50 protein-coding genes and 3 pseudogenes (1 of these 53 running past the window's edge) are annotated in these 56,111 nt (G+C 66.1%); 22 read left to right on the forward strand and 31 right to left on the reverse strand.

What is annotated here, in order from left to right; translation table 11 throughout:
* Window positions 1-1,002: sulfate ABC transporter substrate-binding protein (locus ACYP5B_RS42600; protein ID WP_459573611.1), on the reverse strand; the 1,002-nt coding region annotated here is incomplete at its 3' end.
* Window positions 1,003-1,521: 519 nt separating this feature from the next.
* Between ACYP5B_RS42600 and ACYP5B_RS42605 the strand changes: the two genes are divergently transcribed.
* On the forward strand, window positions 1,522-1,767 hold the full coding sequence (locus tag ACYP5B_RS42605; RefSeq protein WP_459573612.1) for a hypothetical protein: 246 nt from the start codon (window positions 1,522-1,524) through the stop codon (window positions 1,765-1,767).
* A gap of 175 nt (window positions 1,768-1,942) precedes the next feature.
* Window positions 1,943-3,298: an IS110 family RNA-guided transposase gene (locus ACYP5B_RS42610; RefSeq protein WP_459573613.1), complete on the forward strand. Its 1,356-nt coding sequence runs from the start codon at window positions 1,943-1,945 to the stop codon at window positions 3,296-3,298.
* A 336-nt stretch (window positions 3,299-3,634) separates the two neighbouring features.
* Here the strand turns inward: ACYP5B_RS42610 and ACYP5B_RS42615 are convergent, their stop codons facing one another.
* On the reverse strand, window positions 3,635-4,594 hold the full coding sequence (locus tag ACYP5B_RS42615; RefSeq protein WP_459573614.1) for a LysR family transcriptional regulator: 960 nt from the start codon (window positions 4,592-4,594) through the stop codon (window positions 3,635-3,637).
* Between the two features lie 191 nt (window positions 4,595-4,785).
* Between ACYP5B_RS42615 and ACYP5B_RS42620 the strand changes: the two genes are divergently transcribed.
* From ACYP5B_RS42620 to ACYP5B_RS42635, 4 genes and pseudogenes are all read left to right on the forward strand, one after another.
* Window positions 4,786-5,760: a Bug family tripartite tricarboxylate transporter substrate binding protein gene (locus ACYP5B_RS42620; RefSeq protein WP_459573615.1), complete on the forward strand. Its 975-nt coding sequence runs from the start codon at window positions 4,786-4,788 to the stop codon at window positions 5,758-5,760.
* A 92-nt stretch (window positions 5,761-5,852) separates the two neighbouring features.
* Window positions 5,853-7,079 (forward strand): CaiB/BaiF CoA transferase family protein, encoded by a 1,227-nt coding sequence (locus ACYP5B_RS42625; protein ID WP_459573616.1) that lies wholly within the window; start codon window positions 5,853-5,855, stop codon window positions 7,077-7,079.
* Window positions 7,080-7,093: 14 nt separating this feature from the next.
* Window positions 7,094-7,864, forward strand: coding sequence for an enoyl-CoA hydratase/isomerase family protein (locus ACYP5B_RS42630; RefSeq protein WP_459573617.1), 771 nt, complete (start codon window positions 7,094-7,096; stop codon window positions 7,862-7,864).
* Window positions 7,865-7,879: 15 nt separating this feature from the next.
* Window positions 7,880-8,161, forward strand: a pseudogene (locus ACYP5B_RS42635) (MaoC family dehydratase); the annotation flags it as partial.
* Window positions 8,162-8,296: 135 nt separating this feature from the next.
* On the opposite strand, the gene ACYP5B_RS42640 reads toward ACYP5B_RS42635, so the two are convergent.
* Window positions 8,297-8,995 (reverse strand): peroxiredoxin-like family protein, encoded by a 699-nt coding sequence (locus ACYP5B_RS42640; RefSeq protein ID WP_459573618.1) that lies wholly within the window; start codon window positions 8,993-8,995, stop codon window positions 8,297-8,299.
* Window positions 8,996-9,157: 162 nt separating this feature from the next.
* Between ACYP5B_RS42640 and ACYP5B_RS42645 the strand changes: the two genes are divergently transcribed.
* On the forward strand, window positions 9,158-10,051 hold the full coding sequence (locus tag ACYP5B_RS42645) for a LysR family transcriptional regulator (protein WP_459573619.1): 894 nt from the start codon (window positions 9,158-9,160) through the stop codon (window positions 10,049-10,051).
* A gap of 15 nt (window positions 10,052-10,066) precedes the next feature.
* Here ACYP5B_RS42645 and ACYP5B_RS42650 read toward each other — a convergent pair whose 3' ends face one another.
* From ACYP5B_RS42650 to ACYP5B_RS42670, 5 genes are all read right to left on the reverse strand, one after another.
* Entirely contained in the window at window positions 10,067-11,032 is a 966-nt protein-coding gene (locus ACYP5B_RS42650) for an LLM class oxidoreductase (protein WP_459573620.1), read from the reverse strand.
* A 401-nt stretch (window positions 11,033-11,433) separates the two neighbouring features.
* The gene (locus ACYP5B_RS42655; protein WP_318235591.1) at window positions 11,434-12,069 is read right to left on the reverse strand and encodes a glutathione S-transferase family protein; all 636 of its coding nucleotides are present in this window, start codon (window positions 12,067-12,069) and stop codon (window positions 11,434-11,436) included.
* A 31-nt stretch (window positions 12,070-12,100) separates the two neighbouring features.
* On the reverse strand, window positions 12,101-12,730 hold the full coding sequence (locus ACYP5B_RS42660) for a glutathione S-transferase family protein (RefSeq protein WP_459573622.1): 630 nt from the start codon (window positions 12,728-12,730) through the stop codon (window positions 12,101-12,103).
* A gap of 96 nt (window positions 12,731-12,826) precedes the next feature.
* A complete protein-coding gene (locus tag ACYP5B_RS42665; protein ID WP_459573623.1) occupies window positions 12,827-14,128 on the reverse strand; it encodes a sulfatase family protein in 1,302 nt (433 codons plus the stop codon).
* Complete coding sequence (locus tag ACYP5B_RS42670; RefSeq protein ID WP_459573624.1) at window positions 14,125-15,102, reverse strand: Bug family tripartite tricarboxylate transporter substrate binding protein; 978 nt, start codon at window positions 15,100-15,102, stop codon at window positions 14,125-14,127. Before ACYP5B_RS42670 ends, ACYP5B_RS42665 begins: the two co-directional genes overlap by 4 nt.
* Before the next feature lie 299 nt (window positions 15,103-15,401).
* Here ACYP5B_RS42670 and ACYP5B_RS42675 point away from each other — a divergent pair, with 299 nt between their 5' ends.
* Window positions 15,402-18,851, forward strand: coding sequence for a pyruvate carboxylase (locus tag ACYP5B_RS42675; RefSeq protein ID WP_459573625.1), 3,450 nt, complete (start codon window positions 15,402-15,404; stop codon window positions 18,849-18,851).
* Between the two features lie 22 nt (window positions 18,852-18,873).
* Here the strand turns inward: ACYP5B_RS42675 and ACYP5B_RS42680 are convergent, their stop codons facing one another.
* Complete coding sequence (locus tag ACYP5B_RS42680) at window positions 18,874-19,797, reverse strand: LysR family transcriptional regulator (protein ID WP_400091161.1); 924 nt, start codon at window positions 19,795-19,797, stop codon at window positions 18,874-18,876.
* A 108-nt stretch (window positions 19,798-19,905) separates the two neighbouring features.
* On the opposite strand from ACYP5B_RS42680, the gene ACYP5B_RS42685 reads away from it, so the two are divergent.
* The 3 genes from ACYP5B_RS42685 to ACYP5B_RS42695 are packed head-to-tail and all read left to right on the forward strand — an operon-like array spanning window position 19,906 to window position 22,450.
* Complete coding sequence (locus ACYP5B_RS42685) at window positions 19,906-20,574, forward strand: RraA family protein (RefSeq protein ID WP_459573685.1); 669 nt, start codon at window positions 19,906-19,908, stop codon at window positions 20,572-20,574.
* Complete coding sequence (locus ACYP5B_RS42690) at window positions 20,571-21,233, forward strand: RraA family protein (RefSeq protein ID WP_459573626.1); 663 nt, start codon at window positions 20,571-20,573, stop codon at window positions 21,231-21,233. The genes ACYP5B_RS42685 and ACYP5B_RS42690 overlap by 4 nt, the downstream gene beginning before the upstream one ends.
* The gene (locus ACYP5B_RS42695; protein ID WP_459573627.1) at window positions 21,233-22,450 is read left to right on the forward strand and encodes a pyridoxal phosphate-dependent aminotransferase; all 1,218 of its coding nucleotides are present in this window, start codon (window positions 21,233-21,235) and stop codon (window positions 22,448-22,450) included. The genes ACYP5B_RS42690 and ACYP5B_RS42695 overlap by 1 nt, the downstream gene beginning before the upstream one ends.
* A gap of 58 nt (window positions 22,451-22,508) precedes the next feature.
* Here ACYP5B_RS42695 and ACYP5B_RS42700 read toward each other — a convergent pair whose 3' ends face one another.
* The 4 genes from ACYP5B_RS42700 to ACYP5B_RS42715 form a co-directional block, all read right to left on the reverse strand.
* Window positions 22,509-23,669, reverse strand: coding sequence for an acyl-CoA dehydrogenase family protein (locus ACYP5B_RS42700; RefSeq protein ID WP_400091156.1), 1,161 nt, complete (start codon window positions 23,667-23,669; stop codon window positions 22,509-22,511).
* 85 nt (window positions 23,670-23,754) lie between these two features.
* The gene (locus ACYP5B_RS42705; RefSeq protein WP_459573628.1) at window positions 23,755-24,603 is read right to left on the reverse strand and encodes an HTD2 family dehydratase; all 849 of its coding nucleotides are present in this window, start codon (window positions 24,601-24,603) and stop codon (window positions 23,755-23,757) included.
* 43 nt (window positions 24,604-24,646) lie between these two features.
* Window positions 24,647-25,465 carry an HpcH/HpaI aldolase/citrate lyase family protein gene (locus tag ACYP5B_RS42710; RefSeq protein WP_459573629.1) on the reverse strand — a complete coding sequence of 273 codons (819 nt, stop codon included), beginning with the start codon at window positions 25,463-25,465 and terminating at the stop codon, window positions 24,647-24,649.
* Between the two features lie 41 nt (window positions 25,466-25,506).
* A complete protein-coding gene (locus ACYP5B_RS42715; protein WP_318235598.1) occupies window positions 25,507-26,685 on the reverse strand; it encodes a CaiB/BaiF CoA transferase family protein in 1,179 nt (392 codons plus the stop codon).
* A gap of 282 nt (window positions 26,686-26,967) precedes the next feature.
* Between ACYP5B_RS42715 and ACYP5B_RS42720 the strand changes: the two genes are divergently transcribed.
* On the forward strand, window positions 26,968-27,891 hold the full coding sequence (locus ACYP5B_RS42720) for a LysR family transcriptional regulator (RefSeq protein ID WP_400091151.1): 924 nt from the start codon (window positions 26,968-26,970) through the stop codon (window positions 27,889-27,891).
* Window positions 27,892-27,918: 27 nt separating this feature from the next.
* On the opposite strand, the gene ACYP5B_RS42725 is transcribed toward ACYP5B_RS42720, so the two are convergent.
* The 3 genes from ACYP5B_RS42725 to ACYP5B_RS42735 form a co-directional block, all read right to left on the reverse strand.
* On the reverse strand, window positions 27,919-29,388 hold the full coding sequence (locus ACYP5B_RS42725) for an aldehyde dehydrogenase (RefSeq protein WP_400091148.1): 1,470 nt from the start codon (window positions 29,386-29,388) through the stop codon (window positions 27,919-27,921).
* A 66-nt stretch (window positions 29,389-29,454) separates the two neighbouring features.
* Complete coding sequence (locus tag ACYP5B_RS42730) at window positions 29,455-30,051, reverse strand: thiamine pyrophosphate-dependent enzyme (protein WP_400091147.1); 597 nt, start codon at window positions 30,049-30,051, stop codon at window positions 29,455-29,457.
* A gap of 4 nt (window positions 30,052-30,055) precedes the next feature.
* Window positions 30,056-30,589, reverse strand: a complete 534-nt coding sequence (locus ACYP5B_RS42735; protein WP_459573630.1) for a phosphonopyruvate decarboxylase — start codon at window positions 30,587-30,589, stop codon at window positions 30,056-30,058.
* Window positions 30,590-30,734: 145 nt separating this feature from the next.
* Between ACYP5B_RS42735 and ACYP5B_RS42740 the strand changes: the two genes are divergently transcribed.
* Complete coding sequence (locus ACYP5B_RS42740; protein WP_459573631.1) at window positions 30,735-31,664, forward strand: LysR family transcriptional regulator; 930 nt, start codon at window positions 30,735-30,737, stop codon at window positions 31,662-31,664.
* A 28-nt stretch (window positions 31,665-31,692) separates the two neighbouring features.
* Here the strand turns inward: ACYP5B_RS42740 and ACYP5B_RS42745 are convergent, their stop codons facing one another.
* Window positions 31,693-32,655, reverse strand: coding sequence for a Bug family tripartite tricarboxylate transporter substrate binding protein (locus ACYP5B_RS42745; RefSeq protein ID WP_459573632.1), 963 nt, complete (start codon window positions 32,653-32,655; stop codon window positions 31,693-31,695).
* 266 nt (window positions 32,656-32,921) lie between these two features.
* The gene (locus ACYP5B_RS42750) at window positions 32,922-33,881 is read right to left on the reverse strand and encodes a tripartite tricarboxylate transporter substrate-binding protein (RefSeq protein WP_459573686.1); all 960 of its coding nucleotides are present in this window, start codon (window positions 33,879-33,881) and stop codon (window positions 32,922-32,924) included.
* A gap of 346 nt (window positions 33,882-34,227) precedes the next feature.
* On the opposite strand from ACYP5B_RS42750, the gene ACYP5B_RS42755 reads away from it, so the two are divergent.
* Window positions 34,228-34,800, forward strand: coding sequence for a MarR family winged helix-turn-helix transcriptional regulator (locus ACYP5B_RS42755; protein ID WP_459573633.1), 573 nt, complete (start codon window positions 34,228-34,230; stop codon window positions 34,798-34,800).
* 74 nt (window positions 34,801-34,874) lie between these two features.
* Here ACYP5B_RS42755 and ACYP5B_RS42760 read toward each other — a convergent pair whose 3' ends face one another.
* Window positions 34,875-35,780: a LysR substrate-binding domain-containing protein gene (locus tag ACYP5B_RS42760; RefSeq protein WP_459573634.1), complete on the reverse strand. Its 906-nt coding sequence runs from the start codon at window positions 35,778-35,780 to the stop codon at window positions 34,875-34,877.
* Window positions 35,781-35,970: 190 nt separating this feature from the next.
* Between ACYP5B_RS42760 and ACYP5B_RS42765 the strand changes: the two are divergent.
* Both ACYP5B_RS42765 and ACYP5B_RS42770 read left to right on the forward strand, forming a co-directional pair.
* Window positions 35,971-36,153, forward strand: a pseudogene (locus ACYP5B_RS42765) (tripartite tricarboxylate transporter substrate binding protein); the annotation flags it as partial.
* A gap of 110 nt (window positions 36,154-36,263) precedes the next feature.
* A pseudogene (locus ACYP5B_RS42770) lies at window positions 36,264-37,537 on the forward strand (hypothetical protein).
* A 19-nt stretch (window positions 37,538-37,556) separates the two neighbouring features.
* Here the strand turns inward: ACYP5B_RS42770 and tam are convergent.
* Together tam and ACYP5B_RS42780 are read right to left on the reverse strand one after the other, a co-directional pair.
* The gene (gene tam, locus ACYP5B_RS42775) at window positions 37,557-38,327 is read right to left on the reverse strand and encodes a trans-aconitate 2-methyltransferase (protein ID WP_318232351.1); all 771 of its coding nucleotides are present in this window, start codon (window positions 38,325-38,327) and stop codon (window positions 37,557-37,559) included.
* A 24-nt stretch (window positions 38,328-38,351) separates the two neighbouring features.
* The gene (locus ACYP5B_RS42780; protein ID WP_459573635.1) at window positions 38,352-38,699 is read right to left on the reverse strand and encodes a hypothetical protein; all 348 of its coding nucleotides are present in this window, start codon (window positions 38,697-38,699) and stop codon (window positions 38,352-38,354) included.
* 98 nt (window positions 38,700-38,797) lie between these two features.
* Here ACYP5B_RS42780 and ACYP5B_RS42785 point away from each other — a divergent pair, with 98 nt between their 5' ends.
* Window positions 38,798-39,751, forward strand: a complete 954-nt coding sequence (locus ACYP5B_RS42785; RefSeq protein WP_459573636.1) for a LysR family transcriptional regulator — start codon at window positions 38,798-38,800, stop codon at window positions 39,749-39,751.
* Window positions 39,752-39,769: 18 nt separating this feature from the next.
* Window positions 39,770-40,108, forward strand: coding sequence for a hypothetical protein (locus ACYP5B_RS42790; RefSeq protein ID WP_459573637.1), 339 nt, complete (start codon window positions 39,770-39,772; stop codon window positions 40,106-40,108).
* On the opposite strand, the gene ACYP5B_RS42795 is transcribed toward ACYP5B_RS42790, so the two are convergent.
* The 3 genes from ACYP5B_RS42795 to ACYP5B_RS42805 all read right to left on the reverse strand — a co-directional run bounded on the left by ACYP5B_RS42795 (window position 40,105) and on the right by ACYP5B_RS42805 (window position 42,692).
* Entirely contained in the window at window positions 40,105-41,271 is a 1,167-nt protein-coding gene (locus tag ACYP5B_RS42795) for a glycerate kinase (protein ID WP_400091129.1), read from the reverse strand. The two genes, ACYP5B_RS42790 and ACYP5B_RS42795, sit on opposite strands and share 4 nt — an antisense overlap.
* Window positions 41,268-41,651: a VOC family protein gene (locus ACYP5B_RS42800; protein WP_267606431.1), complete on the reverse strand. Its 384-nt coding sequence runs from the start codon at window positions 41,649-41,651 to the stop codon at window positions 41,268-41,270. Before ACYP5B_RS42800 ends, ACYP5B_RS42795 begins: the two co-directional genes overlap by 4 nt.
* 141 nt (window positions 41,652-41,792) lie before the next feature.
* The gene (locus ACYP5B_RS42805; protein ID WP_459573687.1) at window positions 41,793-42,692 is read right to left on the reverse strand and encodes a LysR family transcriptional regulator; all 900 of its coding nucleotides are present in this window, start codon (window positions 42,690-42,692) and stop codon (window positions 41,793-41,795) included.
* A gap of 219 nt (window positions 42,693-42,911) precedes the next feature.
* Here ACYP5B_RS42805 and ACYP5B_RS42810 point away from each other — a divergent pair, with 219 nt between their 5' ends.
* Window positions 42,912-43,889 (forward strand): D-2-hydroxyacid dehydrogenase, encoded by a 978-nt coding sequence (locus ACYP5B_RS42810; protein ID WP_318232346.1) that lies wholly within the window; start codon window positions 42,912-42,914, stop codon window positions 43,887-43,889.
* Window positions 43,890-44,080: 191 nt separating this feature from the next.
* Window positions 44,081-44,746, forward strand: coding sequence for a hypothetical protein (locus ACYP5B_RS42815; protein WP_459573638.1), 666 nt, complete (start codon window positions 44,081-44,083; stop codon window positions 44,744-44,746).
* Window positions 44,747-45,186: 440 nt separating this feature from the next.
* Here the strand turns inward: ACYP5B_RS42815 and ACYP5B_RS42820 are convergent, their stop codons facing one another.
* The 4 genes from ACYP5B_RS42820 to ACYP5B_RS42835 all read right to left on the reverse strand — a co-directional run bounded on the left by ACYP5B_RS42820 (window position 45,187) and on the right by ACYP5B_RS42835 (window position 51,103).
* Window positions 45,187-46,932: a GGDEF domain-containing protein gene (locus tag ACYP5B_RS42820; RefSeq protein ID WP_459573639.1), complete on the reverse strand. Its 1,746-nt coding sequence runs from the start codon at window positions 46,930-46,932 to the stop codon at window positions 45,187-45,189.
* A gap of 365 nt (window positions 46,933-47,297) precedes the next feature.
* Window positions 47,298-49,013, reverse strand: coding sequence for an NAD+ synthase (locus ACYP5B_RS42825; protein ID WP_459573640.1), 1,716 nt, complete (start codon window positions 49,011-49,013; stop codon window positions 47,298-47,300).
* Between the two features lie 61 nt (window positions 49,014-49,074).
* Window positions 49,075-50,286: a nicotinate phosphoribosyltransferase gene (gene pncB / locus ACYP5B_RS42830; RefSeq protein WP_400091124.1), complete on the reverse strand. Its 1,212-nt coding sequence runs from the start codon at window positions 50,284-50,286 to the stop codon at window positions 49,075-49,077.
* 25 nt (window positions 50,287-50,311) lie between these two features.
* Window positions 50,312-51,103 carry a cysteine hydrolase gene (locus ACYP5B_RS42835; RefSeq protein WP_400091122.1) on the reverse strand — a complete coding sequence of 264 codons (792 nt, stop codon included), beginning with the start codon at window positions 51,101-51,103 and terminating at the stop codon, window positions 50,312-50,314.
* Window positions 51,104-51,291: 188 nt separating this feature from the next.
* Between ACYP5B_RS42835 and ACYP5B_RS42840 the strand changes: the two genes are divergently transcribed.
* Window positions 51,292-51,963: an NUDIX hydrolase gene (locus ACYP5B_RS42840; RefSeq protein WP_400091121.1), complete on the forward strand. Its 672-nt coding sequence runs from the start codon at window positions 51,292-51,294 to the stop codon at window positions 51,961-51,963.
* 177 nt (window positions 51,964-52,140) lie between these two features.
* Here the strand turns inward: ACYP5B_RS42840 and ACYP5B_RS42845 are convergent, their stop codons facing one another.
* From ACYP5B_RS42845 to ACYP5B_RS42855, 3 genes are all read right to left on the reverse strand, one after another.
* Complete coding sequence (locus tag ACYP5B_RS42845) at window positions 52,141-53,130, reverse strand: Bug family tripartite tricarboxylate transporter substrate binding protein (protein WP_400091120.1); 990 nt, start codon at window positions 53,128-53,130, stop codon at window positions 52,141-52,143.
* 69 nt (window positions 53,131-53,199) lie between these two features.
* Window positions 53,200-54,354: a CaiB/BaiF CoA transferase family protein gene (locus ACYP5B_RS42850; RefSeq protein WP_459573641.1), complete on the reverse strand. Its 1,155-nt coding sequence runs from the start codon at window positions 54,352-54,354 to the stop codon at window positions 53,200-53,202.
* A gap of 9 nt (window positions 54,355-54,363) precedes the next feature.
* Entirely contained in the window at window positions 54,364-55,323 is a 960-nt protein-coding gene (locus ACYP5B_RS42855; RefSeq protein WP_400091117.1) for a hydroxymethylglutaryl-CoA lyase, read from the reverse strand.
* A gap of 281 nt (window positions 55,324-55,604) precedes the next feature.
* Here ACYP5B_RS42855 and ACYP5B_RS42860 point away from each other — a divergent pair, with 281 nt between their 5' ends.
* Window positions 55,605-56,111: the 5' portion of a LysR family transcriptional regulator gene (locus ACYP5B_RS42860; RefSeq protein WP_400091115.1), read on the forward strand. Its footprint extends 399 nt past the window's final position; 507 of the gene's 906 nt are visible here — the first part of the coding sequence; it begins with the start codon at window positions 55,605-55,607; the stop codon falls past the right edge of the window.

The following is a 56,111-nucleotide window of genomic DNA, read 5'->3' on the forward strand; positions in this document are numbered from 1 at the left end:
CTTGCCAGGCTGGTAGACCTGGTCGAACGAGCCACCGTCGGCGAAGTGCGCCTTCTGCGCTTTCTGCCAGCCGCCAAAGGCCTCATCGATGGTGAACAGCTTGACCTTGGGGAAGTTGCTCGCATACTTGGCGGCAATCTTCTCCGAGATCGGGCGGTAGTAATTCTTGGCCGCGATTTCCTGGCCCTCGTCGGTGTACAGGAACTGCAGGTAGGCTTCCGCCACCTTGCGCGTGCCCTTCTTGTCCACCACCTTGTCCACCACCGCCACCGGCGGCTCGGCCAGGATGGAGATCGACGGCGCAACGATGTCGAACTTGTCCGGGCCCAGTTCCTTGATCGCCAGGATGGCCTCGTTCTCCCAGGCAATCAGCACATCGCCCAGGCCGCGCTCGACAAAGGTCGTGGTGGCGCCGCGGGCGCCGGAATCCAGCACCGGCACGTTCTTCAGCAGCTGACCGACGAACTCCTTGGCCTTCTGCTCGTTGCCGCCCGGCTGGCGCAGCGCATAGCCCCAGGCCGCCAGGTAGTTCCAGCGCGCGCCGCCCGAGGTCTTCGGGTTAGGCGTGATCACCTGCACGCCCGGCTTGACCAGGTCGTTCCAGTCCTTGATGCCCTTGGGGTTGCCCTTGCGCACCAGGAACACGATGGTCGAGGTATAGGGCGACGCATTGTGCGGCAAGCGCTTTTGCCAGTCCGGCTTGAGCAAGCCCTTCTCGGCGATGGCGTCGATGTCATAGCCCAGCGCCAGCGTGACCACATCCGCATCCAGCCCGTCGATCACCGAACGCGCCTGCTTGCCCGAGCCGCCGTGCGACTGGCGGATGGTCAGCGCGTCGCCGCCCTTGGCCTTCCACGCCTTGGCGAAGGCCGCATTCACGTCCACATACAGCTCCCGCGTGGGATCGTACGAAACGTTCAAGAGGGCGGTGTTGGCCCACGCGGTCTGGGTGGAACCGATGACGGCCAGTGCCGCGAGTCCGATGGCCAGCTTGCGAATCATGTGTCTTGCTCCCGTATTCTCGTCGTGAAATGGCGCGTTCGCGCCGCGTTTCATGGCCCTCCTTGCGTGGGAAGGCTTGTGTCAGGGAGGAAGACTACCGAGGGGGCTATGTGAAAGGAACGAATGGTTTCGCCGATCCTTGCACGTTTTCCGCATAAGAATTTGCGGAAATATGGGCATGCCGTAGGGGGATGGTCGAAGGTGCAGTCCTGCCGCGAATGATGTCCCAAAGACTGCTGCCGCACAGCGTAGGGCATCCGGGGCCTGCATGCGTCGCGTTCCCGCGATCCCGGCAGGCGCAGCATCGCCCCGTTCAACGTCACAGGCCCATCTGGCCCGCTCCCGGCAACAAGGAGAGGGTGCATGGGGGGCCCGCGTGCTACGGATAGCGCCGACGATTGGTCTTCAGGGCACCAATGCGTATAATTCTCATTTGCAATTGCCGTGTTGGCGAGAGCGCATCTCACCGTACCCCGGTGGGGCTGATCGTATTAGCGACGGATTTCAAACCTACACGACATGAAGAACTTGATCATTTATCTGACATTACTATCCGCTATCGGCGGCGCCCAATCATTTGCCAGCACAGATGTCGATCAAATTGACCGTGACAAGGAGAAACTGGCGAATGCCAATACTTTCTCGCTTGGCATGGTGGGATTCACTGGACATATCAGTGAAAACGAGAAGATTTATAGAAAGATACTAAAAAACCGCCCACACGGCTTGCCTTGCCCCATATGGGTAGAAACATGCAGCGCCTAAACTACGAGGGCGCTGGACAGAGGCCGCTTGCTTTTTGGAGGCATTCGTCCCCGTCAAAAAACCTGGCCCAGGGGAAGCTGCGGACCCAGCTGTGGTGGCACCTCGTGTGACCCCGCTTAGGAAATTGATCTGATCCGAGTCCCCGTCCTGCGTGCTCAACCCTCAGGAGGTGATCATGGCAAGACAATCCATCAAACCGGCGGGTCTGCCCGTTATCCATGACCGTGCCGCGGGCATCGATATCGGCGCACGATTCCATGTCGTCGCCGTTCCGCCCGAGTTGTGTGACGAGGCGGTGCAGACGTTCCAGGCCTTCACGGGTGATATTGAGCGGATGGCAGACTGGCTCGTGTCGATCGGCATCGAGACGGTGGCCATGGAATCCACTGGCGTGTACTGGGTGCCCGTGTACGAGTTGCTGCAGGCTCGCGGCATCGAAGTCATCGTCGCCAATGCGCGCGAGGCGCGCGCAGTACCCGGCCGCAAGAGCGACGTCAATGACGCGCAGTGGTTGCAACGACTGCATGCCTGTGGCCTGCTTCGCCCGAGTTTCCGGCCCGAACGTGACATCGCTGCGCTCAGGGCCTACCTGCGGCTGCGTGAACGACACCTTGACTACGCCGCTGCACACATCCAGCACATGCAGAAGGCACTGACCTTGATGAACCTACAGTTGCACCATGTGGTCAGCGATGTCACCGGCGTGACCGGGATGAGGATCATCCGCGCCGTCGTCGCTGGTCAGCGCGATCCAGACGTGCTCGCGACGATGCGCGACGTCCGCTGCAAGGCCAGCAACGAGATTGTGCGTGCAGCGCTGGTCGGCAACTACCAACCCGAGCACCTCTTCGCGCTCACACAAGCGCTGGCTTTGTACGACTTCTACCAAATGCGTCTCGCCGAATGCGATGGTCGGATCGAACGCACGCTGGCTGAGTTGAACGCCGACAAGCAAGACCCCGCCGAGCCCATGCCGAAGCCGCGACACAAGACAGTGCAGCCCAACGCCGTGAGCTTCGATACCCGGGGACCCCTGTATCAGCTTACAGGTGTAGACCTGACGCAGATTCATGGCATTGGACCCTACCTCGCACTGCGCTTGGTTGCCGAATGCGGGACCGACCTGAGTAAATGGCCGACGGCCAAGCACTTCACGTCATGGTTGACCTTGGCGCCCGGATGCAAAATCAGCGGCGGCAAGGTGCTGTCGGCACACACCCGCAAGACGACCAACAGAGTAAGTGCGCACCTGCGGCTTGCCGCCGTCACCGTCGGTCGAACGAACACCTCGCTCGGCGCCTTCTATCGACGCCTGGCGGCCCGCGTGGGCAAGGCCAAGGCCGTAACGGCGACAGCACGCAAGATTGCGGTCCTGTTCTACAACGCAATGCGGTTCGGCATTCGTTACCAAGATCCTGGTGCAGACCACTATGAACGTCGGTACCGAGAGCGGGTCATCAAGCAACTGCATCGCCGCGCGGCGGAGTTCGGCTTTACCCTCCAAGAGGCAACCGTGCAGGGTGTTTCTTAGGAACAGGGAGGCGAATGAGATCTTCAAGGAAATAATAAGATCCAAAGAATCTACCAATGAAGCAAAACTCTATGCCGCGTGCGGACTCCGCACGTTATCCCCGTCCCTATTCAAGAAGGCAGCATCCGACATTCTTCCAAATGGCGGTTCAGCCAGCGTATTGAGAGCAGACATTCTCAACAAGGAGAAAATGACCGACCTGATCGAATCAATCGACAAAAACGGCTGCAATCAACTTGGCAAACAATAAAATCACAAAATATGTAAACCATCGAAATTTGCAGCCTCCATTTGTCGTTCACCATGGAGGCCCGTTTGTGTCAGCCTGCAAGACTATCAACCTGCGCCCTTCACGCGGGCCGGCCACTGGCCATCGGCGATCAGCGACCGGACCGTATCCATCAGCAGGTCCAGTACGGCCGAGACGGCGATCGACAGCGGCATGGTGGCGGACCGGCACAGATAGACGGGGCGCGATATGCTCGGATGTGTGATCCGCGCCGCGGACAGCAAGCCATTGCGCAACTCGGCGCAGACCGATGCGTAGGAAAGGATCGTGCACCCCACGCCTTGCGCGGCGAGATTGATGAGCTGCGGAATGGCATTCACCTCTGCCAGTACCGAGAGCTCGACATGATGCGCGCGCAGATAGTCATCGATCAATGCGCGCAAGCCATGCTCGGCCGCAGGCAGGATCATGGGGAAGCGGTGAAGGTCCTTGAACCGGACTGCTTTGGTCAGTTCTGCTCCGGTCTTGCGGGCATCGGCGAACTGCCCCGGTGGCGCCAGCAAGACGAGATCCTCGTCGACAACGTGCTCGAACAGCAGGCCGGAGCCGGCATCCGCCTGGAAGGTCAGGCCAAGGTCGATGCGCCCGCTCAGCAGGTGATCGGGGATATACCCGGTGCTTAGCTCGACCACCTGCAACTTGACCTTTGGCCAGCGCCGGATGGCTTCGCGCACCAGCGGCACGGTCAGTATCTTCGCCATGGATTGAGGCAGGCCGATTGCTACCCTGCCGGCCGGATCGGTCATCAGGTCACGTACGTCCTCGCACGCGACGTCGAGCCGCTTGAGGATATCCCTGGCGTGGCTCTCGAATCTCAGCCCCGCGGCGGTCGGGACAACGCCCTTGTGGCTGCGCATGAAGAGAGCAACGCCCAGATCCTGTTCGATGTGCTTGATCTGCAGGCTCAGCGCCGGCTGCGCCAGATGCATGTTCTCCGCGGCCCGGGAAATCGATCCCGCCGATACCACGGCCAGAAAGCACCTGAGTCCACGTATATCGATCGACATAAGCCAGTCTCCGCATGCCGCGCCACGGGGCCCGCCGGTCGGCGGCACGGTGGCAAGATGGCTGGGTATATCACAGATATATAGTCAGTATCAAATATCTATCTTGGACATATAGCCTGCGGCCGGCCATAGTGACGCCAGCTTCCGCGCACCGCACGCGGATTCCAAGACAGATGATCCACGGAGACACCATGGCACTCAGCCGCCGTACATTCCTGACGGGCGCCGCCGCATCCTTGCTCACCCGCCCGCTCCTTGCGGATCAATGGCCGTCGCGACCGGTCAAGCTTGTCGTCCCGTTCGCCGCGGGTGGCCCCGGGGACTTCGTGGCACGCCTGATTGCCATACCGCTGGGCAACCGGCTCGGCCAGCCAGTGGTGGTCGAGAACAAGCCCGGCGCCGGCGGCAATCTCGGCACGCAGACTGTGCTCGACGCCAACGCCGACGGCTATACGCTGCTGCTGAACACGGTCGGCATGCACGCCGTCAATCCGCTGCTGTTCCCCGACTTGCGCTTCCGCCCGCAACGCGACCTGGTGGCCATCGGCGTGGTGGCGACGGTGCCGAACGTGCTGGTGGTGCACCCGAGCAAGCTGGGCGTCAACACCCTTGCGGGCCTGGTGCGCATCGGCAAGCAGCGGCCGAACAATCTCACCTACGCCACCTTCGGCGCCGGCAGCTCGCCGCATATCTATGGCGCGCTCCTGCAGAAGGAGGCGGGCTTCAGCGCGGTGGCCGTGCCCTACAAGGGCAGCGCGCCGGCAAGCACCGATGTCATGGCCGGGAATGTGGATTTCCTCTTCGACAGCATGACCACCTCCATCGGCCAGATACAGGGCGGCAAGCTCAAGGCGCTGGCGATCACCGCCGCTGCGCGCTCGCCCCTGCTGCCGGATGTGCCGACGCTGCAGGAAGCCGGCTATCCCGCGCTGGACCTGAAGTTCTGGCTGTCCCTGCAGGCCAGCGCGAAGACGCCGCCCGCCCTTGTCGAGAAGCTGCGCCAGGCCGTGGCGCAAAGCGCAAGCGATCCGGGCTATGGCAGTGCGCTGATTGCACGCGGGGCGGAGCCGTTTCACATGGCGCCCGCCGATTTGCAGGCCTATGTGAATCGCGACGCAGCGCGATGGACGGCCCTGGCCCGGTCCATCGACATCAAGCCCGAGTAGCCGCCCGGCTTCCCATTGCGACAACACGACGGCGGACTTGCACCCGCAAGCCTGGGCGGAGTCCGCCGTCGACCTGTTTCGGAGACACATTCATGATCGCATTGCAGGGCATTCGCGTCCTCGATCTGAGCAAGGTGCTGGCCGGCCCCTTGTGCGGGCAGTACCTGGGCGAACTGGGCGCCGAGGTCATCAAGGTCGAACCGGTCGGCAGCGGCGACGATACGCGCGCCTGGCTGCCGCAGGACCGCGGGCAGTCCGCCACCTTCCTGGCCGTCAACCACAACAAGCGCAGCCTCGCCGTCGACCTCAAGACCAGCGAAGGCAGGCAGATCGTGCAAGCGCTGGCGGCCAAGGCGGACGTCGTGCTGCAAGGCTTCGGCGGCGGCGCCGCCGCCAGGCTCGGCGTGGACTACGACACGCTGTCCGCGCTGAACCCGGCGCTGATCTACTGCGAGATTTCCGGCTACGGCCGCTCGGGGCCCCTGGGCCAGGAGCCCGGCTACGACGTCATGCTGCAGGCATTCAGCGGCATGATCAGCACCATGGGCCAGCCCGGCGGGCAGCATGCACGCGCCAGCTTCTCTCCGGTCGACCTTGGCACCGGCATGCATGCGTTCAGCGGCATCCTGGCCGCGCTGATCGAGCGGCAGAAGACAGGCCGCGGCATGCACCTGGAGGTGTCCCTGCTGGATACGGCCATGGGTTTCATGGGCTATCTCGCCCAGACCTACTGGCTCAGCGGCAAGGTGCCGCGGCCTATGGGCACCGCGCATCCGGCCATGGCGCCCTACCAGGTGTTCGACGCAGCCGACGGGCCGGTGATGATCGGCGTGGGCAACGACGCGCAGTGGCGGCGCTTCTGCCCGGTCGCCGGGCTGCAGGATGTCGTCGACGCGCCGCGCTTCGCTACCAACGCAGCTCGCGTCGCGCACTTCGCCGAGACGGTCGAGATGGTCCAGGCGCGCATCCGTACCCAGCCGGTTGCATACTGGCTGGACGCGCTGCGCAAGGCGGGCGTGGCCTGCTCCCCGATTCATACGCTGGACCAGGCGCTGGAACACCCGCAAGTGGCCGAGCGCGCGCTGATCGCCGAATCCGAGCATCCGGTGCTGGGCAAGGTGCGGAATATGGGCTTGCCCGTTCGCTTTCGCGGCGGCAGCCGGCAAGCGCACCGCGCGCCGCCTTTGCTGGGCCAGCACACGGACGAGATCCTGTTGCAGGCGGGCTACACGCCCGAGTCCATCGAACAATTCAAGGCGCGCGGCGTGGTTGCCTGCGCCGAAGCCAATGACACCCACGGCCTGTCCACGGCCGCATGAATCCAGGAATAGCCATGCCGTCAGTCAAGTATGAAGTACGCGACAGGGTCGCCGAGATCCTCCTCGATAGCGCGCCCGTCAATGCCCTGAACGAGGCCATGATCGACGATTTGCTGCTCGCGCTGCGGCGCGCGGCCCAGGATGATTCGGTCAGGGCCGTCATACTGGGCAGCGCCCTGCCCCGGCGCTTCTGCGCCGGCCTGAGGCTGGATGCGCTGCATGGCGCGCCGCCGGCGCGGGTCCACGGCCTGGTCGACAAGCTGTACAACGAACTGTGCGACGCGCAATTCCACCTCGGCAAGCCGTCCATTGCCGCCGTGAACGGCACCGCCCGCGGCGGCGGCATGACGCTGGCTATCTCCTGCGACATGATCGTCGCCGCCGACACGGCCACCTTCGGCTACCCGGAAATCGACGTCGGGCTGACTCCCGCCATCCACTACACCCACCTGCCACGCGTGATTGGCCGCCACCGCGCGTTCGACCTGCTTTTCACCGGACGCGCGTTCGACGCCGCCGAGGCCATGTCCCTCGGGCTGGTCAGCCGCGTGGTGCCCGAGCAGGACGTCATGCGCGAGGCCAGGGCGCTTGCCCAGACGCTGTGCGCGAAATCGCCCGTCGTCGTCAGGATGGGACGCAAGGCCTTCATGCACGCCAATGACAACGGCTACCGGCGCGGCGTCGCCTCGGCAGTCGAGAGCTTCGGCAATGTGGTGGCGACGGACGACGCGAGGGAAGGCATCGCCGCGTTCGTGGAGAAGCGCAAGCCATCCTGGCAAGCCTGATCTTCCCTCTCAACGCTTGCCCATGGCTTCCAGCTCGTGATCCAGACTGCTGCGGGCGCCGGACTCTTTCCGCATATGGTCGAGGAATCCCTGAAGGGCTTCATCGACCAGAGCAGCCGCTTCCTGCATCCCGTCTTTGTCGGCGATACCCTGTACACCACGCTGGAAGTCAGCGAGCTCGCGCCGAACCGGAGTACCGGCGTGCTGGCCATGCGTACAACCGTGCATAACCAGTCCGCGGTGCTCGTGCTGGAAGGCACGCAGCGCTACCTGCTGAAGAAGCGCCAGCCGGACTAGGTTCCTGCTGCAACCTGGAGTCCAGGGCCAGCGGTGCTCTCCTTGCGGCACCAGGGGAGGCAGCCACACCTGCCGCGCGCTCCCTGGGCCGCCGTGGCTACCCGGCGGTACAATTGCGCCGGTCTCGCTCACCCATCACACCGACACGGGATTGTGCTGCCCTTGCCTGCCGCCTTTGGGGTGGCGCAGCGCCGGCAACATCTCGGAAGGCTCCGGCCGGTGCGTGTAGTCAGGATTGACCTCGGCATAGAGGATGGTCCCATCTTGCCCGATCACGTAGCGCGCCGGCATCGGCAGCGTCCAGCTCGCGTCGCCGTTGAAGGCCGGCAGGTCGTTCTTCAGTTGCTTGTACAGGTCCACCAGATAGTCCGGCAGTGCGAAGCGCAAGCCAAACGCGGCAGCCACGTCGTTATGCGTGTCGCTGAGGATGGGGAAGCTCAGCTTGTTGGTGCGCACGGACTTGCGGCTATTGACCGCGTTCTGCGGCGAAATGGCCACCACGCTGGCGCCGGCTTCCCTGAACGCCGGCGCGGCCTCTTCCAGCGCCTGCAGTTCCATATTGCAATACGGGCACCACACCCCGCGGTAGAAGCTGACGATGAGAGGCCCTTGCGCCAGCAGTGCCTCCGAGGAAACCGGTGCGCCCTCCGGGTCCGTCAGCGTGAAGACGGGCGCCTTGTCCCCCGCCTTCAGCGCGCGGCCTGCTTGTCCCGAGGCAATCAGTTCAGCGGTGGCCCGCTCCATGATGGGATGGATTTCCTGTGGTGCGAAATACGGCGCCTTGCCGGCCTTGAAGTCCGCCTTGAAGGCGTCGAGTTTTTGCTGCAGTGACATGATGACTACTCCATCTGATCCAAGTAAGCTGCTCGATGCGAAGGTGCACGTTGCTGGAATCATGTTCGGTCAAGCCGCTTCAAGGCGGTAGGCGAGCCGCGGGAATATGATTCATTCTTTTGAGGCATAACCCGGCGGCAATCCAATGAGAGGAAACACATCGTGGACAGGATGACTGCCATGGAAACATTCGTTGCCGTCATCGAGGCAGGCTCTTTCTCGGGCGCCGCGCGGCTGTTGAAGGTCGGGCAGCCCTCCGTATCGAAGTCGGTCGCACAGCTGGAAGACCAGCTTGGCGTGCGGCTGCTCGTGCGGTCCACCCGCGGCCTGTCGCCGACCGAAGCAGGAAAGAATTTCTACGAGCACGCCAAGCGCGCGATCGAGGAAGCGGATGCGGCGGAGCACGCGGCGAGGGGCTCGGGCGCCAGTCTGTCCGGCCGCCTGCGCGTGACCGCGGCCGTCACCTTTGCGCGGCTGCATATCGTCCCGCACCTCAAAGCCTTCCTGGCCGAGCACCCGCAACTGGTGGTGGACGTGCTGCTGGAGGATGGCAATATCGACCTGCTCGAGCATGGGGTGGATGTCGCCCTGCGCATGGGCGCGCTGCGAGATTCGGCCATGACCGCCAGGAAGATCGCGCAAAGCCGGCGGGTCGTGGTCGGCACGCCACGCTACTTCGCCGCTGCCGGTGAGCCAAAGGTGCCCGCCGACTTGCTCGCGCATGAGGCCATCGTCTACGACCGCGAGGGCGGCGGCGACGCCTGGGCATTCCACCGGGGCGGCGCCGAGGTATCCGTCGAGGTATCCGGCCGCTTGCGGGTCACGGCCGCCGAGGGCGTGCGCGCCGCGGTGCTCGCGGATATCGGCGTGGCGATCGGCTCCGAATGGATGTTCGCGCCGGAACTGGCCAGCGGCGAAGTCAGGCAGGTGCTCGCCGAATGGACGCTGGCACCGGTCGACCTGTGGGCGGTATTTCCGACCGGCCGCATGGCCAGCGCGAAGGTCAAGGCTTTTGTCGCGTTCGTGGAAGCGGCACTGCGCCGCGACATCGCTTAGCGGGGGGCAAGCAGGCTAGTCCGCGTGAAATTCTGGCAGGACTTCGGCGGCCAGTTCTTCGATCACCTCTTGCGGCGCGCGTTCGGACGCTTGCAGATTCAGCGATACATGATGCGTGCCGCTGCCGCGCATGTCCCTCAGCAACTCCCTCAGTCCATTTCGCCCGGTGCGATAGCCAAGTGGCAACGTGGTAGGCGGCTCGCCGGCATCGGCGCTCAGGTCCAGTTGCATCGCCACGCCAAAGGCGCGGAACTGCCCGGGCGCGGCACGCTCAACCGCCGTGCGCCACATGCGATAGCGCTCCCGCTGCACCGTGGGCTCGCGGTGATAGGTCATCCAGCCGATGGCATGGCGCGCGATCCAGTCGACGCTTTGCCCGCCCGAGCCCACGGCCAGCAAGGGAATGGGCGCGGGGAGCCTGGGGAGCAGGAAAAACTCGGGCGTGTCTTCATGGACCTGATCCGGGATCACCCGGGAAAGCTCTCCCACCGCCGCCGCCACCGTCTCCCAGTGACGCAGGTACAAATCGCGCCGTGCGGCCGTAGCCTGCCCAAACGCAGCGTACTCGGCAGGACGGTCGCCAGAGCCCAGGCCGAGCACGAAGCGGCCCTGCGACAACGCGCTGACTGAAATCGCCCCTTTGGCGACATGCAGCGGATGCCGCAGCGTCAGCACGATGGCGCCGCTCACCAGCGCGATGCGCTCGGTCTGGCTGGCCAGCGCGCCAAGGAACACCCAGGGATCGAGATGCCCGACCGGGTCCGGGTAGTCGGCGCTGTTCAGCGGCACGTCGCGCACCCACAGCGCGCGGAAGCCGAGCGCGTCGGCGACCTTGGCCAGCGCCACCTGCTCGCGGAAGTCCGCGACGAACTGGCCGGGTTGCAGCATCGGCAAGGTCAGGCCGAGCGAGAGGTGGCCTTCCTGGAACAGGCGGTCTTGCACGGCAGCGTTGTGCGGCGAAGGGGCTTGTGTCTGAGGCATTCGGGTCCTCCGGATGGACTTGCGGGTCGCTGGCCCGTCTGCGGGGACCGTCCGGCATATTAGCAGTCGCCACGCGCTGGCCGCTGCGCACAACCGGGTGAGCCGGGCGGATAAGAACCCATAGCGCCGGGCGGACAAGCGGCAAAGAAAAAAGCCCGCCCCACTTGCGTGGCGCGGGCCAAGTTTCCGTATGCTGGAAACGGGTAGACAAGTCATGAAGAGCGCCCCCGCATCTCCATGACGGAAACCATCTTAGCGGGGCGCACCATTCTGGTTCTTGACCCATGTCAAATGGGCGCCCGGTTTGTGCAAAGGAGGTACGGCGGATGTATGGAGTTTGTATGGATTCGCCAGCGTCAGGTCTGGTCAAGTCAAGTCAAGTCAAGCCAGGTCAGGTCAGGTCAGGTCAGGTCATCGAGCTTGACCGCAAAGCCGCGCTGCACGCCGGGACGCGCAAACAGGGCGTCATACCACCGCTTGACATTGGGGAACGCCTCCAGCGGGACCTGATGGCGCTCGTGGCGCCACGCCCAGCCCAGAATCGCGAAATCCGCCACGGACAGGTCGCCGGCCACGTATTCCACCTCCGCCAGGCGCCGGTCCAGCACGCCGTAGAGGCGCCGCGTTTCTTCCGAATAGCGCTTAAGCCCATAGTGCCGGTCGGCCTCCGGCTCGACCGTGCGGAAGTGATGCACCTGGCCCGGCATGGGCCCGAAGCCGCCCATCTGCCACATCAGCCACTCCAGCACCGGCACGCGCTCACGCAGGCTCGCGGGCAGGAACTTGCCGGTCTTCTCGGCAAGGTAAAGCAGGATCGCGCCGGATTCGAAGACGCTGATCGGTTGTCCATCGGGGCCATCGGCATCGACGATGGCCGGGATCCGGTTGTTGGGGCTGATGCGCAGGAAATCCGGCTGGTGCTGCTCGCCCTTGGTGATGTTCACCGTCTTGACGGTATAAGGCAGCGCCATTTCCTCGAGCGCGACGCTGATCTTGCGTCCGTTCGGCGTGTTCCAGGTGTGCAGGGTGATAGTCATGGGAATCGGTCCGTGATGAAGGTATCCAGGCTCAGCTTAGCGGCGCCGCGACATACTGGCGGAAGCCGGCACGCTCGGCAACGCGCGCATACCAGCGCTCGATATGGCGCAGTGCGGGACGGTCGATCTGGCCGTCCAGGCCGAACCAGCGGCGCGCGTAGGCGCCCAGCACCAGGTCGGCGAGCGTGAAGACGCCGCCTTCCATATAGTCGCGCCCTTCCAGGTGCTGGTCGAGCATCCGCCACAGTCCCGCCACCACGCCGGCTTCGGCGGTGAGGCGAGCCACATCGCGCTCGGCGGCGGGCGTGCGCACAAAGCCCCAGAAGACCGGCCGTTCCGCCGGCTGCAAGGTCGACAGCGACCAGTCCAGCCAGCGGTCCACGCTGGCGCGCACCTTGGGCGCGGCCGGGTACAGCGCGCCTGCCTTGCCATATTCCATGGCGAGGTAGCGCAGGATGGAATTCGACTCCCACAGCACAAAATCGCCATCGATGATGGTCGGGACGCGCCCGTTAGGATTCATGGCGAGATAGTCGGGCTCGTAGTTGCCGCCGAATTGCATGCCGGCGTCGATCCGCTGGAACGGCAAGCCAAGTTCTTCGCAAGCCCACAGTACTTTCTGCACATTGACCGAATTCGCACGGCCCCAGATCGTCAGCATTCGATGCGTCCCCGTTGAAGATTCCCGCGTTTCGCGGAAGCCTTCAACGATACACCAAGGCGCGGATCGGGGCCTCGGCGTCGCTCGGCCGGATCACTACCGCTGCGGCATGTCCGCGGCCGAGTAACCCAGGCTGACCGTGGCGTCCTGCGGAATCGGCGGCATGCCCGCATTCCACGCCAGCCACGCCTCGCGCATCGCCGCCAGCCGCTGGGGCTCGCGTTTTGCCAGGTTGGCGCGCTCGCGCTCATCGCGGCTGAGATCGAACAGGTACTCGTGTCCGTCCACCTGCAGGTACTTCCAGTCGCCGTCGCGCAGCGCGCGCTGGTCGCGGTGGTTCATGCGCCAGTGCAGCGGACGGTGGAAGCGGTGCGCCGCATCGCGCAGCAACGGCATCAGCGACACGCCGTCGAGCGGGTAGCCGGCATCGGCCTGCACGCCCGCCGCGTCCAGCATCGTGGCCGACCAGTCCATCGTCATGCAGTGCTGCGCGCTGGCGCCACCCGGCGCGATCACCGCGGGCCAGTGCGCGATCCACGGCACGCGGATGCCCCCCTCGGTCAGGTCCATCTTGCCGCCCACCAGCGGCCAGTTGTCCGAGAAGCGCTCGCCGCCGTTGTCACTGGTGAAGACGATCAGCGTGTTGTCGAGCTGGCCGAGCTGGCGCAGCGCCCGCACCAGCCAGCCGATGCCCTCATCCATGTGGCCGATCATGCGCCGGTAAGTGTGGATGTTGCCGCCGTCGAGATGGAAGAGGTTGTTGCTGACCTGCGGCGCCAGCGCGGCGTCGTCGCGGGTTTCCCACGGCCAGTGCGGCGCGGTGTAGTGCAGGCTCAGGAAAAACGGTGCGCCCTGCCCGCTCATGCGCGTCACGTAATCCACCGTGCGCCGCGACAGCAGATCGGTCAGGTAGCCGGCCTCCTGGTGCTCCGCGTCGTTGTGCCACAGGTCGTGGCGGCCGCTGGAATCGCAGTGCGTGAAGTAATCGACACCGCCCGCCATGGGCCCGAAAAACTCCTGGTAGCCCGACAGCAGCGGCCCGAACGCCGGTGCAAAGCCCAGGTGCCATTTGCCGATCAGCGCCGTGCGGTAGCCCTGCGCCTGCAGCAGCGAGGGCAAGGTGGGATGCGCCGGCGGCAGGCCCAGCGTGTTGTTGCCGCGGCTCTTGCTGTTGATCGGCTCCTCCGCCGCGCCGCGCAGCCGGTACTGATAGCGCGCCGTCATCAGCGCAAAGCGCGTGGGAGAGCACACCGGCGAGTTGGCATAGCCCTGCGTGAGCATCAGGCCGTTGGCGGCCAGGCTGTCGAGCACCGGAGACACCGGCACGCGCCCGCCATAGCAGCCCAGGTCCGCATAGCCGAGGTCGTCGGCGACGATATAGATCAGGTTCGGTTTCATTCGACCTTCATGCCGGTAGCGACGATGAGTTGACGATAACGATCGGACAGTTCCGACAAGCGCCGCGCGGCGGCCGCGCCCGTGACGCCTTCGGGCTGCAGGTCCAGCGCCTGCATGCGTGCCTGCACATCCGGCCGCGCCAGCGCATCGCCGATGGCACGCTCAAGCACGCGCACCACCGGCTCGGGCGTGGCCGCCGGCACCATCGCCACATACAGTACCTCATGCTCCAGGTCCTTCATGCCCAGCTGCGCCACGGTGGCGATGCCCGGCGCCAGCCGCGAGCGCTGGCGGCTGGTCACCGCCAGCGCCGTCACCTTGCCCGCCTTGACGAAGGGCAGCATGCTGGGCGTGGCCAGGAAGCCGCCATCCACCTCGCTGCCCACCACAGCGGTCACCGCCGGCGTGCTGCCCTTGTAAGGCACATGGTTCAGCCTGAGGCCGGTGGCGCGCTGGAACTCCTCGATGGCCAGGTGGCCCGGGCTGCCGCTGCCGCCGGAGCTGAAGTTCAAGCGCTTCGCCTTGGCCTGCTTGACCAGGTCCGGCAAGGAGGCGATGCCCGACGACGGGGACGTGCCTACCAGCAAACCCGAACTGGCCAGGATCATCAAGGGCTTGAGCTCGCCGGGCCGGAACGGCATGGTGCTGTAGATATGCGGGTTGACGGTAAAGGTGGTATCGATGCCGAACAGCACCGCGTAGCCATCGGCCGGGCTCTTGGCCACCGCGCCCGCGCCCAGGTTACCGCCCGCCCCCGGCTTGTTCTCGACCACAAAGGCCTGCTTGAGCTCGCCCTGCAGCACCTCGGCCACCGAGCGGGCCAGCAGGTCGGACGGGCCGCCCGGCGGGAACGCGTTGACGAAGCGCACCGGCTTGGCCGGATAGCGCTCCTGGGCGTGCGCCGCGAGTCCCGGCGCGCAGAGCAGCAGCGCAAGGGTTGCGGCCCGCAGCGGGGCGGAAAGGCGATGGAACATGGCGTGGTCTCCGTTGTTATGATGGCGCCGGCTGGCACCAGCTTGCTGGCGCCAACGTGCCGCACAACTGTACGTGCCATGCCATCGATTGTTCTAATCAATCATTCCCGGACCCATCGCCAGTCCATCGCGGCTAGCCGGCCACGCCCGGATGGACAGGTTGCACGCGATGTCGCGTGCAACGCTCCGCTGCAGCCGAAGCGTCGGGCCTGAATCGCAAGTGCCTTGCGCTGCCCAAGCCAGGCACTATCCTTATCGATACAGCCCGTGGCGGGCCTGTTCGATGAGCGTCACCCCACATGAAACAGATCAAGAGCATCCTGGTAGCCAATCGCGGCGAGATCGCCATCCGCATCATGCGGGCGGCCAGCGAGCTGGGCATTCGTACCATCGCCATCTACTCGAACGAGGACCGCTTCGCGCTGCATCGCTTCAAGGCGGACGAAAGCTACCTGGTCGGCAAGGCGATGAAGCCCACCCAGGCCTATCTGTCCGTGCCCGAGATCCTGCGGGTGGCCAAGCATGCGGGGGTCGATGCCATTCACCCCGGCTACGGCTTCCTGAGCGAGAACCCGGACTTTGCCCAGGCCTGCGCCGCGCATGGCATCGTCTTTATCGGGCCGGAGCCGGAAGTCATGCGCACGCTAGGCAACAAGATCGCCGCCAGGCAGGCGGCGCAGCGCGCCGGCGTGCCCGTGATGCCTGCCACGCCCGCACTCACGGGCAGCCTGGACGATGCACTCGCCGCTGCCGAGGCGATCGGCTATCCCGTGATGCTCAAGGCAAGCTGGGGCGGCGGCGGGCGCGGCATGCGCGTGATCGAGAGCGCGGACGACCTGCGCGCCCAGCTCGACGTGGCACGCCGCGAAGCGCTGACGGCCTTCGGCAACGACGAGGTGTACCTCGAGAAGCTGGTGCGCCAGGCGCGCCACGTTGAAGTCCAGCTGCTGGGCGACACCCATGGCAACCTCGTCCACCTGTTCGAGCGCGACTGCTCGATCCAGCGCCGGCACCAGAAGGTGGTGGAGCGCGCGCCGGCGCCCTATCTCGATCCGGCCCAGCGCGAGGCGCTGTGCCAGGCCGCGCTGCGCCTGGGGCGCGAGGTATCCTACACGCACGCAGGCACCGTCGAGTTCCTGATGGATGTGGAGACCTCGGCGTTCTACTTCATCGAGGTGAATCCCCGGATCCAGGTGGAGCACACGGTGACGGAGCAAGTGACCGGCATCGACCTGATCAAGGCGCAGATCAAGGTGTCGGAAGGCGCGCGCATCGGCGACGCTGCGTCCGGCGTGCCGCTGCAGGCCGGCATCGAAGTGCGCGGCCACGCGCTGCAGTGCCGCGTCACCACCGAGGACCCGGAGAACGGCTTCAACCCCGACTATGGCCGGCTGACCGCCTACCGCACCGGCGCCGGCTTCGGCATCCGCCTGGATAGCGGCACCGCGTATGCCGGCGCGGTCATCACGCCCTACTACGACTCCCTGCTGACCAAGGTGACCGCATGGGCGCCAACGGCCGATGAAGCGGCCCAGCGGATGCTCCGTGCCCTGCGCGAGTTCCGTGTGCGCGGCGTCTCGACCAACCTGCGCTTTCTGGAGAATGTGGTCTCCCACCCGAAGTTCGCCGCTGGCGACTACACCACCCGCTTCATCGACACCGAAGCCAAGCTGTTCCGCTTCACGGCGCGCAAGGACACCGCGACCAAGCTGCTGCAGTTCATCGGCGAGACCACCGTGCACGGCAGCCCCGAGATGCGCGGCCGCACCGCGCCGGCCGGCACGTTCGGGCCGCCGCGCCTGCCGGTGGATGCCGGTACCCCGCCCGTCCAGGCCGGATTGCGCCCCTTGCTCAAGCAGCTTGGCCCGGAGAAGTTCGCGGCGTGGATGCGCGAGCAGAAAGCTGTCCTGCTGACCGACACCAGCATGCGCGACGCGCACCAGTCGCTGTTTGCAACCCGCATGCGCACCTGCGACATGGCGCAGATCGCGCCGCACTACGCGGCCAAGCTGCCGGGGCTGTTCTCGGTGGAGTGCTGGGGCGGCGCGACCTTCGACGTCGCCATGCGCTTTCTCAAGGAGGATCCATGGCAGCGGCTCGAGAAGCTGCGCAGCGCCATGCCGGACATGTTGCTGCAGATGCTGCTGCGCGCGAGCAACGCCGTGGGCTACACCAACTATCCGGACAACGTGGTCCGTCATTTCGTGCAGCAGGCCGCGGCCACCGGCATCGACCTGTTCCGGGTCTTCGACTCGCTCAACAGCGTCGACAATATGCGCGTCGCCATGGAGGCCGTGCGCGAATCCGGCGCCCTGTGCGAAGGGGCGATCTGCTATACGGGCGACCTGTTCGACGCGTCACGCCGGTACACACTTCCCTACTATCTCAAGATGGCGAAGGAACTGGAAAGCGCGGGCGCGCACATCATCGCCATCAAGGACATGGCCGGGCTATGCCGGCCGGCAGCGGCGAAAGCGCTGGTCAGCGCGCTGAAACAGGAGACCGGCCTGCCGATCCACTTCCATACGCACGACACCAGCGGCATTGCCGCCGCCAGCGTGCTCGCCGCGATCGACGCCGGCGTGGATGCGGTGGACGGCGCCATCGATGCGCTGAGCGGCCTGACCTCGCAGCCCAACCTGGGTTCGATCGTCAGCGCGCTGCATGGCACCGAGCGCGCCCCGGCGGTCTTGCCCGCGGCCATCCAGGAAATCTCCCGCTATTGGGAAGACGTGCGGGCGTATTACGCGCCCTTCGAATCCGAGATGCGTGCCGGCACGTCCGACGTCTATCTGCATGAAATGCCCGGGGGCCAGTACACCAACCTGCGCGAACAGGCCCGGGCCATGGGCCTGGAGCCACAATGGGCCCGCGTGGCGACGACCTATGCCGAGGTCAACCAGCTCTTCGGGGATATCGTCAAGGTCACGCCCACCTCCAAGGTCGTGGGCGACATGGCGCTCTATATGGTGGCCAACAACCTCAGCGCCGACATGGTGCTGGCACCGGACAGCAACATCCAGTTCCCCGACTCCGTCGTCTCCCTGTTTCGCGGTGACCTGGGCTTCCCCGAGCAGGGCTTTCCGCGGGCGCTGCAGGACAAGGTGCTCAATGGCATGGCGCCGCTCACGGCACGCCCCGGCGCCGTCATGCCGCCGGCCGACATGGAAGCCGCGCACGCGGCGGTACAGGCGCTGCTCGGCCATGCGCCGACGGAGAACGACATCTCCGCCTACCTGATGTACCCCAAGGTGTTCGCCGACTTTGCGCATGCGCGCAAGACCTACGAGGACGTATCGGTGCTGCCCACCCCGGTGTTCTTCTACGGCATGCAGGAAGGCGAGGAAGTCGCCGTCGATATCGCCCAGGGAAAGACGCTGATCGTCCGCCTGCTGGGCAAGTCCGTGGCGGACGACGACGGGCAGGTAAAGCTGTTCTTCGAGCTCAACGGCCAGCCCAGGCTGGTGCGCGTGGACGCCACCCGGGACGGCGGCGGCAAGCGGCGGCGCGCGCCCGCCGAGGAAGGCAATCCCCTGCATGTGCCGGCCCCCATGCCCGGCGCGGTCGCCTCGGTCTGCGTCAAGGCCGGCGACATCGTCAAGGCAGGCGCCACCCTGCTCTCGCTCGAAGCCATGAAGATGGAAATGACCATCCAGGCCGAAGCCGACGGCGTGGTCGAGATGGTCCATGTCAAGCCGGGAGACCTGGTGGAAGCCAAGGACCTGCTGGTGGCGATGAAGCCGGCTTAGCGCGCATCGCCGACGCGCCTGCCTAAGCCCTGGCCTTTCGCAATCGCGCCGTGGCTTTCCTGGCCGAAAGCGCGGCGATGACGTTGGCCACCATCGGGTTCTCCCGCGTGGTCGACCAGGCCATGGCGGTCGTCACGACGTTCACCGCTTCCTTCAGCGGCCGGACCACCACATTGTCCGGCGCGGCCTTCTTCAAGGACGCGGGAACGAGCGCGATCCCCTGCCCGCATCCGACGAAGGCGATCTGCGAAGACACCGTGCGCACCTGGTGCAGCACCCGCGGCGAGAAGCCCGCGGTGCGGCAGGTCGCGATGAGGCTGTCGTAGTAGACCGGGCTGACCTGCCTGGCAAACATCACGAACTCCTCATCGGCCAGCGCCGCCAGCCTGATGCGGGGCACCTCGGCCAGTGCGTGCGCCCGTGGCAGCGCAACCGCCAAGCGGTCCTGCTTGAGAGGAATGGACTGGATCGACGGGCCCAGTTCCCCTTCAAGACGCGCGAAGGCCAGATCGACGTCGCCACGCTCCAGCGCGGGCACCGCGTCGACGCTGTCGATCTCCGTCACGGAAATGGTCAGCTGCGGGTACTCGGCCTTGAGATGGTCGATCAGCGCAGGCAGCGTGTCCAGCATCGCGGACGAGATCGCGCCGATCGTCAAGAGCCCGGTCTGGCCATGCACGGCTTCCCGTACCGCCACGTCGAGCCGCTCCAGCTGTTCCGCGAGCTTTTGCACGGCCGGCAGCAGCGCGGCGCCGACCGGCGTGAGCTGCGCGCCACGCCGCGAGCGCTCGAAGAGCTTCACCTTGAGTGCCTGCTCCAGTATCTGGATCTGCTCGGTGACGGGCGGCTGGGACATGCCCAGCCGCTTGGCGGCACGCCCGAAATGCTGCTCCTCGGCAACAGCCAGGAACACCCAGAGGTGACGGACAAGCCGGAAATTGATCATGGTTGCCTTGATAGGTTTTACATATTGATAGGTTACCGGATTCGGAATTTACATATCCATCTCTATCGCCGAAAGTGGAAACCTGGCAACCCGAATCGCAGGCTCGAAATGACCTCCCCCACCTTGCTCGACCGCCTCGCCGCACTCGATACCAACACGGTGTCGGATGCCCTCGATTTCCTAAACCTTCCTGGCGCAACCTTTGGCATTCGCCCGCTCTGGGACTGCGCGAAGATCGTTGGCCGGGCCAGCACCATCCAGTTGGGCCGCAAGACGGATGCCAAGCCGACGGTGCACCTGATCACCCCGGTCGTCGCCGGGATCCAGGCCGATGACCGCGTGCTTGTGATTGCCGGCGGCATCGATGGCGTCTCTTGCTGGGGCGACATCCTGGCCAATGCCGCCACCGCCAGGCAGGTGCGAGGCTCCGTGATCGACGGCCTGAGCCGCGACATCGAAGGCAGCGAATCCATCGGCTATCCCGTGTTCGGGCGTGGCGTCACCATGATCAGCGCTCGCAACCGGATCGTGCAGGTGGGCTCCGGCGAGCCTGTCAACTTCGCTGGAGTGGTTGTTCATCAGGATGACTACGTGATCGCCGATCGTTGCGGCACGGTATTCGTGGCGGCCGCGCGCATCGAAGCAGTCGTGGCGCTTGGCGAACGCATAGCACACCGCCAGGACTTGATGGTCAAGGCCGTGCGCGCCGGACGTTCGGTCGCTGAAGTCATGCATGACAAGGAATTCGACGCCATCCACAGTGGAGATGCCAAATGAATGCAGCAGACAAAGAACTATCGGCCTTGTTCGCAGGCCTGGACACCCCCGGCGTGTCCGACGCCATGGACAAGCTGGGCCTGCCCGGCCAGTGCCTGGGCATTGCGCCGCTGGACAACTACACCCAGGTCGTCGTCGGGCCCGCCTACACCGTCAGGTACGTGTCCGCCAGCACGCCGCCGGGCACGGTCGGCGACTTCATCGATGACGTGGCCGAAGGCGATGTGGTGGTGATCGACAACGACGGCCGCACCGACTGCACGGTCTGGGGCGACATCATGACCCAATATGCCGGCGCGCGGAGGATCGCGGCCACCGTTATCGACGGTGTGTGCCGTGATGTGGCCAAGGCGCTCGGCGACGGGTATCCGCTGTTCACGCGCGGCCGCTTCATGCGCACCGGCAAGGACCGTGTACAGGTCGAAGCAATCAACGCGCCGGTCTCCATCGGCACGGCCCGCGTCTGTGCCCGCGATATCGTCGTTGCGGACGCCAACGGGGTGGTCGTCGTCCCGCGCGACCGGGCCCGCGAGGTTGCCGAACTGGCCCGCCAGATCGAGTCCGTGGAAGCGCGGATTCGCGAGCACATCGCCAATGGGAAGACCCTCGGGGAAGCCCGCGCGGCATTGGGCTACCACACGCTGCAAAGGAAAGCCTGATGACAACCGCTGCACAGCGCCTGAATGAGAACCTGGCCAGCGCCCAACCCTCTGCCACTTACCGGATGATGGACCGCGTGGCGGCCAAGCGCGCATCCGGCGCAAAGGTGATTTCGCTCAGCGCGGGCGAGCCGGACTTCGATACGCCGGTGCATATCTGCAACGCCGCGGTCGACGCGATTCGCCAGGGCCACACCCGGTACACGCAGGTCGCCGGCCTGCGCACCCTGCGCGAAGCCGTTGCCGCCAAGTTCAGGCGCGAGAACGGGCTCGACGTGGACTGGCGGGACACCATTGTCTGCAGCGGCGGCAAGCAGGTGATCTACAACGCCCTGGCGGCGACCCTGAACGAGGGCGACGAGGTCATCGTGCCCGCGCCTTACTGGGTCAGCTACCCGGAGATGGTCCAGCTTTGCGGGGCGCACCCCGTGGTGGTGTCATGCGATGCGGACGTCGGATTCAAGCTGACGCCGGCCGTCCTCGCCGCGGCGATCGGCCCGAAGACGCGCTGGCTCATCCTGAATTCCCCCGCCAACCCCACAGGGGCCGTCTATACGCGCGGCGAACTGGCAGCGCTTGCCGAGGTACTGCTTGCGCACCCGCATGTGTTGATCCTGTCGGATGACATCTATGAGCATCTGACCTTTGACGGCGAGCGCTTCCATACCCTTGCAGCGGTCGAGCCGCGCCTGGCGGCGCACACGCTGACGATGAACGGCGTGTCCAAGGCCTATGCCATGACCGGCTGGCGCATTGGCTTTGGCACGGGCCCGCGCTGGCTGCTTGAGGCCATGGAAAAGCTCCAGGGCCAGCAGACTTCCGGCGCCAGCTCCATCTCCCAGCACGCCGCGCTGGCGGCGCTTGACGGGCCGCAGGCGTTCATCGCCCAGACGCGGCGCGTATTCGAGGCGCGGCGCAACCTGATGGTCGAGCTGCTCAACGAGACACCGGGGATTTCCTGTGCGGTGCCGAGCGGCGCGTTCTATGCATTCGCCTCCTGCGCAGGGCTTCTCGGCCGGCGAACGCCGGCCGGCACGTTGCTGAACACGGACGAGGATGTTGCGCTTGCGCTGCTGGACGAGGCCAACGTGGCGGTCGTGCACGGCGGTGCCTTCGGCCTTGCGCCCTACATCCGCGTTGCCTACGCGCTGGACACCGAGTCACTGCGCCAGGCATGCCAGGCGATCCAGCGGTTCTGCGCGGCGCTGAGCGATTGAACCGATTGAGTAGCAGGCAGCGTAGCGCCGCATGCCGGCGCTACGCTGCCTCCGATCCTCAGAACGACCGCGGCATGCCAAGGATGTGCTCCCCGACATACGACAGGATGAGGTTTGTCGAGATCGGCGCGACCTGGTACAGGCGGGTTTCGCGGAACTTGCGCTCCACATCGTATTCCGCGGCGAAGCCAAACCCACCGTGATACTGCAGGCAGGCGTTGGCGGCCTCCCAGGAGGCATCCGCCGCCAGCAGCTTGGCCATGTTGGCCTGCGCGCCGCAGGGCTGGTGCTCGTCGAACAGCTTGGCAGCCTGGAAGCGCATCAGGCTCGCCGCTTCCACGTTGACGAACGCCCGCGCGATAGGGAACTGCACGCCCTGGTTCTGGCCGATGGGCCGGCCGAACACCACGCGCTCGTTGACGTACTTGGTCACCTTGTCGATGAACCAGTAGCCGTCGCCGATGCATTCCGCGGCAATCAGCGTGCGCTCGGCGTTCAGGCCATCCAGGATGTACTTGAAGCCCTTGCCCTCCTCGCCGATCAGGTTCTCGGCCGGGATCTCCAGGTTGTCGAAAAAGAGCTCGTTGGTCTCGTGATTGACCATGTTGATGATCGGCTGGACCGTCAGGCCCTTGCCGATGGCCTCGCGCAGGTCCACCAGGAAGATGGACATGCCTTCCGACTTCTTCTTGCACTCCGCCAGCGGCGTGGTCCGCGCCAGCAGGATCATGAGATCCGAGTGCTGCACGCGCGAGATCCAGACCTTCTGGCCGTTGACGACATACTTGTCGCCCTTGCGCACCGCGGTGGTCTTGATCTTGGTGGTATCCGTCCCGGTGCTCGGCTCGGTGACCGCCATGGATTGCAGGCGCAGCTCGCCGCTCGCGATCTTCGGCAGGTACTCCCTCTTTTGCTCGGGGGAGCCGTGGCGCAGCAGCGTGCCCATGTTGTACATCTGGCCATGGCAGGCGCCCGAGTTGCCGCCGGCACGGTTGATCTCTTCCATGATGACCGAGGCCTGCGTCAGGCTCAGCCCCGATCCGCCGTACTCCTCGGGGATCAGGGCGGCCAGCCAGCCGGCGGCGGTCAGCGCATTGACGAATTCCTCGGGATAGCCCCGGACCTCGTCGATCTTGCGGAAATACTCCGACGAGAACTGCCCGCACAGGTCGCGGATGGCTTCGCGGATTTCTTGATGTTCATCGACTATGTTCAGCACGGGATGTCTCCGTAAGCGCTTTGCTTTGTCTGGTTCGGTTTGATTCGGTTTGATTCCGAATTGATTCCGATTGGATGAGCCTGGCTTAGCCAAGCTCGGCGGTAGCGGTCATGGCGAGGGCGCCGTCCGCCTGGCGAATCCACAGCGCGACCGTCTTGCCGTCCTCGCTCACTTTCCCGCAGGCCTGGAAGCGCTGGGGAACATGGGTCGGCCGCACGCCCTTGAAGGAGAAGCTGCTGACGGTGGCATCCGGCAGATTCCTGCGTACCAGGTCGAGCAGCAGCACGGCCAGCAATGGGCCGTGGACGATCAGGTCCGGATAGTGCTCGACGGTGGTCACGTACTCGTGGTCGTAGTGGATCCGGTGGCCATTGAACGTCAGCGCGGAGAAACGGAACAGCAGCACCGGGTCGGGTGCGATATCGCGGGACCAGTCTTCGTCCGTGCGCGCGGCAACCGGCTCCGGCGCCGCGGCGCCCGTGGCGGCTTGCTCGCGGTAGACGATGTCGTGCTCTTCCGTCACGGCCAGGCCCTGCGGCCCCGAATATCTGTGCTCCACGGTCACGAAGGCCAGCGAGCCGGTCCGGCCCGTCTTGGCACTCACGTCGAGGATGGTGGAGGTCTTCGACACCGCGTCGCCAACGCGCAGCGGCTGGTGAAAGCGCAGGCGCCCGCCGGCCCACATGCGGCGCGGCAGTGGCACGGGCGGCAGGAAGCCACCGCGATTGGCGTGGCCGTCGACGCCCAGCTCGGACTGCCGGTGCAGCGGCAGGAAATACAGCCAGTGCCAGAGCGGCGGCAAGGCATCGCCACGCACGGGGGCCGGGTCTTCACGGTCCAGGGTCGCGCAAAGCGCCTTGACCGGGAACGCGGTGATTTCGTCCTGGGACTCGGTTGACTTACCGATCCACTCCTTCAGTTTGGCAGTGTCCATCAATCTCTCTGTGGTTATGCTCGGGGTCAATCGTTGATGTTGATCAGGCCGGCGCCCGGCCCGCGCGCTCAAGCAGGCTCACGGCGCGCGCAATGACGGGCGCGTCGATCATTTCGCCGTCCAGCTGGAATGCGCCCGGGCCTGACCTTGCCTGCTCGACCACTCTCGCGGCCCAGGCCAGTTGCGCTTCGGTTGGCCGGTAGGCGCCGTTGACTTCGGCCACCTGCGCGGGATGAATGCAGAGCTTTGCCCCGAAGCCCAGGCGCCGCCCGCGTTCGGTGGCGTTGCGGATTTCGTCGACATCGGCAATGGCAAGCGTCACCCCGTCCACCGGCGCCGCGATGCGCGCGACCCGGGACGCAAGGACGAGCATGGAGCGGAAAAACAGCAGTTCCTGGTCGTCGCCTTCGATGCCCATCTCAGTGCGGAAATCCACGGTCCCGAATACCAGGCGGTCAACGCCCGGCGCGCCGGCCACCTCGTTGACATTGGCCATGCCCCTGGCGGTCTCGATGAGCGGGAGCACCTTCACGCCGGGGCGAAGGTGTTTTGCCACCAGCGCGACATCCGCCGCGCTTTCCGCCTTGGGCAGGACGACGCCCGTCACGCCTGCCTCGCCGCAAAAGCACAGGTCATGCTCAAACCATTGCGTCTGCGCGGCATTGATGCGCACCATGCCGGCGCCACCGCCAGCCAGGTACGCCTCCAGCAGCCCCCTTGCCCGGTCCTTGTCCTCGTCGGACACCGCGTCCTCGAGGTCGAGAATGACCGCGTCCGCGCCTGACGCGTTGGCTTTGGCGAAGCGTTCGGGACGATTGGCGGGCACGAAGAGATAGGAACGAGCGATAGCGGCGGTTGCCATGAGGTCTTTATCCGGATAGCGGGCAATAGCGGGCAATAGGTTCAGATCGCGCCTTCGGCGCTGAGGCGGGCTACATCGTCCGCGGTGTAGCCAAGCTCGCGCAGGATGCGCTCGCTGTGCTGGCCAAGCGCGGGAATCGCGTCCATGCGTGGCTCGAACGACTGCGGGGTGCCGGGCGGCAGTAGCGCCGGAATGACGCCGACGGGCGACTGCACCGAGGTCCAGCGCTCGCGCGCCTTGAGCTGCGGATGGTCCCAGACGTCGCGCATGTCGTTCATGCGGGCATTGGCGATCTGCGCGCGCTCGAGCCGCTCGATCACCGCCTCGATCGTCAGGGCGGAGAACACCGTCGTGATGATCTCCGTCAGTTCCGCGCGGCTCTGTGTGCGCAGGGAGTTCGTGACAAAGCGCGCGTCGGCCGTCAGCTCCGGCCGCTCCAGCACGACGCGGCAAAAGGCCTCCCACTCGCGCTCGTTCTGCAGGCCCAGGATGATGGTCTTGCCGTCGCCGGCGGTAAAAGGGCCGTACGGGAAGATGGTGGCGTGCGAGGCGCCGGCACGCGGCGGCGGCGTTGCGCCATCGAAGGCGTAATAGAGCGGGTAGCTCATCCACTCGACCATGCTCTCCAGCATCGACACGTCGATATGCGCGCCCTTTCCGGTCTTGCCGCGCTGCAGCAGCGCGGCCAGGATGTTGGTATAGGCGTACATGCCGGCGGCGATGTCGGCAATGGAGCAGCCTGCCTTGGCGGGGCTATCGGGGGTGCCGGTGATGGAGACGAAGCCGGACTCCGCCTGGATCAGCAGGTCATAGGCCTTCTTGTCCCGGTAGGGACCGTCGTTGCCGTAGCCTGAGATATCGCAAACGACCATGCCGGGGTAGCGCTGCGACAACGCCGCATAGGAAAGGCCGAGCCGGTCCGCCGCGCCCGGCGCCAGGTTCTGGACCAGCACGTCGGCCTTGTCGAGGATCTTGTCCAGGATGGTGGATGCCTCGCTGTGCTTGAGGTCCAGCGCCAGGCTTTCCTTGGAACGGTTGGTCCAGGCGAAATGCGAGGACAGGCCATCCACCCGTTCATCGTAGCCACGCGCGAAATCGCCCACTTTGGGCCGCTCGACCTTGATGACCCGGGCACCAAGGTCCGCCAGCTGCCGGGTACAGAACGGCGCGGCAATGGCGTGTTCGAGGGAAACAACGGTGATGCCATCCAGGGGGCGCATAGCAGCCTTATCCGGTCAGGGTCCCGCCTGCCCTGCGCAGCGCAGCGGCAAACGGGAGAAATGGGTCCACGGCGCCCCGTCCCAGCCGGAAGTCGCCACGCTTGGGCGGCACGCCTGGTGCAGCGTCCGCCGGAGCTAGTCTCTCAAAGTGAGGGGTATCGGTATATCTTGTTTTATCGAAGCATCCATTCGCTTTAGTGGAAACCATGCCTTGCCAGCGCGGCCGCCGCATGAATTGCGGCGCCAGCGACCCCTTGGTACAGTGGCGGCGAAGGAGTATCCATGCACTTTGACTTTGCCGACCTCAGGCTCTTTGCCCGCATCGCCGAGGAAGAAAACCTCTCTCGCGGTGCGAGAAAAGCATTTTTGTCCCCAGCCGCTGCCAGCGCGCGCCTCAAATCCCTGGAGGACCAGTTGGGCACCCGGCTGTTCTACCGGGAGAGCAAAGGACTGGCGCTGACGCCCGCCGGAGAACGGCTGCTGCGCCACGCGCGGGTCATCGAGCGGCAGTTCGAACATGTGCGCAGCGATTTCGAGGAGTTTTCGAAGGATACCGTCGGTCACATCCGCATCTTCGCGAACACCACCGCGGTCACGGAGTTCATGCCGGAAGTGCTTTCCCGCTTCATGGCGGAGCGCCCTGCCGTGACCGTTGACCTGCAGGAGCGCCTGACGCGGGACATCATCCGGGGCGTGCTCGACGGCAGCGCGGACCTTGGCATCATCTCCGGGCCCCTGAACCCGGAAGGGCTTGAAGTGGTGCACTTCAGCACCGACAAGCTCGTGCTTGCCACACCCATCGGCCATCCGCTCACGCAAAAGAGCAAGGTCTCGCTCGCCGACACCCTCGAGTACGAGCACGTGAGCCTGCACGAAGGCAGCACCCTGCATGCCTTCCTCACCGACCTGGTCCGCGAGCAACGGCGCAAGCTGCAGATCCGCATCCAGATTCGCAGCTTTGAAGCGATGTGCCGCATGATCGAAGCGGGCGTGGGCATCGGCGTGGTGCCGCTCTCCGCGGCGCTGCGGCACCGCCAGACCATGAAGCTCGCCATCGTCGAGCTGGACGACCCGTGGGTGATCCGCGAGCGCGCGGTCATCGTGCGCGAACTGCAGGGGCTGCCCGGCTGCGCGCGCGCCCTCATCGACGAGCTGATCAACGTGGCGCAAGCTGCCGGCGGGAGCCCGGCAAAGGTCATCGGCTGACGACGCGAACGTCCCACCAAGGCACCGCTACCGCATGGTGAACGGATTGCCGGAGCCCGCGCCGGTATTGATCCAGACGCTCTTGGTCTGCAGATAAGCCCGGATCGCGTCGATGCCGTTCTCCCGCCCCAGGCCGGAGTCCTTGTAGCCACCGAATGGCGACATGACACTGACCGCCCGGTACGTATTCACCCAAACGGTGCCGGCCTGTATCTGCTCGGACATGCGGAACGCCCTGCCGATATCGCTGGTCCACACGCCCGCCCCGAGACCGTAGCAGCTATCGTTGGCGATCGCTATCGCTTCGCGTTCGTCCTTGAACTTCAGGATGGACAACACCGGGCCAAAGACTTCCTCCCGCGCGATGCGCATCTGCGGGGTAACGCCGGAGAAGATGGTCGGCTCGACGAACCACCCGTCCCCGCACGACGCGGGCTGGCCGCCCAGCACCAGGTTGGCGCCCTCGTCCTTGGCAATCTGGATGTAGGAAAGCACCTTGTCATACTGCGCCGGCGTGGTAATGGGGCCGACCTGAGTCGAGGCGTTCATCGGGTTGCCAAGCTTTGCCGTCCTGGCCAGCGCCACCAGCTTGTCCACGAATGCATCATGGATGTCTTCCTGCAGCAGCAGGCGGGAACCGGCAATGCAGGTTTGTCCGCTGGCCGCGAAGATGCCCGAGACGGCGCCGTTGACGGCATCCTCCATGTTGGCATCGTTGAACACGATGTTGGGCGACTTGCCGCCAAGCTCCAGGCTGACATGCTTGAACTGCGCCGCGCACTGCTGGTTGATCACGCGGCCGGTGGCATCGGACCCCGTGAACGTGACCTTCCTGACCAGCGGATGCGTGACAAGCGGCGAGCCGACCTCCGCGCCGAAACCCGTCACGACGTTGAAGACGCCCGGCGCAAAGCCTGCCTCCTGGAACAGCAGCGCCAGCTCCAGCGCGGAAACGGAAGTGAATTCCGACGGCTTGACCACCACCGTGCACCCGGCGGCCAGCGCCGGCGCGATCTTCCACGCCAGCAGCATCAGCGGGGAATTCCAGGGCGTGATGGCGGCCACCACGCCCAAGGGCTCGCTGCGCGTGTAGTTGAAGTAGCCCTTCTTGTCGAGCGGGATGACCGTGCCCTCGATCTTGTCGGCCAGGCCGCCAAAATAGTAAAACCACTGCGGCAGGTACCTCACCTGCCCGCTCATCTCGGCGAGCAGCTTGCCGTTGTCCTGCACTTCGAACTCGGCCAGGCGCTCGGCGTCCCTGGCGATCAGGTCGCCGAGCCTGCGCAGCAACGCGCCACGCTGGGTGGCCGTCAGCTCCGCCCACGGGCCCACGCGGAATGCGCGATCGGCTGCGCTGGCCGCGCGGTCGACGTCGGCCGCCGTGCCGCGGGCAACCTCTGCCCAGGCTTTGCCGGTGAAGGGATTCTGGGTTTCGAACCAGCGACCGTCGCTTGCATTCACGAAGGTCCCGTCGATGAACATTTGATACTGCTTCATGGGGCAATGCTGTCCGGTTAGGTTGGAAGTGCAGGATGGCAAGCTGCCGCGGGACGGCTAGGACGGCTAGAACGGCTCGAAGCCTAGATGCTGGCGGAACCGGTTCTTGACGAATACGCCGTCGCGCGGCGGCAAGGCGCGCTGGTGCTCCTCGGCGCCGACGCTCACCCGGGCCACGGTCATCCCGCCGGCGTTGCGGATCGCGTGCGCCAGCGTCTCGATTTCGTCGATGTCGAAGATCTCGAGCGTCGTAGCCACGCCGCAACCCTTGGCCACCTGCGCGAGGTTGGTGCCCAGGCTGGTGTGGCTTTGCTGCATGCCGGTCTCGCCAAAGTGGCCGTTATCCAGGATCACCACCGCGAGGTTCTTCGGGTTCTGCGCAGCGGCGGTCGCCAGGCTGCCGATGCCCATTAGTTGCTCGCCGTCGCCCGTGATGGCGATGACCTGCTTGTGCGGCTGTGCCACGGCCAGCCCGAGCGCCACCGAGGTGGATCCGCCCATTGCGCCCCACAGGTAGAAATTGCTCGGCCGGTCGCCGGCGGCAAAGACGTCGTACGAGGGCGAGCCGAGACCGGTCACGACGAGCGCATCGGGAAACTGCCTGAGCAGCGCGGCAACGAAATCGCGGCGGTTGATCGCCGGCTTGGAGGTCGAGGTAGTCATAGGTTCAGCGCACCCACTTTTTGCGGCCGATGAGGCTTTGAGAGAGAAGAATCGCGACGCGTTGCCCGGCGTCGAATGCGGAAGACAGCCCCGCATCGACCAGTTCCGCAGCGTCCTGCGGCGAGTCCACGCGGTACACCGTGATGCCCATCAGCTTGAGCGCCCCCTCGGTGGCCAGGCCCATCGGCCCCTGCCAGGGATTGAACTCGGCGTACTCGCCGCGCATGGTCACGATGGTGAAGAACGGGAAACGGCAGCTTTCCAGCAGCGAGAACATGTTCACGCAGTTGCCCACGCCGCTGCTCTGCATGAGCAGCACCGCGCGCTCGCCGCCCAGCCACGCGCCGCTGACCACGCCGACGCCCTCTTCCTCGGTGGTAAGGACGATGTCGCGGATCTCCGGGTCGGCCTTGGCCCGCTGGATGACATGCGCGTGGCCGGCGTCCGGCACGTAGGCAACTTGGCGGACCCCGACTTGCTTGATGACTCGGAAGATGTCTTCTTGCCAGGCAAGGGGCTCAGGATTTGGATTTGTCATGGGAAGTGATCCAGGTAGGGGAACAACGCTGTTATCATAAAATTGAATGGAATCCTTTATGAAATACAATAATTTGATTCCTCCATCAGTAATTTGGATAGCCGGGCATCACCGGCCAACCATCAGGATCACGCACCCCACGCCCATGGACATCAAGCAACTTCGCGCCCTCCTGGCCATCGCCGAGACCGGCAGCGCCACCAAGGCCGCCGAGCTTCTTCGCATCGTGCAGCCGGCCGTCTCCCGGCATGTACGGCTGCTTGAAGAGGAGTTCGGCGTAGAGCTGTTCGAGCGCGAACGGCATGGCATGGTCCTCACCGACGCTGGCCGGACCCTGGTTGAGTACGGCCGCCGCGCACTGCGCGAGCTTGACCGGGCCAAGGCGGAGATCCAGCCGGTGGCCGGGACGATCTCCGGCACGGCGGCGCTCGGCCTGCTCCCCAGCACGTGCGAGCTGCTGGCCGCGGCGCTGGTCGCCACCGTGAAGGACAAGCACCCGCAACTGGTCATGCGGCTCAACGTGGGCTACGCGGGCAACCTCATGCAATGGCTTGAGTCGGGCGAGGTCGAGATCGCGCTGCTGTACGACATCAAGGCTTCCCCCGGCCTGCAGGTCGAGGCGCTGCTCGACGAACAGCTCTGCCTGATCGGCCTGCCCGGCACCGTGCCCGCGGGCGCCGCGCATACCATCGAGAGCCTGCGGGACCTGCCGCTGGTGCTACCCAATGCGCCGCACGGCCTGCGCACGGTGGTCGAGCATGCGTGTGCGGTAGCCGGGGTCTCGCTCACGGTCGCCGTCGAGACCAACTCCCTGAGCGTGCAGAAATCCCTGGTTGCCAAGGGCTTTGGCTATACGGTCCTGCCCAGCTCGGCGGTCTCCGAAGAACTGGAAAGAGGCACGTTGGCCGCAGCGCCGATCACCTCTCCCAACCTTTCCCGGCGCATCGTGCTGGCGCATCCGGCCACACGCCGGATGTCGCCTGCCGCCAGCTTCGCCTCGGCGGAACTGGTCACGCTGATCAAGCGCCTGGTGCTGGATGGCGCCTGGCCAGGCGCCACCTGGATTGGCGCGTAGCGCGGCCGGGCGCCGCCGAGGGCTGCACTCAATCCGCCTGGATGTTGCCCGCCTTGATGACCTCCGCCCAGCGGCGCGTCTCCGCCTGCACGAACCTGGCGGCCTGGTCCGGGCTGGAATCCACCACGGGTTCCACGCCGATCTTCTCCATCCGCTCCTGTACTTCAGGGTCCTTGACGGCCTGTTGCAGGGCCGCGCTCAGCTTTTCGATCACTGGCGCGGGCGTGCCGCGGGGCACCATCACCATGTTCCAGATCGAGGTTTCATAGCTGGGAAAGCCCGCCTCCTTCATCGTCGGGACATTCGGCAGCACGCTCGAACGCGTGCCGGTCGTGACCGCGAGCGCCTTCAGGCGCCCGGCCTTGATCATGGGCGCGGAAGTGGAAACGGCATCGGTGATGAACTGCAGGTCGCCGGACATCACGGACTGGATCGCCTGGCTCGCACCCCGGTAAGGCGCGTGGACGATGTCCAGGTGTTCCTGGTACTTCAGCAGTTCCACGGCCATATGCAGCGCGCTGCCCTTGCCCGCGGAGCCGTAGCTGTACTTGCCGGGGTGCTTCCTGATGTCGTCGACCAGTTCCTTTGCGATGTTGGCTTTCACCGATGGGTTCACCGAGAGCACCATCGGCACGGCGGCCACGATCGACACGGGCACGACCGCGCCGCTGTCGTAGGGAAGGGTCTTGTATAGCGACGCGTTGATGGCGTGCGAGCTGGTGCCGAACAGCAGCGTGTAGCCATCGGCCTTGCTCTTGGCGACGGCGTCGGTGGCAATGCTGCCGCCCGCGCCTGCCCGGTTCTCGACCACGATCGACTGGCCCAGCAGCATGCCGACCTTGTTGGCGACGATACGCGCCACCAGGTCCGTGCTGCCGCCGGCGGCAAAGCCGACCACCATGCGGATGGGATGGTCGGGGTACACCGGCTGGGCGTGCGCGCCAAAGGCGACGAGCGCACCGATCCCGACTTGCACAATCAAGCGTTTCATGTCTCTTCCAGATTGTTATAGTGCGGGCCCGGCGGCCATCGCCAGACCCGTGGAGACGATGGTAGCCAGCGGGCAAGACAATGGTGAAATAGAAAATTACGCTGCTGCCATCAGCGAACTAGATGCCTGCAGCGCTGGCCCGGGCGCGCGCTGCTACCGCCCTGCCGCAGGCGAACGCAAAAACGCCGCGCTGCGTCTGCAGGCGGCGTTCTTGCGATGACGGCGGGCCCTGGCCGGCCCGCGCTGGCACCCGTCATGCCATCTCGTTAGTCCGCTTCCACCTTCATCGTTCTCAGTAGCGGTTGCCATTTGTCGCTTTCCGCCTTGAGCCAGGTGTGCAGCCCTTCCGGCGTCTGCTTGTCGACCGGCACGACCTCGGCGCCGAGATCATCGAGCCGCTTCGCTACCAACGGGTCCTGCAGGCCCTTCTGCAGGGCTTTGGTCAAGCGCGCGGTGACGGCTGGCGGCGTGCCCTTGGGCGCGTAGACCCCATGCCAGACCTTCATCTCGAAGCCCTTGAGACCGCCCTCCTGCAGCGTCGGCGCATTGGGTAGCGCCTTGATGCGCTTGGGCGTGGTCACGCCATAGAACCTGAGCCGGTTGGCATTGATATGCGGCAGCGTCGACGTGGTCTGGTCGCACAACAGGTCGACCTGCCCGCCAAGCAGCGCCGTGAGCGCCGGCCCGGTGCCCTGGTAGGGAATCGCAGTCATCTTCACATGCACCGCCTCCTCGAACAGCAGCCCGCACAGCTGGGATACCGCCCCCAGCCCGGCATTGGCCAGGGAGACCTTGTCCTTGTTCTGGGTGACGTACTTCACCAGGTCTTGCGCGGTGGCCGGGGGCAGGTCCTTGCGCCCGAGCAGCGTCATCGGGACATCCGCGACTTGCCCGATGTACTCGAAGTCTCTCAGCGGGCTGTACGACAGCTTCTTGTACAGCGCGGGCGCCGTCGCCATCCCGTTGTGGTGGATCAGGATGGTGTAGCCATCCGGCTGGGCCCGCGCGACATAGGCCGCCGCGACGGTGCCGCCGGCGCCGAGGCGGTTCTCCACGATCACGCTCTGGCCGAGATCCTTGGACATCGCCTGCGCCAGTGCTCGCGCCACGACATCCGTCGGGCCGCCCGCCGAAAAGGGAACCACCAGCGTGACCGGCTTGGACGGGAACCCATCCGCGGCCATCGCGCCCGAGGCAAGCGCTGCCGCAAGCGGCCCGAAAACCATCCACCTCAACCCAGTGCCTACGTGCTTTATCGCGGTCATGCCAATCATCGTTGTCTCCGAAACTCGTGCCGGCAAGCTGAGTCGCTTGCCTGTTCTAGGGTGCTGGCCGAAGGTTGCCGGATAAGCCCGCGCAAGAGAATCCGGATTATCTGAACGGGCCATACGACGTGGCCGAACGCGGGCCCGCCGCCGTGTAGCATTCGTCGCATTGATTGACGCCATGGCGCCGCTGGACTGTAATGCGGCTTCTCGCGTGAGCGCCTTGCCAGGCCACGCGATCACGAACATCCGATTCACCAGGGTCGCCTCCATGCCAGCTTCCGTGCCAGCTTCCGTGCCAGCTTCCGTGCCAGCTACCAACCGCCTGAACCAGCCGCAATCGATCGAGGACCTCCTGCTCTATCGCCTGAGCTGCCTGCTGGCAGATGCCGGCGGCATCGTGATCCGCTATTGCGAGGGCCAGTTCGGCATCACGCGCAGGGAATGGCGCCTGCTGGCCCTGCTGGGCGCACAGGGTGCGCCGCACGAGATGAGCTCGTCCGAGCTGGCGCAACTGGCCCACCTGGACCGTCCCCGCGCCTCCCGCACGATCACCGCCCTGGTCGACAAGAAGCTGGTCAGCCGGGTGGCGCGGCCGGACGATGCGCGGCAGGTCACGCTGGCGCTGACCGCTGCGGGAGAGTCGCTGTACGGCGAGATCTTCCCGCTGACGAAACAGGTCAACCTGGAACTGCTGGATGCGCTGGAGGGCAAGGAAGTGGCGCAGCTAGGTGACATGCTGGGGCGGCTTGAGCAGCGCTCGCGGCAGATGGCCGCGCGTGGCGGCCTGCCGCTCGCGGACCGGCGGCGCGGAGGCAGCGGGCGCAGCCGCCAGGCGCCGGCGCAGGGCGATGCGCAGGTGGCTGGAAATGGCAAGTAGCCCGCCTGCTTAGCGCCGGCAGCCTCATGCTCAAGGCCTGCTACCTGCGCAAGGCCTGAGCACGCGCGCCACGGTCAGCGCCGCGCCTCCCGCGCCGCGAATCGGGTCTCCAGCAGCGCGGCGAATTCCTCGGTGATCGCGGAACTGGCCGACTGGCTGGACAGCGCCATGCACACTTCCACCGGGCAAGCCGGCAGCAGCGGCAGCACGCGCAGGCCGTGCGCGAACACGTCAGCCACGTACGGATTCACGATGCCGATGCCGGCGCCCTGCGCGGCCATGCTGCAGATGGTCCCCGAATAAGTGGTCTCGATGGTGGCCGACGGCTCTACCTGCCACTGCCGCATGCCCCGCAGGAATGCCACATGTAGTTCGTCATCGGCATTCAGCGTGAGCAGGAACTGGTTGTGCAGGTCGCGTACGTGAATCGTGGCGCGCCCGGCCAGCGCGTGGCCGGGATGCATGACGCAAACCGCGTTGGTGCGATGCATGACGCGCACGTCGAAGTGGGGATCGTCGAGATGGCTGGTGGACAGCACCAGGTCATACTGGCCATTGAGCAGGCCCTCGCGCAGGTGGTGCCCGCCTACCGTCTGCAGATTGACGTGCACGTCCGCATGGCGGCGCGCGAACTCGCCGACCACTTGCGGCATCACCCCCAGCCCGAGTGACGGCGTGCAGCCGATCCGCAGCACGCCGGTGCCGGACTTGCGCAGCACCGCCACGTCCTGCTCGATCCTTGCCAGCCCCATGAAGTGGTGCTGCACGGTATCGAACAAGCAGCGCGCTTCCTGCGTTGGGCGTAGCCGCCCCTTCTGTGTATCGAACAGCTTGAGCCCCGCCGCGGCCTGCATCTGGGCCAGCAGCCGGCTCACCGAAGGCTGGGTCGTGTGGAGCATCGCTGCAGCCGCGGTGGTGGTGCCGGTCAGCATCACCGCCCGGAAGGCTTCGATTTCTCGGAAATTCAGGGGTCTCGCCATGGGAAAACGTCCGGATCGATTAGACCCGCAAGATATACCACGACTGCATAGTCTCCCCGCGATAAAGCATTATTCAGAATAATGTCGCTCCCCTACACTCGCCGCACGATCAAGACGAACGCGCCGCCGATAGCCGGGCCAGCGGCCAAAAAAAGGGAGAACACTCCGATGAAGCGGAAGCTGCTGTTGAATCGCCGACAAGCTCAACGCTGATATCCGGCAGATCGTCGCCACGCCCGAATTCCGCCAGGGCCTGCAGGAGCAAGGCATGACCCCCGTGGCCAACACCCGCGACGCCGCGCAGCGCTTTATCGCGACGGAAAAAGCGCGCTGGGACCAGGTCATCGCCAAGGGCAAGATCAGCGCGGAATAACGCGGAACAACGCGGAATAACGCGAAGTAGCGCGGAACAAAGCGGCGCGATACCAAGGCGGCAAACCCGCCTTGCGCCAGCATATCCAGTCTCAACGGAAACCCAGCTTCATGCATTCCTCACGCATCATTGCCAGCCCGCTGCCCTACCGGCGGCTGGGCGCGGACGGCCTCCACCACTTCTTTGGCTACTACAACAAGAGCACCTGGGACCGCAGCCAGCGCTACGTGCTGGCGCAGCGCGTGCCGATGGCCGACGCCGAACTGGTGCCGGACCTGGTAGCCGAAATCGGCTTCTTCGACCTGCAGGATGGCGACCGCTTTCACCGCGTAGGCCAGACCACCGCCTGGAACTGGCAGATGGGCGCACAGCTGCAGTGGCTCGACGGCGCGCCCGGCAGGCAGCTCATCTACAACCGCAGGACGGACGACGCATCGGCCTTCTTCCCGCATCTGGGCCCGACGGTGCATAACGTGGACACGGGGGAAGACAGGACCCTGCCCATGCCCGTGTATGTGGTCGCGCCGAACAGCGAGTACGGCCTGTGCGTGAACTACCGCCGCCTGTACATCACGCACCAGACCATCGGCTACAGCGACGCGACGCCGCAACCCGCGCTGCCCAACGCGCCGGCCGACGACGGCATCCACTACATGGACCTGCGCACCGGCCAGACGCGCCTGGTCCTGAGCTACCAGGACCTGCGCAACTTCCACCCGAAGGCCTCGATGGACAAGGAGGCCATATCGAGATCAACCCGCGCTCGTCGCGCGTGCTGCTGCTGCACCGTTGGACCGAGCGAGTGAAGGACGAGACATGCTTCCTGCACCGGCTCATCACGGCCAATCCCGATGGCTCCGACCTGCGCCTGTTGGAGTGCTCCGACCATCCGCTGCCGCAACTGGCGGCGGATTTCGATCCCGGCGCGGTCGGCACGTTTGACTATGAGAAGTCCGAGTACCAGATCTCGCATCCGCTGTGGCAGGACGATGAGCACATCATCGTGTGGGGGCCGCATGCCGGCAGCATCCACTACCACCTCTATCACGACAGCGAGGACGGCGAGGTGCAGGTCATCGGCGACGGCGTGCTGACGGAAAACGGCCACATGACATTCTCGCCGGTGGCGCGCAACTGGCTGCTGAGCGACACCTATCCCGATGCCGCCACCAACGAGCGGATCCTCTTTCTCTACGACACGGCGTCCGGCTTGCGCCATGACCTGGGCAGCTTCTACACGGACCCCGGCCTGAAGAAGGAGAACCGCTGCGACCTGCATCCGCGCTGGAGCCGCGACGGCCGCCACGCCTGCATCGACTCGATCCACGATGGCGAACGGCAGATGTACGTGATGGACGTCAGCGCGCTCACAGCCAGCGCCTGAAACAAGGCCGCCCTGGCCTTCAGCGCGTCGCCACAATAAAGAACCTCGGGAACGGCAGCAGCACGCTGCCGTCCGCCATCGGCGGATAGGCGCGCGCCACTGCCGCCGTATAGCGCTCCAGGTACGCCGCGCGCTCGGCTTCGTCCAGCGGGTCGAGGAAGGGGCGCAGGCCGGTGCCCTTGAACCACTCGACAATGGCGGCGGGGCCGCCGGCCAGCGCGTGGTGGTAGGTGGTGTGCCAGACATCGACCGTACTGCAATGCGCGCGTAGCAGTTCGTAATACCAGCCAGCGCCCTGCAACCCGGTACGCGCCTGCGAGGCCGCGGCCAGCTTGCCGGCCCACGGGCCATCGGCGGCGACCTCGCGCATCAGGCGGTGCGCGGGCGTGTCCAGCGTGTCGGGCACCTGGATGGCAAGGCTGCCGCCGGGCGCCAGCTTGGCGGCCAGCGCGGGCAGCAGGCGGCCGTGGTCGGGCAGCCATTGCAGCACGGCATTGGCGAGGATCACATCGTAGGGGCCCGGGTCATACCAGGTTTCGATGCTGCTCACCTCGAACTTCAATGCCGGCAGCCGCTTGCGCGCGGCTTCGACCATGTCGGCCGAGCTGTCCAGCCCGGTCACGCTCGCGCCGGGAAAGCAGGCGGCCAGCACCTCGGTCGAGTTGCCCGGGCCGCAGCCGATGTCCACCGCAATGCGCGGCTCGCGCCCCGGCACCGCGGCCAGCAGGTCGCGTACCGGGCGGGTACGCTCGTTCTCGAATTTCACGTATTGCTTGGCTGACCAAGTCATTGCTGCTCCTTTGCGGGTTCGGTCCTAGTGCTTCGGAAGATCTGGCTTGTTCGGATTCTTCGGCATCGCGGGCTGCCTGGCCTGTTGCAGCGCGGCCCTGCCCTTGAGGGTCAACGCGACGATGGCCTGCGCGCGCGGCACGCCAGGCCGGGACGTCATCCCCACCAGGCCGGCCGTCGTCGCGTCCTCCCACGCGGACAGCCGTGGGCAGGACGTGCGCCATGCCGCCATGGTGTCGGCGAAGGTGCGCGGCGTGGCGTCCAGCCACGCCAGGAATTCCAGCAAATTGCCGGAGTACGAGGGGGCGGGAAGGTTGGCGTCCCTGCCTTGATCCTGATCCGTTCCCGTTCCCGTTCCCTTTCCCTGGTCCATGGCCGTGCTCCGTTGATGCCCGAAACATGCCGTCAGGATAGAGCCGAACTGCTATGATTTCCAATGCATATTGAACACGATTTCAATACCCTTAGAGTATGGCAATGATAGAGCTACGCCGGCTGCGCGCCTTCGTCGTGCTGGCCGAAGAAGGCCACGTCACCCGCGCCGCCGAGCGCCTCGGCATGCAGCAGCCGCCGCTCACGCGCCTGCTGCGCGGGCTGGAAGAGGAACTGGGCGTTTTGCTGATGCGCCGCCTGCCGCGCGGCGTGCGCCCGACAGAGGCCGGCCTGGCGTTGCTGGAAGAGGCCCGCGCCGTGCTGGCCCGTGCCGAAGGCGTGGCCGACGTGGTGCGCCGCGCCGCGGCCGGGGAGCAAGGGCGGCTGGCGGTGGGCTTTACCAGCTCCGCCGCCCTGCACCCCTTTGTGCCCGCCGTGCTGCGCCGGTTTCGCGAGAGCGTGCCGGGCGTTGCGGTGACGCTGGAGGAAGCCGGCACCAGCGAGCTGGTGGACGCGATCCTGCACGAGCGGCTGGACGCCGCTTTCGTACGCTCGCCGGTGGGCAGCACCGCCGGGCTGGTGCTCGATGCCGTGCTGGAGGAGCCGATGCTGGCGGCGCTGCCGGCAGGGCATCCGCTGGCGGCGCAGGCTGGCGCACTGCCGCTGGCCGCGCTGGCGCGCGAGCCCTTCATCCTCTACCGCCGCCCCGCCGGGCCCGGCCTGTATGACGCGATCCTGACGGCCTGCCGCGCCGCGGGCTTCAGCCCGCTGGTGGCGCAGGAAGCGCCGCGCCTGCCGGCCACGCTCAGCCTGGTGGCGGCGGGCCTTGGCGTGTCCGTGGTGCCCGCCTCCATGCACCGCCTGGGTGGCGAGGACATCGTCTATCGCCCGCTGGGCGAGAGCCCGCCGCTGACCGCGCCCCTGCACCTGGCGCTGCGCCACGGCATGCTGCCGGCGGCCGTGGTCCGCTTTCGCGCAATGGTGCGCGAGATGGTGGCTGCTGCGACCGAAGCACCCAATGCAACCAATGCACCCAATGCACGCGGGACGTGATGCGAGAACAATCGCGCCATGATGTCATTCAACCGCAAGACAGCCGCGCACGCGGTGAGCCAGATGGATGAAGTGACGCAGCAGAACGAGCCGCTGGTCGAAGAAGCGGCCGCGGCAGCGCAATCGCTGGAAGAACAAGCCGCCAAGCTGAAGGACACGGTGGCCGTGTTCAGGCTGGGCAACCAGGGCGTGGCAAGCGCGGCGAGTACGGCGAGTGCGGCGAGTGCGGCGGCGCCCCGTGCCGTGCGGGCCGTGAGCAGGCCCGCGGCATCGTCGCCACGCCGCGCCGCACCGGTGGCACCGCGTGCCGCTGCGGCTGCGGCGCCGGCCTCGGCATCCGACGGGTCGTCCTTCTAGTCGGAACGGCGCGCGGCCGCATAGAGCCGTGCCAGCTGCGCGGCGGCCGCTTCCAGCAGTGCCCCGCCCTGCGCGATCGACCAGGCCAGCGACGCAGGGCCGGCCTGCACCGAGAAGCAGCCGTCGAACGCCTCGCGCAGCAGCGCGCCATCGGCAATCTCCCCCGATAGCAAGGTCACCGGCACGCCGTGCCGGCGGCCCAGCGCCGCGATCAGCGCCGGGCCCTTGCCAAGCAAGGTCTGGCGATCCGAGCGGCCTTCGCCGGTCAGGATCCAGTCGTACCCGGCCACCGTCGCCAACCCGGCGGCGTCGAGGATAAAGCTGCCGCCCGGCAGCAATTGCGCGCCAAGCAACCGCAGGGCAAAGCCCAGCCCGCCCGCGGCGCCCGCGCCCTGCGCTTGCGCTGCATGGCGACCGAGCGCCAGCTCGCAGCGCGCCGCGAACTCCCCCAGCACCTCGTCCGCTTGCGCGAGATCCGTCACGCCCTTTTGCGCGCCAAAGATCATGCTGGCGCCAAGCCGCCCGCACAAAGGGCTGGTGACATCGGTGAGCGCCACCAGGTGCGGCGCTTGCCACTGGCCCGCATCAGCGCGTGGGCGCAGGCTGCGGATCGAAGCAAGATTGTCGAGCACCGGGTCGATGCGCCCGCCCGCCGCATCGAGGAAATCGAGCGCCAGCTCCGCCAGCAGGCCGGCGCCGGCATCGTTGGTGGACGAGCCGCCCAGGCCAACCACGATGGTGGCGAAGCCCTGCGCGGCAATCCCGCGTATGGCCTGCCCTACCCCGCGCGTGGTACGCGCGCCGGGCGCGGCCACCGCGTCGGGCAGGCCGGCCACCGCCGCCACATCGAAGATCGCGAAGGCGCCAAGCGCCGCGCTCTCGCATGCGGCAAACGGCATGCGCACAAGCTGGCCGTTGGCATCCGTCACGTCCACCGCATGCCAGCGCCCGCCGCATGCCGCGGCCACCACGGCAGCCGTGCCTTCGCCGCCATCGGCAATGGGTACCTGCGTCACCCGGGCATCCGGCAGCGCATTGCGGATGCCCTCGGCCATATGCCGGGCCGCCGCCGGCGCATCCAGGCTGCCTTTGAACGAGTCGGGCGCCAGCAGCACGCGCAGCCCGCGCGCAGGCACGGTCTTCAACGCCATCTCGCTGGTCACGGCGCGGCCAGCTCGGAGATCTCGATCAGGTTCAGGTCCGGATCGCGCACGTAGACGGAGCGGATCTTCTGCGTGGCGCCGGTCCGCGCGACCGGCCCGGCAACGATGGGCCAGTCGGATGCGCGCAGCCGCTCGATCACGGCATCGAGCGGGATCGATGCGATAAAGCACAGGTCCAGCGCGCCGGGCACCGGCAGGTGCGCCTTGGGCTCGAACTCCCTGCCCCGCACGTGCAGGTTGATCTTCTGGTTGCCGAAGCGAAACGCCACGCGGTTCTCGCCGAAGGCTTCCAGCTGCATGCCGAGCACGCGCGTATAGAAATCGATGGTGGCGCCGGCATCCGTGCTGGTCAGCACCAGGTGGTCGAGGTGGTCAATCATGTCGCGCTTGCTCTCTCTGCGATTTAGCCGAAAGCCATCATTGCAGTTGCGCAGGCGCACGAACATGTCGGATTGCTCCAGCACCCTTTCCGAAATCGCAAAGCTGTGGCGGCCACCTCAGCCGCACCTTCGGCCGCACCTTCAGCGCGGCGCCAACAAGTGATCGAACAGCTTGCGCGCCTCGGGTTGCAGCGCCGCGGCCGACTTCACGCCAAGCCACAGCGTGCGCGAGGCCCACGGATCGGCCAGGCGGATGGCGCGCAACCCGGCGCCAAGGATCTCGGCGCGCACGGCGCCCTCCGGCAAGACCCCGATGCCAAGGCCCGCCTCGATCATGCGGCAGATCGCATCGAAACTGCTGACCTGCACGCGCAGCTTGAGCACCCGCTCCAGCGCGGCCGATGCGTCGGCCAGCCGCTGCAGCAGCGAGCTGCCCTGGTTGAGGCCGACGAAGTCGTATTCGAGCGCGTCGACGAAGGCCACCTCGGCGCGCGCCGCCAGCGGATGCTCCGGCGGCACCAGCACCACCAGGCGGTCGCGGCGGTACTCGAATTTTTCCAGCACGCCGGCCGCGACGTTGTCGGCAAACACGCCGATATCCGCCTGCCCGCCCGCCACCGCCGCGATCACCTCGTCGCTCATGCGCTCCTCCAGGCTGACGCGGATCAGCGGCTGCGCGTGCAGGAACACGCCCAGGTCCTGCGGCATGAACTGGATGATGGCCGAGGTATTGGCCCACACGCGCACATGCCCCCGCACGCCGATGGCGAAATCGCTCATCTCGCCCGCCAGGCGATTCACCGTGTCGAGCACGGCCCGGGCATGGCCAACCAGCCCGTGGCCGGCCGGGGTGAGTTCCAGCCCGCGCGGCAGCCGCACGAACAAGGCGCAATCGGTGGTCTTTTCCAGGTCGGCGACGCGGCGGCTGAGCGCCGACAGCGTCATGTGGGTGCGCTCGGCGGCCTTGGTAAAGCTGCCGCTCTGCGCCACCACCAGGAACAGGCGCAGGGACTGCAGGTCGAGATGGGCGGGATTGATCACGCGGAGCGTCCGGAAGGCGGCGGCATCGATGGCGGCGGGATGGCCTGGGTCGTCCAGCCACGCCCCGAGGTTTGAGAATCGGGAAAGGCTAGTGGACAAGAACGACATTGTCAATTTGGCCGCCCGACGCCACCATGGCCGCTTAGCGCGCTGCGCACCGGCACCATCGGCGTGGCGCACTCACCACCCAGGCGCAGAGATCCGAGACAGGCAAACATCATGAATCCCACCCAGACCACGCCGGAAGTCGTCTTCCTGGACCGCGGCACGCTGGCCCCCGAGACCGTGCTGCGCGCGTTGCCGTTTGCGCATCGGCTGACGGTCTTTGACGCCACCGCGCCGCATGAAGTGGCCGGACGTATCGCCAACGCGCAGATCGTCATCACCAACAAGGTCAAGCTGCCGGCCGAGGTGCTGCGCCAGGCCGCCGGCCTGCGCCTGGTGGCGATCGCGGCCACCGGGACCGACCACGTCGACCTGCGCGCCTGCGCCGCCCAGGGCATCTGCGTCTCGAACGTGCGCAACTACGCCGTGCATACGGTGCCCGAGCACACCTTTGCGCTGATCTTCGCGCTGCGCCGCAGCCTGCATGCCTACTGCGACGCGGTGCGCGCGGGCCGCTGGCAGGCCTCGGGGCAGTTCTGCTTGCACGACTACCCGATCCACGACCTGGCCGGCTCGACCATCGGCATCGTCGGCGGCGGCACCCTCGGGCGCGCGGTGGGCGAGATCGCGCGGCTGCTGGGGCTCAAGGTGCTGTACGCCGCCCGCAAGGGCCAGCACGAAGCCGACGCGCAACACACGCCCTTCGCCGACATGCTGCGCCTGAGCGACATCATCACGCTGCACTGCCCGCTGACCCCCGCCAACGTGGGCCTGATCGGCCGCGAGGAGTTCGCGCAGATGGCGCGGCGCCCGCTACTGATCAACACCGCGCGCGGCGGACTGGTCGACGAGGCCGCGCTGGTCGAGGCGCTGCGGCAAGGACAGGTTTCCGGGGCCGGCTTCGACGTGGCCACCCAGGAGCCGCCCGGCCCCGGCCACCCGTTCCATGCGCTGCGCGACCATCCCGCCTTCCTGCTGACGCCGCATGTGGCCTGGGCCAGCCGGGAGGCCATCCAGGCACTGGCGGACCAGTTGATCGACAATATCGCGGCGTTCGCGGCAGGGTCGCCGCGCAATGTGGTGGCGGGCTGAGATGCCGAGCGGCGGATCGCCGGGGTATCCGAGATACACGGTGCGCAAGCAGATCGCATCCCTGAAGACCAGGACGAACTGCAACCGCAGCGTGGGACGCGTCAGGCTGGCGCTCGTGCAACGCTAGGAGCCGTGCCGGATCGCCTCTTCAGGTCTATATTGTTCCTGTCCGGGATCACGACGGAGGGAGCATGCGTGCGCAATGCTGCAGGCTTGTACTGGCGGCGGCTTGCTGCGCGCTGGGCTTGGCCCTGAATGTCGCGCCGTGTTTCGCCCAGGCCGGCGGGGGCGCGCAAGCGCCCTTCGTGCAGATCGGGCTCGCCAGGCAGGTTGCCATTCAGGTTCCCAAGGACTGGACCATCCTGTCCGGCGCCCAGGGCCGGTCCCACGGCACCATCGCGGATGCCGTGGGGGGCGTCTCCATCGTCCCGGCGCCGGCGGGCCAAACCGTCAACCTCCTTCATGCCGTATCCAATGTGCAGGATCCGCACGCGGCCGTGATCGTCAACTCGATTGCGCAAGCGCCGGTCACGCCCGAGCAGGTCCGCCGCTTCGACAGGTCGCTGCTGCAGGCCTATGGCGCGAGCTTCGAGCGCAGGATGCGCGACTCCTTGAAGACATCGGGCAGGGAGATGATCTCCATCGACGAGCCGCGCCTCGACAAGATCGGTGGCTGGCCCGCGATTGCAATCAGCTACGTGCGCACGGGTGCGCAAGGCACGATCTACGTGCAGCATTTCGACATCTATACGCCGGACCAGGAACTGCTGCTCATCCTCTCGTGCCGCGACACGGCGCGCGGCGTGTGGCTGCCGCTGCTGGACCGGGTTAGGAACTCGATCGTCGTTGGCGAATAGCCTGGATGGCGATCGGTGCAGACCGGTCGTTTGCCCCCGGCGATCGATGCTGCCCGTCCCCGATTGAACCGATGGGCTTCGGTCGGCAGGACGCCCGCGCGGTTAGCCCGCTCCCCTTTATTTTGGTTCTTCAGACTTCTGTGTGGGTCGCCGGGCGAAGTCCGGCGCAGGCGTAGCAAGAGCGATCGCGTGCAATCTCGCGCAGGTGTAGCTCCCCTCTCCCGCGCAGCGGGAGAGGGGTTGGGGGAGAGGGCGGGCATCCGCAAGAGCGAGGCGCTTCACCTTGAGCTAGCGCCCACCCTCTCCCCCGGCCCCTCTCCCATTTCATGGGAGAGGGGAGCAAACCAGCGCATTGCATCGTGTCGCTCTCGCTCGGATGGAGGACCCACACGAAAGTCTGATGAACCTTTATTTTCGGCCAGGCAAAGCCCTCTCGCCCGTCATGGCTGGGAACAGTCATCCGCTTCCACCTCGATGCGATCGCGCCCGGCCAGCTTGGCCTGGTAGAGCAAGCGGTCCGCTCGCTTGAGCAGGGACCGGATGCTGGTCGAATCCGCGCGGGCGGCGTAGGCGATGCCAAAACTTGCGCTCATCGTGAAGCCCTCCGCCCGCTCGATCGGCACACTGGCTTGCGCCAGCCGGATGCGCAGGCGTTGCACCAGCTCGAGCGCTTGCGCCCGCTCCCGCACGCCGGCCAGCACGGCGAACTCCTCGCCGCCGATGCGCGCGACGATATCGTCTTTGCGCCATGTGTCGCGGCACAGGTCAGCCATGTGTTCGAGCGCGCGGTCGCCAGCCGCGTGACCGTAGGTGTCGTTGATGCGTTTGAAATGGTCAATGTCGATCATGACCAGCGCAAGGTAGGGTGCCCGCGCGTCTTGATACAGACAGGCGGCCTGCGCGCGGCTTTCAAACGCGCGGCGGTTGAGGAGCCGCGTCAGCGAATCGGTCTCCGCCATCGTCCTGAGTTCCGCAATCAGGCGCTGGCGCTCCTGTTCGAGCCGCGTCCTCTCGAGATCGTTCGTCTTCAAGACCTGGACGGCGTCGAAGAGCTCCTGTATCTCGCCCCGATACGCGTTCGACGGCAGGTCCGCGGACGGGCCACCCGCGGCGATTGCCCGGATGACACGCGCCGCCTCGGCGAACGGCTGGATGACCTGCCGGCGAAACAGCCACACGCCCAGGCCCAGCGCGCACATCAAGGCCGACAAGATGCCGGCGGCGCCCACCAGCCGGGCCAGCATCGCGTGCCGGTGCGAGCGCACCTCCTCCTCGGCCAGCGTCAGCGCCTCGTCACGGAACTCGACGATCGAGCGCATGAGCGGCACATACTGCGCGGCAAACTCGCCAGTTGAGGCGACCGCTCCTCCGGGGAGGCTGGCCAGCGCGCGAACGCGATTCACATACGCCAGGCCGTCGCCAAAGTACTGCCTCTTCATCCGGACAAAGGCCCCGTGAGCCAGCGCCGTATCCTCCATCACGCGGGTCCTCAATAACGCGCCCAGCTGGTCGATCCCGCCGCGAGTGCGTTCGATGGCAAATTGCTCTGCTTCGGTCAGATTCCGGCGCGACGCCAATGCCGCGGTAAAGCGCGAGCCAAGCAGCCCGGCCTGCTCCCTGAGCACAGCCGCCAGACGGGCCGCCATCAGGCAATTCAGCGCATTGGCATCGCCATCCAGCACGCCCTTGGTACTCGCGTTGGTGATAGGCGCGAACTGCGGGATGACCTCAACCATGCGGACCACGGCCTGCTCCAGCACCTGATCGGTGCGCTGCGCGAGCGGCACACGGATAACCTGGTCGATGTTCGCGCGAGCGGCGGCCAGTTCGGCGTGCGCACGCTGCGCCGCTGCCCACTCCATCGAGCACTCGTCACAATGGCTCGAATCGAGCAGCCCCAGCAGATGCGCGATACGCGCGTCGCTTTCGGCGCGCGCAGCCCGCAGTGCCGCCACCCTTTGCGCCGGTATCGGGACATCTTCGCCTAGCGCGCTGTTGGTGGGACCGCGCTCCGCGGACACCTTCTCCATGGCAAGCAATGTGGCCCGGAAAACCTGGAAATGCGACAGCGCGTGGTCTGCCCTGGCATATGTGCCCCACTGGTGAACCAGGAGCCCGCTTGTCAGTGCCACGAACAGAAGGCCAAGCGTGCTGGCAACGATCCCGAACCGCCGGTCGACCGACATGGTTGGCAAGGCAAATCTAAGCATCTTGAACAGACTCGGCTTAAGCAATTCAAACGTAAGCGCGGACCCGGTACCAGCCGGTACATTGGCCGGAAGCTGAGCAATGTGGAAGCAGGAGGGCCTCCGGCCGGAGGTCCTGGCTAGCGATCTGCATAGGGTTTCACCCGCTCGTGCCGGGCTTGCGGCGCCGCTGTCGCGGCGCATCGGCGAATTGTCTCCCAGTGTGCCGCCGCTGCCCGCGGGGCATTTTCAAAGTTGAAGTGTCGGCGCGTACAGGGCGCGTGGACGGATTTTAGCGCAGCGGCCGGCGTGGGGCGGAATCGACGAGGGCCTGGCGTCCGTCCTGACCAGGGCGCTGCTGCCCCCTATCCATACTTCGCCGCAATCGGCATCAGCCGCCCGGCGCCGAAAGCCCTTGGCCGCATCCGCACAATCGGCGCGGCCTGCCGGCGCTTGAACTCGGAGCGGGCGATCAGCCGGTGCACGTCGGCTATCCAGTGCGTGTTCTCGCTGGCCGCCAGCGCTTGCACGGCCAGCCTGGCGCGCTCGTATTCGGCCGGGCGCAGGCGCTCGCCCTCGATCGCGAACTTGAGGATCTCGTCCAGTACCTCGTACGGCGGCAGCGAGTCCGTGTCCTTTTGCCCTTCAGACAGTTCGGCCGAGGGTGCCTTTTCGATGATCACGGCCGGTATGATCTCGCGGCCATGGCGCTGGTTGTAGTACCGGGCCAGGGCAAAGACTTCCGTCTTGTAGATATCGCCGATGAGGTTAAGGCCGCCGCACGCGTCGCCATAGATCGTGAAGAAGCCGCAGGAGGCTTCGGACTTGTTGCCGGTGGTGAGCAGCAGCGCGCCAAAGTGGTTGCTGTACTCCATCAGGATGGCGCCGCGGATGCGGGCCTGTACGTTCTCGCGCGCCAGGCGAGACGGCTCGGCGTCGAATGCGTGCTGGAAACCATCGACGTACTGCGCGTAGAGGCCACCGATCGGATGCGTGTGCAGCGCGACGCCAAGGTTGCGGCACAGCGTCACCGAGTCGTCCACGCTGCCGGCGCTGGAGAACCGGGACGGCATGGTGACCGCGCTCACGTTGGCGGCGCCCAGCGCATCCACGGCCAGCGCGAGGGTCAGCGCGCTGTCGATGCCGCCCGAGCTGCCGACCACTACCTTGCTGAAGCCGGCCTTGGCGGCATAATCGCGCAGCGCAAGGGTGGCCTGCCGGTACATGAGCGCGCAATCGTCAGCCACCGATTGCGTGGGCGCCGGCTGGGCGGCCTGCCCGGCGGCAGTGAAGCGGCCGGCCTCGTACGCGACGACACCGATGGCCTCCTCGAACATCGGTGCCCGGAACGCAACGGCGCCGTCGGCCTGCACGGCGAAGCTGGCGCCGTCGAAGACGATCTCGTCGTTGCCGCCAACCTGGTTGACGTAGAGGAATGGCAGCTCCCAGCGGCGGGCCAGGCCGGCATACAGCGCCTCGCGCTGGGCGGCCTTGCCGACGTTGGATGGACTGGCATTGATCGTGACGATCAGCTCGGCGCCGGCCTTTGCCACGTTGTCGACCGGGTCGACGTCGTAGGTGCGGCCATCCACGTTCCAGGCGTCCTCGCAGATCAGCACGCCTACCCTGATGCCCTTCACCTCGACAACCAGATGCGCATCGGGGCCCGGCTCGAACCAGCGGCGCTCCTGGAAGATGCCGTAGTTCGGCAGCAGCCGCTTGGCGTAGACGCCTTCGATGCGCCCGTCGCGCATGGCCAGCACGGCGTTGCGAAACCGCTTGCCGATGCCGGGATTCGAGACCACCGCGCCCACCAGCACCACGATATCGGTGCCGACGGTGGCCGCGATCACCGCCGCGATGGCGCTGGCCTGCCGGTCGAGAAAGCCGGGCTCCTCCAGCATGTCCTGCGGGTTGTACCCCGACAGCGCTAGCTCGGAGAACACGACCATATCGGCGCCGCCCTGCCGCGCCCGCCCGATGGCCTCGACGATCCTGCGGGCATTGCCGTCGAAGTCGCACAGGGTGTAGTTCAGTTGAGCGCAGGCAATGCGCAGGCTAGCCGCGTTAGGTGCAGGCATGGCAGCTCCTTACTGGCGTCACTGATTGGCGTGACTTATTGGCGTTACTTATTGGCGTGACTTACTGGCGTGCGATCCGGAAAACGTCATACAGGTAGTTCAGGTAGTTCTGGTCTTCGCACATCCCCTTGCCCGGGGTGTCGCTGACCTTCGCCACCGGCTGGTCGTTGCAGCGCACCAGCTTGATCACGATGTTCAGGGGCTCCACGCCGCAGTCGTTGGTGAGGTTCGTGCCGATGCCGAAGGCGGGATTGGTGCGATCGGCGAACCGTTCATAGATGCCGAACGCGCGCTCCAGGTCCAGGCTGTCGCTGAAGACGAGCTGCTTGGTGGTCGCATCGATCCGCATTTTCTCGTAGTGGGCGAGGATCTTCTCCCCCCACGCCATCGGGTCACCGGAGTCGTGCCGCACGCCGTCGAACAGCTTGCAGAAGTACAGGTCGAAGTTGCGCAGGAACGCGTCGGTGCCCACCACGTCGGTCAGGGCGATGCCGAGGTCGCCGCGGTATTCCGCCACCCAGGACTCGAGCGCCGCCCTGATCGAGTTGGCCAGGCGCGAGTCAAACGCCTGATAGGCCTGCAGGTACTCGTGCGCCATCGTGCCGATCGGGGTCAGGCCGTACTTCCTGGCGAGGTACACGTTGCTGGTGCCGCGCATGTGCCGGCTGCCCTGCTCGGCCAGCGTTGCCACCACTTCCTCCTGCCACTCACGCGAGAAGCGGCGGCGCGTGCCGAACTCGAAGAAGATGAAGGGGGCACGCCGGGTCGCCTGGGGCACGAGCTGGTCCAGGCGCGCGATCTTGCCGGCGAGCCGCTCCCGGCCCGTCGCGCGCGCTTCGGCTTGCGGCACGTTGCGGAAGTACACCTCGTTGACGATCGCCAGCACGTAGATCTCGAAGGGCATGACATGCAGCATCGGGCCCTTGATGCGGATCTCGAGCTCGTCCGGGTTGCTGGCCGACGGCGCCACCGTGATGAAACGGCGCTGCAGCTGGAACAGGCGCAGGAAGTCGATGTAGTCCGCTTTCATGAAGCGCAGCCCGCCCAGGTAGGCCAGCTCGCCGTCCGTGAAACGCAGCGTGCACAGGTGATCGAGCTGCGCTTCGATCTCGGCTTTCAGCTTGACGAGCGGCGTGGCCGGCGTGTTGCGGCACTTGAAGGCGTACTCGGCGATGGCTTGCGGGTTGCCGTGCAGGATCGCCTGCTGCATCGTGAACTTGTACAGGTCGGTGTCCAGCAGGGACTGGATCACAGGGGCGAAGGCTTGAGACATGATCGGCTTCCTGAGGTTGCAAGGCTTAGGCAAACAGGTTCTGGGTGGTGGCGATCTTGCCGCCGGCGCCAACGAACTCGTCGATAAACGCCTGGCCCTGGGCTTCGAATCCGGGCACCGGGCTCATGGCGTCGCCCAGCAGCACCATGCGCTGCGCGAACTCGCGCCCGAGGTGCCGCAGCAGGCTGCGCACCGAACTGGCCACGCAATGCGACAGCGCCTCGCCCGCCACGAGCACGCGATCCGCCGCGGCAAGGCTGCGGACACGGGCCGGGTTGAACTGGGTATCCGGGTCGGCATCGACCGGCACGTCAGCCTCGAAGGCCGAGAAATGCTCGGTGCGCGGGTTCAGGCCCTTGAACAGGTAATCCACATTGGCAAGGCGAGCCGCCTCCCAACCGGACAACGCTGCGGCCAGGGCATCGTGCACGCCATGCCCCCACGAGCCGACGATGCAGTGATCGGGCCAGAGGAAAAGCCCACTGCGGCCCAGGTACTGTGCCACCGCTTCCGCCTGCGCCGGGTCGGCCGGCCGGTAAGCGCCGCTGGCCACGTCCGCCGATGTGATCGCCGTGAACGGCGACGGCTTGTTGCCCGCCGCATCGCGCCAATAGCTGGCGTGGGCGATGTCATAGGTATGGTGGGAGTCCAGGGTGACGGTGATGCCCGCGACCCTGTCGCCGTGCCCGGCGACCAGCGCCGCGAGCCGGACCATATCCGCGTTGGCGCCTGCGACCGGCAGCGCGGCGCCGGGGATGTCGCAGAAGTCGTTCTGCGGGTCGATGATCAGAAGCTGGTCTCGTCGTTGGGTTGCCATTTCCATCTCCAGGCGCATTTGGGGCATGCTTTTCGGGGCATGCGATGGCTGAATCATGGCATAGATTGTGGCTTTGAGCCACAATTAATTTGTCGATGACACTGAACAGACAATATTCAAGCATTTGCCCCGGTTATTTTCAGCTGCCATAATGGTGGCATCACGCCACAAAACACCAACCCAAATCGATGTCAGAGATCTACACCTTCGTTGACGTAGTCCTCCTCACGGCAAGCGACAGCGAGCTTCAGGTGATGCTGCACAACCGCAGCGAAGCGCCGCACCCGAACGTGCTGGCCCTGCCCGGCGGCCGCATCCGGGTCGACCAGGACCTGGACACCGAAGCCAGCGCCCTGCGCATGCTGCGGGAGAAGACCGGCATCGAGACGCCCTACCTGGAGCAGCTCTACACCTTCTCCGGCAAATTCCGCGACCCGCGCCGCTGGTCGATCAGCGTGGTCTACTGCGCCGTGGTGCCGCTAGACGTGCTCGCGCCCGGGATCGACGCGAACTGCTCGCTGCATCCCGCGCGCAATGCCCCGCGGCTGCCCTTCGACCACAACGCGATGATCGACAAGGCCATCGAGCGGCTGGAAAACAAATCCACCTACTCGACGCTGCCGACCCACCTGCTCCCGGAGGTCTTCACCCTGCCGGAGCTCCAGCGCATGTACGAACTGGTGCTCGGGCGGGAACTGGAGCGCAAGGCATTCCGGCGAAAGATCGAGGCGCTGGAGTTCCTGGAGCTGGCACCAAAGGCAGCCGCGCGGGCCCGCGAAGTGGTCCGCAGCGGACCGCCGCCGCAGTATTACCAGGTAAAGCCGGGAGTCCGGCTGAAGTTTCGGGATCGGATGCTTTGATCCAGTGCTGGGCGGTTGCAGCGCGCGCGAGAGCGGAGCACGACAACGCAGATCCGGCTTTGCCAGCAAGCCTTTGTCAGCAAGCCGAGCCGGCGAGGATACTCCGCCGGCCTCGGCGCGATCGGGCCGATGAGGGCGCCGCCGCGGGCTCCCCCGCCGCGACACAACACCCCAACCTTACTCGAGGGTCACATTGGCCTTCTTGACCAGGGCCGCATAGCGCGCCGCTTCGCTCTGGAAGAACCTGGCAGCTGCCTCCGGCGTGCCGGGATTGATCGTAGTGCCCTGCTTCTTCATGGCTTCCATCACGTCCGGGCTGGTGAATGCCTTGGCGAACGCCGTGTTGAGGCGCTTTACCTCGGCCGGCGGCAGCCCTGCCGGGCCCACCACGGCAAACCAGCCCTCGACCGTGTAGTTGGGCAGGCCTTGTTCGGCGATGGTGGGTATCTCGGGCGCGGCGGGCGAGCGCGTCGCGCCGCACAGGCCGATCGCACGCAGGCTGCCGCTCTTCAGATGCGGCGCTACGGCGTTCAACGCCACGACACCGATCTCCACCTGGCCCGCGATCAGGTCGGTCACCATCGGTCCGGTGCCCTTGTAGGGGACATGGCGCGCCTTGACGTGCGCCTCGTCGAGGAACATTTCCGCGGCGAGCTGGAGAATGGTGCCGTTACCCGACGAGGCATAGTTGAACCCATCTGGCTTGGCCTTGAGCAAGGCAACGAGTTCTTGCACGTTCTTCGCGGGCACCTTGGGGTTGACCACAAGGACCAGCGGCGTGAAGCCGATCACGCTGATGGGCGTGAAGTCCCTGATCGCGTCGAACGGCATCTTCTTGTACACGCTCGGATTGATGACATGGTTGTTGGAGAACAGGCCCAGCGTGGTGCCGTCGGCCGGCGCCTTGGCCACCGCCGCCGCGCCGGTAATGCCGCCGGCGCCGGGCAGATTCTCGATTACCACCGGCTGCCCCAGGCTCTTGCCGAGCGACGGTCCGGCAGCGCGGGCGATAGCGTCCACGCCCGAGCCGGCGCTGATCGGCAGGATCAGGCGTACCGGCCGGCCCGAGCCTTGCGCCATTGCGGTGCTGGCCGTCAAGGCGAGCGTGAGTGCGATAGCCGAAACGGCCGTGCCAAGTACGGCCCGGCGCGAAATGGGGAATGCCATGTCTGTCTCCGTGTGTTTATCGTTATCTTCCGCGTGGCCATCCAGAGCCCCGCGGCAAAGCGGGTAGATTCAGTCCGCGATCCGCGTGTGCAGGCCGGACAGGATTTCATCGTTGTGCTCGCCAATGCCCGGCAGCGGCATGCGCACGCCTGGCCTGCGTCCGCCCATGAGCAGCGGCAGCAGCACAACGTCGGTGGTGCCGCCGTCCTCGGTCTGCATCGGCACCAGGCCGCCGCTTGCCTTCAGGTGCGGATCCTCCAGCAGTTGTTCCGGCCGCATGATGGGCGCATAGGGAATGCCCGCGGCTTCGAATTTCAGCGAGAGTTCTTCCACGCGGTGGTCCTTGAGAATCGCGCCGAGCCGCTCCAGCAGTGCCGGACGTACCGCAACGCGCATGGCGTTGGTCGCGAGCTCCGGATCGGCCGCCAGGTCGGGGCGCTGCAGCACGTCGCACAGCGTGTTGAACTGCTTGTCGCTGACGGCGCCGATAAACAGTTGCTCGCCTTCGGCCAGCGTGAACACGTCATAGACGCTCCAGGCGGACACGCGCGACGGCATCGGCGGCGGCGGCTCGCCGGTCATCGAGAACTGCTGCATATGCTGGGACGACAGGAACACGCAATTCTCGAACAGCGCGCTCTGCACTTCCTGGCCCTTGCCGGTACGGTCGCGCTCACGCAAGGCAGCCATCACGCCGATGGCGCCGAACATGCCGCCCATGATGTCGTTGACCGAGGTGCCGGCGCGCAGCGGGCGGCCCTTGGGCCCGGTCATGTAGGAAAGACCACCCATCATCTGCACGACTTCGTCGAGCGCCAGGCGGTTTTCATAGGGTCCGGGCAGGAAACCCTTGTGCGAGACGTAGATGAGCTTGGGGAACCTGGCGGACAGCGTGGCGTAGTCCAGCCCGCATTTCTCCATCAAACCCGGGCGGAAGTTTTCGAGCAGCACATCGCACTGGCCGACCAGCTCCGCTGCCGTGGCCTGCCCTTGCGGGGTGGTGATATCGATAACGACGCTCTTCTTGTTGCGGTTGAACGAGCGGAAGAAGCCAATGCCAAGGCCGGGCAGGTTGCGGGTCTTGTCGCCGCCGGGCGGCTCGACCTTGATGACTTCGGCACCCAGGTCCGCGAGGATCATGCCGCAGGTCGGGCCCATCACCATGTGGGTGAACTCAACCACGCGGACGCCGGCGAGCGGCAAGGAGGAATGTTCGGTGTTCATGGTTTGCTCTCAGGCGGCAGCCGCATCGGCAACCGATGCAGGAAATGTCTTGGGCAGCCCGGCGCGCCACAGCGTGCCGTGCAGGGTTTCATTGGCCAGCCAGCCGGCCACGCGTTCGCGCAGCGCCAGCAGCTTGTCAAAATCGATGCCGGTCTCGAAGCCCATGCTGCCCAGCAGGTAGGCCAGGTCTTCGGTGGCGACATTGCCGCTGGCGCCGGGCGCGTGCGGGCAACCGCCGATCCCGGCAAGACAAGCATCAAAGCGGGTGACCCCGGCCTCCAGGGCGGCATAGACATTGGCCAGCCCGAGCCCGCGCGTATCGTGGAAATGGCCGCACCAGAAGCGGTCGCCGGCAATCGCCGTGGCGCGCTCGAACAGGCTGCGCACCATGGCGGGGTCGGCGTAGCCCACCGTGTCGGCCAGGCTGACGCGATCCGCGCCGGCGTCCAGCAGGGCCTGCATCAGGCGCAGCACCTCTTGCGGATCCACACGCCCCTGGATCGTGCAGCCGAAGGCCGTGCCCACGCCACCTTCGATCAGCGTCCTGGAGCCGGCCGCGTCGCGGGCGGCGCGGATCCTGGCGACCTCGGCCACGACTTCGTCGGGCGTCTTGCGCAGGTTGGCCAGGCTATGGGCATGGCTGGCGGAAAGCGGCACCAGCATCAGGTCCGCGCCGCGGGCGATGGCGTTTTCCGCGCCCCGCAGGTTCGGCACCAGGACCGAGACGAACAGTCCAGGCAGCGACTTGGCAAAGTCCACGAGTTCCGCGGTATCGGCAAGTTGCGGCAGCAGCTTCGCCGGTACGAACGAGCCGACTTCGATCTCGCGCTGGCCCGCCGCATAGGCCGCCTGGATCCACTCCCGCTTGGCGGAAGTCGGCAAGATGGTGACGATGCTTTGCAGCCCGTCGCGCAGCCCGGCCTCGCGGATCACGGCTTGGCGCGGTGCCGATTCAGTGTGCGTTGTCATTTGGTCTGTGTCCCCTCGGATGGTCGTGCTTCGGACTGGCCTATGCACTCTATGCTGTTCCGGACCCAGCCAGAAGCGGTAATGAAGAAGCGTCAGCATTCCGGATTGGAATGTCTGGCCGATCGCCCTGGATCAGTGGACGGCAGGCGGTTCGCCGAACGCGGGATAACGGCATGCCGCCCCTTTTCAGCCCCAACCCCAGAGATTCCCGGATTTAGCAAAAAGCGCTAATATGACCTCGCCAAATTTCCGAATTGGAAACCCTACCTTGAAGGCGATCGATGCGTGACCTAGACCTCACCTCCTTGCGCCTGTTTGTTGCGGTTTGCGAGACACGCAACATGGCGCGTGCCGGCGAACAGCAGCACATCGTGGCTTCGGCCATCAGCAAGCGGCTGGCGCAGCTGGAAGACACCGTGGGAGTCACGCTGTTCGAGCGGCGCCGGCGCGGCGTGATCCCGACCGCGGCTGGTGAGATCCTGCTTGAGCACGCGCGCGCCATGCTGGCTGCGGCAGACCGCGTGGAGCGCGACATGGCCGACTACGGCACCGGCATCAAGGGGCAAGTCCGCTTGCTGGCCACCGTATCGTGCATGGCCGAGTCGCTGCCCGACGATATCGCGAGCTTCCTGCAGGTGCCCGAGCATCGGGACATCCGCGTCACCGTCGAGGAAAGCCTCAGCCGCGACCTCGTCCGCTCATTGCGAGAAGGATCCGCACCGCTGGGTATCTGCTGGGATGCCGCGGATCTGGAAGGATTCCAGACCCGCCCTTATCGCGGCGATGCC

The organism is Cupriavidus sp. 8B (genome assembly GCF_054589115.1).

Bases quoted from the DNA above. Each gene is read 5' to 3' on its own strand.
- ACYP5B_RS42605 (WP_459573612.1), top strand. From the start codon at position 1,522: ATGAAGAACTTGATCATTTATCTGACATTACTATCCGCTATCGGCGGC.
- ACYP5B_RS42610 (WP_459573613.1), top strand. From the start codon at position 1,943: ATGGCAAGACAATCCATCAAACCGGCGGGTCTGCCCGTTATCCATGAC.
- ACYP5B_RS42615 (WP_459573614.1), bottom strand. From the start codon at position 4,594: ATGTCGATCGATATACGTGGACTCAGGTGCTTTCTGGCCGTGGTATCG.
- ACYP5B_RS42620 (WP_459573615.1), top strand. From the start codon at position 4,786: ATGGCACTCAGCCGCCGTACATTCCTGACGGGCGCCGCCGCATCCTTG.
- ACYP5B_RS42625 (WP_459573616.1), top strand. From the start codon at position 5,853: ATGATCGCATTGCAGGGCATTCGCGTCCTCGATCTGAGCAAGGTGCTG.
- ACYP5B_RS42630 (WP_459573617.1), top strand. From the start codon at position 7,094: ATGCCGTCAGTCAAGTATGAAGTACGCGACAGGGTCGCCGAGATCCTC.
- ACYP5B_RS42640 (WP_459573618.1), bottom strand. From the start codon at position 8,995: ATGTCACTGCAGCAAAAACTCGACGCCTTCAAGGCGGACTTCAAGGCC.
- ACYP5B_RS42650 (WP_459573620.1), bottom strand. From the start codon at position 11,032: ATGCCTCAGACACAAGCCCCTTCGCCGCACAACGCTGCCGTGCAAGAC.
- ACYP5B_RS42655 (WP_318235591.1), bottom strand. From the start codon at position 12,069: ATGACTATCACCCTGCACACCTGGAACACGCCGAACGGACGCAAGATC.
- ACYP5B_RS42660 (WP_459573622.1), bottom strand. From the start codon at position 12,730: ATGCTGACGATCTGGGGCCGTGCGAATTCGGTCAATGTGCAGAAAGTA.
- ACYP5B_RS42665 (WP_459573623.1), bottom strand. From the start codon at position 14,128: ATGAAACCGAACCTGATCTATATCGTCGCCGACGACCTCGGCTATGCG.
- ACYP5B_RS42670 (WP_459573624.1), bottom strand. From the start codon at position 15,102: ATGTTCCATCGCCTTTCCGCCCCGCTGCGGGCCGCAACCCTTGCGCTG.
- ACYP5B_RS42675 (WP_459573625.1), top strand. From the start codon at position 15,402: ATGAAACAGATCAAGAGCATCCTGGTAGCCAATCGCGGCGAGATCGCC.
- ACYP5B_RS42680 (WP_400091161.1), bottom strand. From the start codon at position 19,797: ATGATCAATTTCCGGCTTGTCCGTCACCTCTGGGTGTTCCTGGCTGTT.
- ACYP5B_RS42685 (WP_459573685.1), top strand. From the start codon at position 19,906: ATGACCTCCCCCACCTTGCTCGACCGCCTCGCCGCACTCGATACCAAC.
- ACYP5B_RS42690 (WP_459573626.1), top strand. From the start codon at position 20,571: ATGAATGCAGCAGACAAAGAACTATCGGCCTTGTTCGCAGGCCTGGAC.
- ACYP5B_RS42695 (WP_459573627.1), top strand. From the start codon at position 21,233: ATGACAACCGCTGCACAGCGCCTGAATGAGAACCTGGCCAGCGCCCAA.
- ACYP5B_RS42705 (WP_459573628.1), bottom strand. From the start codon at position 24,603: ATGGACACTGCCAAACTGAAGGAGTGGATCGGTAAGTCAACCGAGTCC.
- ACYP5B_RS42710 (WP_459573629.1), bottom strand. From the start codon at position 25,465: ATGGCAACCGCCGCTATCGCTCGTTCCTATCTCTTCGTGCCCGCCAAT.
- ACYP5B_RS42715 (WP_318235598.1), bottom strand. From the start codon at position 26,685: ATGCGCCCCCTGGATGGCATCACCGTTGTTTCCCTCGAACACGCCATT.
- ACYP5B_RS42720 (WP_400091151.1), top strand. From the start codon at position 26,968: ATGCACTTTGACTTTGCCGACCTCAGGCTCTTTGCCCGCATCGCCGAG.
- ACYP5B_RS42725 (WP_400091148.1), bottom strand. From the start codon at position 29,388: ATGAAGCAGTATCAAATGTTCATCGACGGGACCTTCGTGAATGCAAGC.
- ACYP5B_RS42730 (WP_400091147.1), bottom strand. From the start codon at position 30,051: ATGACTACCTCGACCTCCAAGCCGGCGATCAACCGCCGCGATTTCGTT.
- ACYP5B_RS42735 (WP_459573630.1), bottom strand. From the start codon at position 30,589: ATGACAAATCCAAATCCTGAGCCCCTTGCCTGGCAAGAAGACATCTTC.
- ACYP5B_RS42740 (WP_459573631.1), top strand. From the start codon at position 30,735: ATGGACATCAAGCAACTTCGCGCCCTCCTGGCCATCGCCGAGACCGGC.
- ACYP5B_RS42745 (WP_459573632.1), bottom strand. From the start codon at position 32,655: ATGAAACGCTTGATTGTGCAAGTCGGGATCGGTGCGCTCGTCGCCTTT.
- ACYP5B_RS42750 (WP_459573686.1), bottom strand. From the start codon at position 33,881: ATGGTTTTCGGGCCGCTTGCGGCAGCGCTTGCCTCGGGCGCGATGGCC.
- ACYP5B_RS42760 (WP_459573634.1), bottom strand. From the start codon at position 35,780: ATGGCGAGACCCCTGAATTTCCGAGAAATCGAAGCCTTCCGGGCGGTG.
- tam (WP_318232351.1), bottom strand. From the start codon at position 38,327: ATGACTTGGTCAGCCAAGCAATACGTGAAATTCGAGAACGAGCGTACC.
- ACYP5B_RS42780 (WP_459573635.1), bottom strand. From the start codon at position 38,699: ATGGACCAGGGAAAGGGAACGGGAACGGGAACGGATCAGGATCAAGGC.
- ACYP5B_RS42785 (WP_459573636.1), top strand. From the start codon at position 38,798: ATGGCAATGATAGAGCTACGCCGGCTGCGCGCCTTCGTCGTGCTGGCC.
- ACYP5B_RS42790 (WP_459573637.1), top strand. From the start codon at position 39,770: ATGATGTCATTCAACCGCAAGACAGCCGCGCACGCGGTGAGCCAGATG.
- ACYP5B_RS42800 (WP_267606431.1), bottom strand. From the start codon at position 41,651: ATGATTGACCACCTCGACCACCTGGTGCTGACCAGCACGGATGCCGGC.
- ACYP5B_RS42810 (WP_318232346.1), top strand. From the start codon at position 42,912: ATGAATCCCACCCAGACCACGCCGGAAGTCGTCTTCCTGGACCGCGGC.
- ACYP5B_RS42815 (WP_459573638.1), top strand. From the start codon at position 44,081: ATGCGTGCGCAATGCTGCAGGCTTGTACTGGCGGCGGCTTGCTGCGCG.
- ACYP5B_RS42820 (WP_459573639.1), bottom strand. From the start codon at position 46,932: ATGTCGGTCGACCGGCGGTTCGGGATCGTTGCCAGCACGCTTGGCCTT.
- ACYP5B_RS42825 (WP_459573640.1), bottom strand. From the start codon at position 49,013: ATGCCTGCACCTAACGCGGCTAGCCTGCGCATTGCCTGCGCTCAACTG.
- pncB (WP_400091124.1), bottom strand. From the start codon at position 50,286: ATGTCTCAAGCCTTCGCCCCTGTGATCCAGTCCCTGCTGGACACCGAC.
- ACYP5B_RS42835 (WP_400091122.1), bottom strand. From the start codon at position 51,103: ATGGCAACCCAACGACGAGACCAGCTTCTGATCATCGACCCGCAGAAC.
- ACYP5B_RS42840 (WP_400091121.1), top strand. From the start codon at position 51,292: ATGTCAGAGATCTACACCTTCGTTGACGTAGTCCTCCTCACGGCAAGC.
- ACYP5B_RS42845 (WP_400091120.1), bottom strand. From the start codon at position 53,130: ATGGCATTCCCCATTTCGCGCCGGGCCGTACTTGGCACGGCCGTTTCG.
- ACYP5B_RS42850 (WP_459573641.1), bottom strand. From the start codon at position 54,354: ATGAACACCGAACATTCCTCCTTGCCGCTCGCCGGCGTCCGCGTGGTT.
- ACYP5B_RS42855 (WP_400091117.1), bottom strand. From the start codon at position 55,323: ATGACAACGCACACTGAATCGGCACCGCGCCAAGCCGTGATCCGCGAG.